The organism is Enterobacter sp. PL_is511 (assembly GCF_055816065.1).
Window position 1 is genome coordinate 1 of sequence record NZ_JBVPGP010000014.1, and the last position, 57,671, is coordinate 57,671.

At 56.4% G+C, this 57,671-nt stretch carries 46 protein-coding genes and 1 rRNA gene (1 of these 47 running past the window's edge); 29 read left to right on the forward strand and 18 right to left on the reverse strand.

Annotated features, from left to right (window positions below; all coding sequences use genetic code 11):
• The first annotated feature begins 19 nt into the window (after positions 1 to 19).
• The 4 genes from rrf (at position 20) to AC0TN7_RS02010 (ending at position 3,256) form a co-directional block, all read left to right on the forward strand.
• Positions 20 to 135, forward strand: a 5S ribosomal RNA gene (gene rrf, locus AC0TN7_RS01995).
• 124 nt (positions 136 to 259) lie between these two features.
• Complete coding sequence (gene murB / locus AC0TN7_RS02000; protein ID WP_032648206.1) at positions 260 to 1,288, forward strand: UDP-N-acetylmuramate dehydrogenase; 1,029 nt, start codon at positions 260 to 262, stop codon at positions 1,286 to 1,288.
• A complete protein-coding gene (birA, locus tag AC0TN7_RS02005; RefSeq protein WP_048992968.1) occupies positions 1,285 to 2,247 on the forward strand; it encodes a bifunctional biotin--[acetyl-CoA-carboxylase] ligase/biotin operon repressor BirA in 963 nt (320 codons plus the stop codon). Before murB ends, birA begins: the two co-directional genes overlap by 4 nt.
• A 16-nt stretch (positions 2,248 to 2,263) precedes the next feature.
• A complete protein-coding gene (locus AC0TN7_RS02010) occupies positions 2,264 to 3,256 on the forward strand; it encodes a family 8 glycosyl hydrolase (protein ID WP_473701795.1) in 993 nt (330 codons plus the stop codon).
• Positions 3,257 to 3,304: 48 nt separating this feature from the next.
• Here the strand turns inward: AC0TN7_RS02010 and bcsG are convergent, their stop codons facing one another.
• From bcsG to bcsE, 3 genes are read right to left on the reverse strand one after another with little or no spacing between them, the layout of a single operon-like run.
• A complete protein-coding gene (bcsG, locus tag AC0TN7_RS02015) occupies positions 3,305 to 4,984 on the reverse strand; it encodes a cellulose biosynthesis protein BcsG (RefSeq protein ID WP_024908821.1) in 1,680 nt (559 codons plus the stop codon).
• Positions 4,977 to 5,174 carry a cellulose biosynthesis protein BcsF gene (gene bcsF, locus AC0TN7_RS02020; RefSeq protein WP_024908822.1) on the reverse strand — a complete coding sequence of 66 codons (198 nt, stop codon included), beginning with the start codon at positions 5,172 to 5,174 and terminating at the stop codon, positions 4,977 to 4,979. The genes bcsG and bcsF overlap by 8 nt, the downstream gene beginning before the upstream one ends.
• A complete protein-coding gene (bcsE, locus tag AC0TN7_RS02025) occupies positions 5,168 to 6,730 on the reverse strand; it encodes a cellulose biosynthesis c-di-GMP-binding protein BcsE (RefSeq protein WP_024908823.1) in 1,563 nt (520 codons plus the stop codon). The genes bcsF and bcsE overlap by 7 nt, the downstream gene beginning before the upstream one ends.
• A 175-nt stretch (positions 6,731 to 6,905) precedes the next feature.
• Here bcsE and bcsR point away from each other — a divergent pair, with 175 nt between their 5' ends.
• From bcsR to AC0TN7_RS02070, 9 genes are all read left to right on the forward strand, one after another.
• Positions 6,906 to 7,094, forward strand: coding sequence for a cellulose biosynthesis protein BcsR (gene bcsR, locus AC0TN7_RS02030; protein ID WP_024908824.1), 189 nt, complete (start codon positions 6,906 to 6,908; stop codon positions 7,092 to 7,094).
• An 11-nt stretch (positions 7,095 to 7,105) separates the two neighbouring features.
• Positions 7,106 to 7,858, forward strand: coding sequence for a cellulose biosynthesis protein BcsQ (bcsQ, locus tag AC0TN7_RS02035; RefSeq protein WP_024908825.1), 753 nt, complete (start codon positions 7,106 to 7,108; stop codon positions 7,856 to 7,858).
• Positions 7,855 to 10,470: a UDP-forming cellulose synthase catalytic subunit gene (bcsA, locus tag AC0TN7_RS02040; RefSeq protein ID WP_032648216.1), complete on the forward strand. Its 2,616-nt coding sequence runs from the start codon at positions 7,855 to 7,857 to the stop codon at positions 10,468 to 10,470. Before bcsQ ends, bcsA begins: the two co-directional genes overlap by 4 nt.
• Before the next feature lie 10 nt (positions 10,471 to 10,480).
• Entirely contained in the window at positions 10,481 to 12,901 is a 2,421-nt protein-coding gene (gene bcsB / locus AC0TN7_RS02045) for a cellulose biosynthesis cyclic di-GMP-binding regulatory protein BcsB (RefSeq protein ID WP_148769158.1), read from the forward strand.
• Between the two features lie 6 nt (positions 12,902 to 12,907).
• On the forward strand, positions 12,908 to 14,014 hold the full coding sequence (gene bcsZ, locus AC0TN7_RS02050) for a cellulose synthase complex periplasmic endoglucanase BcsZ (protein ID WP_417928021.1): 1,107 nt from the start codon (positions 12,908 to 12,910) through the stop codon (positions 14,012 to 14,014).
• Positions 13,996 to 17,478, forward strand: coding sequence for a cellulose synthase complex outer membrane protein BcsC (bcsC, locus tag AC0TN7_RS02055; RefSeq protein ID WP_248273308.1), 3,483 nt, complete (start codon positions 13,996 to 13,998; stop codon positions 17,476 to 17,478). The genes bcsZ and bcsC overlap by 19 nt, the downstream gene beginning before the upstream one ends.
• A gap of 119 nt (positions 17,479 to 17,597) precedes the next feature.
• Positions 17,598 to 19,604: a biofilm formation regulator HmsP gene (hmsP, locus tag AC0TN7_RS02060; protein WP_473701796.1), complete on the forward strand. Its 2,007-nt coding sequence runs from the start codon at positions 17,598 to 17,600 to the stop codon at positions 19,602 to 19,604.
• Positions 19,605 to 19,763: 159 nt separating this feature from the next.
• Positions 19,764 to 21,050: a dicarboxylate/amino acid:cation symporter gene (locus tag AC0TN7_RS02065; RefSeq protein WP_032662127.1), complete on the forward strand. Its 1,287-nt coding sequence runs from the start codon at positions 19,764 to 19,766 to the stop codon at positions 21,048 to 21,050.
• A gap of 227 nt (positions 21,051 to 21,277) precedes the next feature.
• Entirely contained in the window at positions 21,278 to 22,771 is a 1,494-nt protein-coding gene (locus AC0TN7_RS02070) for a M16 family metallopeptidase (protein ID WP_417928024.1), read from the forward strand.
• Between the two features lie 61 nt (positions 22,772 to 22,832).
• On the opposite strand, the gene kdgK is transcribed toward AC0TN7_RS02070, so the two are convergent.
• Positions 22,833 to 23,762 (reverse strand): 2-dehydro-3-deoxygluconokinase, encoded by a 930-nt coding sequence (gene kdgK / locus AC0TN7_RS02075; RefSeq protein ID WP_473701797.1) that lies wholly within the window; start codon positions 23,760 to 23,762, stop codon positions 22,833 to 22,835.
• A gap of 229 nt (positions 23,763 to 23,991) precedes the next feature.
• Here kdgK and pdeH point away from each other — a divergent pair, with 229 nt between their 5' ends.
• On the forward strand, positions 23,992 to 24,765 hold the full coding sequence (gene pdeH, locus AC0TN7_RS02080) for a cyclic-guanylate-specific phosphodiesterase (protein WP_024908833.1): 774 nt from the start codon (positions 23,992 to 23,994) through the stop codon (positions 24,763 to 24,765).
• Between the two features lie 65 nt (positions 24,766 to 24,830).
• Positions 24,831 to 26,873 carry an AsmA family protein gene (locus tag AC0TN7_RS02085; protein ID WP_473701798.1) on the forward strand — a complete coding sequence of 681 codons (2,043 nt, stop codon included), beginning with the start codon at positions 24,831 to 24,833 and terminating at the stop codon, positions 26,871 to 26,873.
• 63 nt (positions 26,874 to 26,936) lie between these two features.
• On the opposite strand, the gene AC0TN7_RS02090 is transcribed toward AC0TN7_RS02085, so the two are convergent.
• The 3 genes from AC0TN7_RS02090 to AC0TN7_RS02100 all read right to left on the reverse strand — a co-directional run bounded on the left by AC0TN7_RS02090 (position 26,937) and on the right by AC0TN7_RS02100 (position 30,495).
• Complete coding sequence (locus tag AC0TN7_RS02090; protein ID WP_024908835.1) at positions 26,937 to 28,259, reverse strand: MFS transporter; 1,323 nt, start codon at positions 28,257 to 28,259, stop codon at positions 26,937 to 26,939.
• A gap of 260 nt (positions 28,260 to 28,519) precedes the next feature.
• Positions 28,520 to 29,545 (reverse strand): inner membrane protein YhjD, encoded by a 1,026-nt coding sequence (gene yhjD, locus AC0TN7_RS02095; RefSeq protein WP_267217639.1) that lies wholly within the window; start codon positions 29,543 to 29,545, stop codon positions 28,520 to 28,522.
• A 50-nt stretch (positions 29,546 to 29,595) separates the two neighbouring features.
• Positions 29,596 to 30,495 carry a LysR family transcriptional regulator gene (locus tag AC0TN7_RS02100; protein ID WP_048991720.1) on the reverse strand — a complete coding sequence of 300 codons (900 nt, stop codon included), beginning with the start codon at positions 30,493 to 30,495 and terminating at the stop codon, positions 29,596 to 29,598.
• A gap of 119 nt (positions 30,496 to 30,614) precedes the next feature.
• On the opposite strand from AC0TN7_RS02100, the gene AC0TN7_RS02105 reads away from it, so the two are divergent.
• Together AC0TN7_RS02105 and AC0TN7_RS02110 are read left to right on the forward strand one after the other, a co-directional pair.
• Positions 30,615 to 31,373 (forward strand): SDR family NAD(P)-dependent oxidoreductase, encoded by a 759-nt coding sequence (locus AC0TN7_RS02105; RefSeq protein WP_473701799.1) that lies wholly within the window; start codon positions 30,615 to 30,617, stop codon positions 31,371 to 31,373.
• A gap of 156 nt (positions 31,374 to 31,529) precedes the next feature.
• Entirely contained in the window at positions 31,530 to 32,129 is a 600-nt protein-coding gene (locus AC0TN7_RS02110) for a helix-turn-helix transcriptional regulator (protein ID WP_024908839.1), read from the forward strand.
• On the opposite strand, the gene AC0TN7_RS02115 is transcribed toward AC0TN7_RS02110, so the two are convergent.
• On the reverse strand, positions 32,108 to 32,446 hold the full coding sequence (locus tag AC0TN7_RS02115) for a lysozyme (RefSeq protein ID WP_024908840.1): 339 nt from the start codon (positions 32,444 to 32,446) through the stop codon (positions 32,108 to 32,110). The two genes, AC0TN7_RS02110 and AC0TN7_RS02115, sit on opposite strands and share 22 nt — an antisense overlap.
• Positions 32,447 to 32,517: 71 nt before the next feature.
• On the reverse strand, positions 32,518 to 33,057 hold the full coding sequence (locus tag AC0TN7_RS02120; RefSeq protein WP_267217640.1) for a GNAT family N-acetyltransferase: 540 nt from the start codon (positions 33,055 to 33,057) through the stop codon (positions 32,518 to 32,520).
• Positions 33,058 to 33,206: 149 nt separating this feature from the next.
• On the opposite strand from AC0TN7_RS02120, the gene AC0TN7_RS02125 reads away from it, so the two are divergent.
• Positions 33,207 to 34,796, forward strand: a complete 1,590-nt coding sequence (locus AC0TN7_RS02125) for an STY4199 family HEPN domain-containing protein (protein WP_417928026.1) — start codon at positions 33,207 to 33,209, stop codon at positions 34,794 to 34,796.
• Between the two features lie 66 nt (positions 34,797 to 34,862).
• Here AC0TN7_RS02125 and AC0TN7_RS02130 read toward each other — a convergent pair whose 3' ends face one another.
• From AC0TN7_RS02130 to AC0TN7_RS02145, 4 genes are all read right to left on the reverse strand, one after another.
• Positions 34,863 to 36,512 (reverse strand): alpha,alpha-trehalase, encoded by a 1,650-nt coding sequence (locus tag AC0TN7_RS02130; RefSeq protein WP_024908843.1) that lies wholly within the window; start codon positions 36,510 to 36,512, stop codon positions 34,863 to 34,865.
• Positions 36,513 to 36,711: 199 nt separating this feature from the next.
• Positions 36,712 to 37,893 (reverse strand): glycoside hydrolase family 5 protein, encoded by a 1,182-nt coding sequence (locus tag AC0TN7_RS02135; protein WP_024908844.1) that lies wholly within the window; start codon positions 37,891 to 37,893, stop codon positions 36,712 to 36,714.
• A 135-nt stretch (positions 37,894 to 38,028) separates the two neighbouring features.
• On the reverse strand, positions 38,029 to 39,381 hold the full coding sequence (gorA, locus tag AC0TN7_RS02140) for a glutathione-disulfide reductase (RefSeq protein ID WP_024908845.1): 1,353 nt from the start codon (positions 39,379 to 39,381) through the stop codon (positions 38,029 to 38,031).
• 71 nt (positions 39,382 to 39,452) lie between these two features.
• On the reverse strand, positions 39,453 to 40,295 hold the full coding sequence (locus tag AC0TN7_RS02145) for a 23S rRNA (adenine(2030)-N(6))-methyltransferase RlmJ (protein ID WP_023333753.1): 843 nt from the start codon (positions 40,293 to 40,295) through the stop codon (positions 39,453 to 39,455).
• Between the two features lie 207 nt (positions 40,296 to 40,502).
• Between AC0TN7_RS02145 and prlC the strand changes: the two genes are divergently transcribed.
• Both prlC and rsmJ read left to right on the forward strand, forming a co-directional pair.
• Entirely contained in the window at positions 40,503 to 42,545 is a 2,043-nt protein-coding gene (gene prlC / locus AC0TN7_RS02150; protein WP_024908846.1) for an oligopeptidase A, read from the forward strand.
• A gap of 7 nt (positions 42,546 to 42,552) precedes the next feature.
• The gene (gene rsmJ, locus AC0TN7_RS02155; RefSeq protein WP_024908847.1) at positions 42,553 to 43,305 is read left to right on the forward strand and encodes a 16S rRNA (guanine(1516)-N(2))-methyltransferase RsmJ; all 753 of its coding nucleotides are present in this window, start codon (positions 42,553 to 42,555) and stop codon (positions 43,303 to 43,305) included.
• Between the two features lie 97 nt (positions 43,306 to 43,402).
• Here rsmJ and uspA read toward each other — a convergent pair whose 3' ends face one another.
• Positions 43,403 to 43,840, reverse strand: coding sequence for a universal stress protein UspA (uspA, locus tag AC0TN7_RS02160; protein ID WP_003861223.1), 438 nt, complete (start codon positions 43,838 to 43,840; stop codon positions 43,403 to 43,405).
• A 283-nt stretch (positions 43,841 to 44,123) separates the two neighbouring features.
• Between uspA and uspB the strand changes: the two genes are divergently transcribed.
• Positions 44,124 to 44,459, forward strand: a complete 336-nt coding sequence (uspB, locus tag AC0TN7_RS02165) for a universal stress protein UspB (protein WP_003861224.1) — start codon at positions 44,124 to 44,126, stop codon at positions 44,457 to 44,459.
• Between the two features lie 53 nt (positions 44,460 to 44,512).
• Here uspB and pitA read toward each other — a convergent pair whose 3' ends face one another.
• The gene (pitA, locus tag AC0TN7_RS02170; RefSeq protein ID WP_032648248.1) at positions 44,513 to 46,012 is read right to left on the reverse strand and encodes an inorganic phosphate transporter PitA; all 1,500 of its coding nucleotides are present in this window, start codon (positions 46,010 to 46,012) and stop codon (positions 44,513 to 44,515) included.
• A gap of 228 nt (positions 46,013 to 46,240) precedes the next feature.
• On the opposite strand from pitA, the gene AC0TN7_RS02175 reads away from it, so the two are divergent.
• From AC0TN7_RS02175 to AC0TN7_RS02185, 3 genes are all read left to right on the forward strand, one after another.
• Entirely contained in the window at positions 46,241 to 47,434 is a 1,194-nt protein-coding gene (locus AC0TN7_RS02175) for a BaiN/RdsA family NAD(P)/FAD-dependent oxidoreductase (protein WP_473701800.1), read from the forward strand.
• A 108-nt stretch (positions 47,435 to 47,542) separates the two neighbouring features.
• Complete coding sequence (locus AC0TN7_RS02180; RefSeq protein ID WP_024908850.1) at positions 47,543 to 47,941, forward strand: potassium channel family protein; 399 nt, start codon at positions 47,543 to 47,545, stop codon at positions 47,939 to 47,941.
• Between the two features lie 166 nt (positions 47,942 to 48,107).
• Positions 48,108 to 49,133, forward strand: coding sequence for a TerC/Alx family metal homeostasis membrane protein (locus tag AC0TN7_RS02185; protein WP_473701801.1), 1,026 nt, complete (start codon positions 48,108 to 48,110; stop codon positions 49,131 to 49,133).
• Positions 49,134 to 49,193: 60 nt separating this feature from the next.
• On the opposite strand, the gene AC0TN7_RS02190 is transcribed toward AC0TN7_RS02185, so the two are convergent.
• The 3 genes from AC0TN7_RS02190 to AC0TN7_RS02200 form a co-directional block, all read right to left on the reverse strand.
• Positions 49,194 to 49,856 (reverse strand): HAD family hydrolase, encoded by a 663-nt coding sequence (locus AC0TN7_RS02190; RefSeq protein WP_248166212.1) that lies wholly within the window; start codon positions 49,854 to 49,856, stop codon positions 49,194 to 49,196.
• Positions 49,857 to 50,379: 523 nt separating this feature from the next.
• Positions 50,380 to 51,174, reverse strand: a complete 795-nt coding sequence (locus AC0TN7_RS02195; RefSeq protein WP_148769390.1) for an SDR family NAD(P)-dependent oxidoreductase — start codon at positions 51,172 to 51,174, stop codon at positions 50,380 to 50,382.
• Positions 51,175 to 51,206: 32 nt separating this feature from the next.
• The gene (locus tag AC0TN7_RS02200; protein ID WP_148769389.1) at positions 51,207 to 52,088 is read right to left on the reverse strand and encodes a LysR family transcriptional regulator; all 882 of its coding nucleotides are present in this window, start codon (positions 52,086 to 52,088) and stop codon (positions 51,207 to 51,209) included.
• A 99-nt stretch (positions 52,089 to 52,187) separates the two neighbouring features.
• Here AC0TN7_RS02200 and AC0TN7_RS02205 point away from each other — a divergent pair, with 99 nt between their 5' ends.
• The 5 genes from AC0TN7_RS02205 to arnD form a co-directional block, all read left to right on the forward strand.
• The gene (locus AC0TN7_RS02205; protein WP_024908855.1) at positions 52,188 to 52,694 is read left to right on the forward strand and encodes a phenolic acid decarboxylase; all 507 of its coding nucleotides are present in this window, start codon (positions 52,188 to 52,190) and stop codon (positions 52,692 to 52,694) included.
• 452 nt (positions 52,695 to 53,146) lie between these two features.
• A complete protein-coding gene (gene arnB, locus AC0TN7_RS02210) occupies positions 53,147 to 54,286 on the forward strand; it encodes a UDP-4-amino-4-deoxy-L-arabinose aminotransferase (protein ID WP_090420545.1) in 1,140 nt (379 codons plus the stop codon).
• Between the two features lies 1 nt (position 54,287).
• On the forward strand, positions 54,288 to 55,271 hold the full coding sequence (arnC, locus tag AC0TN7_RS02215) for an undecaprenyl-phosphate 4-deoxy-4-formamido-L-arabinose transferase (protein ID WP_023333737.1): 984 nt from the start codon (positions 54,288 to 54,290) through the stop codon (positions 55,269 to 55,271).
• Entirely contained in the window at positions 55,268 to 57,250 is a 1,983-nt protein-coding gene (gene arnA / locus AC0TN7_RS02220; RefSeq protein ID WP_157189832.1) for a bifunctional UDP-4-amino-4-deoxy-L-arabinose formyltransferase/UDP-glucuronic acid oxidase ArnA, read from the forward strand. Before arnC ends, arnA begins: the two co-directional genes overlap by 4 nt.
• Positions 57,247 to 57,671 carry the beginning of a 4-deoxy-4-formamido-L-arabinose-phosphoundecaprenol deformylase gene (gene arnD, locus AC0TN7_RS02225; protein ID WP_024908858.1) on the forward strand. Its footprint extends 478 nt past the window's final position, so the window shows 425 of its 903 coding nt (coding positions 1-425); the start codon lies at positions 57,247 to 57,249; its stop codon lies off the right edge, out of view. Before arnA ends, arnD begins: the two co-directional genes overlap by 4 nt.

A 57,671-nucleotide genomic window follows, 5' to 3' on the forward strand; every position in this document is an offset into this window, starting at 1 on the left:
TACAGATTAACAGAATTTGCCTGGCGGCTTTAGCGCGGTGGTCCCACCTGACCCCATGCCGAACTCAGAAGTGAAACGCCGTAGCGCCGATGGTAGTGTGGGGTCTCCCCATGTGAGAGTAGGGAACTGCCAGGCATCAAACAAGTAAAGAGGCCATCCGAAAGGATGGCCTTTTTGCGTTTATACGCTGCACAAACTGATCCCCCATCACCCTGCTTATACGGTAAACTACCTGCGTTTTTGCATCAGGATAGCGTTTATGAACCACTCCCTTAAGCCCTGGAATACCTTTGGCATTCAACGCAATGCCAATCAAATTGTACGTGCCGATACTGCACAGCAGCTGCTGGATGCATGGCAAAACGCGACAGAAAATAACGAACCCGTACTGATTCTGGGCGAAGGAAGTAATGTCCTGTTTCTCGATGATTTTGCGGGAACGGTGATCGTTAACCGCATCATGGGAATTGATGTGGAAGAGCGTGCCGACAGCTGGCACGTGCACGTGGGTGCCGGAGAAAACTGGCATCATCTGGTGCAATTTACCCTCGAAAAAGGGATGCCGGGTCTGGAAAACCTTGCGCTTATTCCAGGCTGCGCCGGATCGTCACCTATTCAAAACATCGGCGCCTACGGCATCGAACTGAAACATGTTTGTGAATATGTCGACTGCATCGAACTGGCGACCGGAACGGCTAAGCGTTTAACGGCAGAACAGTGCCGTTTCGGCTATCGTGACAGTATCTTCAAACATGAATATCAGGATCGCTACGTGATTGTCGCCGTGGGCCTGCGCCTGTCGAAGAACTGGCAGCCGGTGTTGACCTACGGGGATTTAACGCGTCTCGATCCGGCGACCGTTACCGCCCGCGACGTTTTTGACTCGGTTTGCCATATGCGGATGACCAAGCTTCCCGATCCAAAAGTAAACGGAAATGCAGGAAGCTTCTTCAAAAACCCGGTTATCAGCAGCGAAAATGCAAAAGTCTTTCTTGAAGGATGGCCAGCGGCGCCACATTACCCTCAGGCGGACGGCAGCGTGAAGCTGGCCGCGGGGTGGCTCATCGATCAATGCCAGCTAAAAGGCACTTCAGTAGGCGGTGCCGCCGTTCACCAACAGCAGGCCCTGGTGCTGATTAACCAGCGCGATGCGACCAGCGACGATGTGGTACAGCTGGCTCACTACGTTCGCCAGCGTGTGGGCGAAAAGTTTAACGTCTGGCTGGAGCCAGAAGTCCGCTTCATTGGTCGCACAGGTGAAGTCAACGCTGTGGAGACTATCGCATGAAGGACAATACGGTCCCGTTAACCCTGATTGGTATCCTGGCGGACGGTGAATTTCATTCCGGCGAGCAGCTGGGTGAACAGCTGGGCATGAGCCGCGCCGCCATTAACAAGCACATCCAGACGCTCCGTGACTGGGGTGTGGATGTATTTACGGTTCCCGGAAAAGGCTACAGCCTGCCGGAGCCGATTCAGTTGCTGAATGAAGACGCGATCCGCAGCCAGATTGGACACGGCAATGTTGCGGTGCTGCCGGTGATTGATTCGACGAACCAGTATCTGCTTGATCGTCTGCCTGAGCTGAAATCCGGTGATGCCTGCGTTGCTGAATATCAACAGGCCGGTCGCGGCCGTCGTGGCCGCAAATGGTTTTCACCCTTTGGTGCTAACCTCTATCTGTCCATGTACTGGCGACTCGATCAGGGCCCGGCCGCTGCCATTGGCCTGAGTCTGGTCATCGGCATCGTCATGGCGGAAGTGCTGCACGATCTGGGGGCTGATAAAGTACGCGTAAAATGGCCAAATGACCTCTACCTCAACGATCGTAAACTTGCCGGGATTCTGGTCGAACTGACGGGAAAAACGGGCGATGCGGCGCAAATCGTCATTGGCGCAGGCCTCAATATGGTGATGCGCAATGTCCAAAATGATGTGGTGAACCAGGCCTGGACTAACCTCCAGGAGGCGGGGATCGTCATCGATCGTAACACCCTTGCCGTACGTATGATTAAAGAGCTGCGCAGCTCGCTCACGCTTTTTGAGCAGGAAGGGCTGGCACCGTTCCTGTCTCGTTGGGAAAAGTTGGATAACTTCATCAACCGCCCGGTGAAATTGCTGATCGGTGATAAAGAGATCTACGGGACTTCCCGCGGTATTGACGCTCAGGGCGCGCTGCTTCTGGAACAGGATGGCGTGATCAAACCCTGGATGGGCGGTGAGATTTCCCTGCGAAGTGCCGAATAACCGGATGGAGTGAACGATGCGAAAACCCGTCTGCGCGACGCTGGCCGTCATGATGAGTCTGCTGTTCTCACCCCTCTCTCAGGCGGGTCAGGCCTGGGAGAGTTACAAGGCGCGCTTTTTCAAACCGGAAGGCCGCATTGTCGATACCGGCAATGGCGGCGTGTCGCATACGGAAGGTCAGGGCTTTGCCATGCTGATGGCAGTGGCCAACGACGATAAAGCCACGTTCGATAAGCTCTGGCAATGGACAAACCGTGAGTTGAAGAACAAAGAGAACGGACTGTTTTACTGGCGCTATAACCCCGCAGAGTCCAACCCGATCGCCGACAAAAACAACGCTGCCGATGGCGATGTGCTGATTGCCTGGGCGCTGCTTAAAGCCGATGCCCGCTGGCATGACAAACGCTACAGCGCTGCATCGGATGCTATTACAAAAGCGCTGGTCGCCCATAGCGTCATCCGCTATGCGGGTTACCGCGTGATGCTGCCCGGCGTCCAGGGATTTAAGCTTGACGGTGAAGTGGTCCTTAATCCTTCCTATTTTGTGTTTCCGGCCTGGCAGGCCTTCGCCGGACGCAGTCATTTGCCGGTCTGGCGCGATTTGATTAAGGACGGGGAACGCCTGCTGGGGAAAATGGGCTCGGGTAAAGCGAACCTGCCCACTGACTGGGTTTCACTGACATCAGGTGGCAAGCTGGCTCCCGCTAAAGGCTGGCCGCCGCGAATGAGCTATGACGCGATTCGTACTCCGCTGTACGTTGCCTGGTCTGATAAACAAAGCCCTCTACTGACGCCGTGGAAGGCCTGGTTCGGTCAGTTCCCCCGGGAACAAACGCCCGCCTGGGTTAACGTCACGACTAACGAATATGCGCCCTACATGATGGAAGGTGGTCTGCTGGCGGTTAGGGATTTAACGATGGGACAGTCTTCCGGAGAACCCGAAATCACGTCTAAGGACGACTACTATTCGGCAAGTCTGAAAATGCTGGTGTGGATTTCAGAGCAATAATAACGCACCGACTATCCCCTCTCCCCAATGGGGAGAGGGGTAAATCAGCTACTGTGGATACGGTACCCAATCCCCGCCGTTCAGGCGAACGTACGGTTTGTTCTGATACTGAATCACCACCGCGTTGGCGTTCTCCGAGACTTCTGCCGTTTGCGGCAGTTTGCTGGTGAGCTGGTCCCAGTTCACGCTATCTTCCACAAAGAGTTTCCCGTCAACGGCGCGGGCAACCAGTTCTGAGATTGCCAGATAGCTGGTTGGCTGCGTAATCTCTATTGGTGCGCCCTGATGCGGTGCCTTCATACCAAAGAATTTAATGCCTGCAGGTACGTTGGTGATGGACGGGCTTGGGATATCACGCAGACCTGACACCTGCATTCTGTCACCTTTCAGCGCACCACCGTGCTCAGGCACCACAACCACCATCACTTTACGGCCTGATTTTTCCAGCTCCGTGAAGAACGCGTCCAGCTCGTCGAAGAACTTCTGCGCACGCACTTTATAATCTGCCGTTTTGCTCACGCCCGGGAAATGGTTACCGTCGTGGAGCGGCAGGGTATTAAAGAACGTCGCGCTGCGTGGATTACTGTCTTTTTCGATGGTCTGCAGCCAGCGTTGCAGGACGGCGGTATCGTCATAGACGGGCGAGCCGTCGAAGCCCAGCAGAGAGACAGGAAGACCGGTTTGGTCCATCAGCGGTGACTGCATACCACCCTGTTCGCGCACCTCTTTCAGGAAGTTACCGAACTGACCGTTATGTCCCAGCATCAGATGCTGCGTAAAGCCCAGCTTGGCGAGGTTATCGAACAGATAACACTGGTTGCCGGCGGGTTGATACAGATTCTTATGCGATGTCTGACCGCAGCTTGCACGCAGGAGGCGGATGGCCGCCGGGCCGCTGTACGAGGTGGCAGAGTTGAAATCTTTAAACTGAATGTCGAAATGAGACCACAGCGGATGAGACATCAAACCGGCTGCATCCACGTCTGCCCAGGAGAGAGAGCAGATGTTGATCACCAGCAGTTCAAACGGCTGAGCATCCGCCGGCAGCGCATCCGGGAATTTCGTCTGTCGCTTGTCTTCCGCGGTATAGAAACTGGAGAGCCAGGCGTTCAGGTTGGTTGAGGTCGGCGGTGCTGTCTGGGTTGGGATATCACCCACCACTGGCGTATCGCCTGCCGTGGTGACGGTGGCCGCCGCGCTTCCCCCGGTGGTGGTCACCGTGGTGGTCGGTTGACCGGCAGGCCACAGCGAAAAGTTTGGCCCAGCCAGGGTCAGCACGTTAAGCCAGATCATAATCGCGACGACAAACACCGTGACGCGGATCCACTGTGACAGGAACAGCCAGGCAACCAGCAGCACAAATACCGCGCCTATCATCTGCCAGTTAATAAACCGCTCGGTCAGATCGAGGACATAGCTGGCGCTAAAGCCCGCCACCTGGGACCCCTGGCTCATAATGCTGTCCGGCCCCGGTAGCCAGGTATCATGCCAGAACAGCGCAAAGCCGACGGGGATGGCAACCCAGTGACGTAAGCGATGCAGCCTGATATTTGGCAGCGGCATCAGCAGGAAGGCCATAAACACGAGGTTGAGTAGAGGATGGAAATTCAGATAGCCTGCCCAAAGCAGACCAAACTTCACCAGAAAGTAGAAGTTCCAGCCGGAAAGGCCGCGCCAGTATTGCCAGAGCGGCGAGGGTGACGAAGCGGTATAGGTAGAATTAGTCATGTTTTCGGTCTGCCTTGACGTGTGATGCCCGTGTCAGTGTTCCGGCTGGTTTTACATAGCGAGGTTTTATAAATAGCACTCTGGCCGTATCACGGATACGGCGTATGGAATGACGCGCATAGTAGCCAAGCGGGAAAAAGATCAGCGCACAGAATATAACCAGTTGAATAATATCGCTGATATTCATGATGATGCGTTCTCCGCGTTGTCTGTTAATAAGCGAAGGGGTTCCGGCACCCGACGCCAGACGTGTCCATCATGTCTGGCATTGAGGATCGGTTTGGCATCGCTCTTGATAGCGAGCGGTTTAACCCATTGTTCAGGCTGAAGCGCACGCATCTGCACCAGCTCCGCGCTGATCGTATTATCTTCGAACCAAATCATACGGTTCGAGAAAATATCCCCGGTAGGCAGAGGGAAGATGTGGTTAAGCGCCGTATCGAGATCGTTTACCCGGCAGAAGGACAAAAACAGCACCAGGCGATTGTCGCCAATGGTCATGATGTCCCCTGTACGGTTCGGGCGGCATAAGGTAAGCGCCTGTTCAACACGGATACCCGGAACAGGGCGCAGGGCAACCATAACCCCTTTTCCGTCTGCAGGAAGAAGCGTATTGCTCATCATGTTGCCGACGGCGTCGCAGAAGGTATCCCATTTTTGGTATCCGCGCAGCTTCATCGGCTGCGTCATGGAGAGCAGCGTAGAAATGTCTTCCGGTACATGGCGGCTAAACTGCTGACCCTGAACGCTTTCGATAAGCGTCAGGCAGCGTGACAGCGGCGCGTTCCAGGGGATAACCATATTGGCGCCGCAACCCAGAAGCAGACGCTCATCGGTGGCGCGCAGGCTGGTATTGTTTTCGCGTACGATGATTTTTAACGCACTGCCGCGCTGGCGGCGTAAGGTGTGGATTTGCCTTGCCAGCGTCTCAATCTGGTTATTCTGCATCAGCGAGAAAATAATCGTTGCCGCCTGGGTTGTGCGCGCTTCATGGAAGAGGGCTTCGTTAGATTCAAACAGTGACCAGTTTTCCGACAGGGCAGGTGCTCCCTCTAAAACCGCGATATGGCTCAGAATGCGTTTTTCATCACTGCGCGGTTGCACCACGGTTTCTTCCTGCTGTGCCAGGTGCCACTTACCCTCGATGTGTTTCAGCGTAAGTTGTTGCCTGGCGCTCACGCCTTTTTCATTACACCAGAATGCAATATCGTAGAGATAGCTTCCCGCCTGGTCACGAACGCTTGCCAGACCGAACAGGGAGCGATATTCACCCATTAAAAGTGAGAATAGCTTGTCATTATTACTGCCGGGATTGACTATCAATAGCGTGCAATTTTGAAATTTTGCCCATTTATTGATTTTTTCCAGCCACGGCAGCAGTTTTTCAGAAGGGATATTTTGCAGGACGTTATTTGCGCATTTAAGGATCACTAAATAGTGATCCGGATCAATAGTGCACTGAACGTCGCGGGACAAAAAGTATAGACTATCGGCATCCGATGTCATGGAAAATAATCGCACCGTCTGAGGCCCGCAATCGTTTTCCAGCGTGATAATTTTCTTCGGATCTTCGCCCATGCTAATGACGGCCACGCGGGAATCCTTATCCTGGGCAGCAATTGTCTGGTTTACCAGACTGATAGCATCTTCATTTCGGTCCGTATTAATCCACCAGACTCCTCCGACTGGCATGTGGCTCAATTCGTCCCATAATGACTGGATGCCAATAGAAAATATGGAGTCCACGGTGTCCCTCTTTTCGTCTAATTTATCTGTATCTCAGTTTACTAGCGAAAGCGTAGAAATAAACCTAACATTGAAATTAAAGAACATCAGATTTAGCATGTAAATGAAATTTGTCAGGGCAGGAAGCCCCGCAACTTCTTTAGCGTGCGATTTTCCTCAAAGGGATGGAAAAAGAATGGATAATAACGAACCCGGAACCCCAGTCGATTCGACCCTGGGTTACACATTCCAAAACGATTTTCTGGCGCTGACGCAGGCCTTTTCTTTACCTGAAATAGATTACACCGATATTTCCCAGCGGGAACAGTTGGCCGCGGCTATTAAACGCTGGCCGTTATTAGCTGAATTCGCCCATCAACATTAAGGGAGCCATTGATGGCCATACTCGGATTACAGGGTGTCCGTGGCGGTGTGGGTACCACATCTGTTACCGCGGCGCTGGCGTGGTCATTACAGCTTTTAGGTGAATCGGTGCTGGTTATTGACGCCTGCGCCGATAATTTGCTGCGTATGTCGTTTAACGTCGATTTTACTCGCGAAGAGGGCTGGGCCCGGGCGCTGCTCGACGATAAAGACTGGCAGGATGCAGGGATGCGCTATACCTCCCAGCTCGATCTGCTGCCGTTTGGTCAACTGACCACCACGGAGCGCGAGAATGAAGCCGCGTATCAGCGTCTGTTTTCGCAGTTCACGCTGGCGCTGCAGACCCTGAAAGAAAAGGGGCACTACAAGTGGATCCTGCTGGATCTGCCGCACGGCGCCGGCACGCTGACCCGACAGCTTATTGCCCAGTGCGATCATGTCCTCTCGATCGTCAACGTCGATGCGAACTGCCATATCCGCCTGCATCAGCAGGGGCTACCTCAAAATGGCCATATCCTGATTAACGATTTGCGCATTGGCAGCCAGATCCAGGACGATCTGTATCAGGTCTGGCTGCAGAGCCAGCGCCGCCTGCTTCCCATTGTCATCCATCGTGATGAGGGCATGGCGGAATGCCTTGCGTCGAAGCAACCGCTCGGCGAATACCGTAGCGATTCACTGGCGGCAGAAGAGATCCTGACGCTGGCTAACTGGTGTCTGCTGAACTTCGCCAACAGGGCGGAGCATGCAGGGAGTGATGTATGAGTCGTCTCGCCAGCTGGTTACTCATCCCACCGGTCAGTTCGCGTTTGAGCGAACATTACCGGCATTTTCGCCGTCACGGCGCGTCGGCATTCAGCGCCGCGCTCGGCTGTTTCTGGATGATTCTGGCCTGGATGTTTATTCCACTCGAACACCCGCGCTGGCAGCGCATACGTGCCCGGCACAGCGAATTGTATCCGCACATTAATCCTGACCGTCCGCGTCCACTGGATCCGGCGCGTTATCTCATTCAGGCCATCTGGCTGGTGGCGACCTCATCCCGCGCGGAGACAAAAACGCCGCACTGGCGCAGTTTCTCCCGCGTGCAGCAGCTACGTGAACGCTACCACCAGTGGCTGGATAAACTGCCCAACAGCGTCAGCGATAAGACCAGCCATCTGGATAACCATAAAGAGCTCGGGCATCTCCACCCGGGCTTGCGGCGTTTTATCCTCGGTGTGATCGTTGTGTTCTCGCTCATTCTGGCGCTGGTCTGTATTACGCAACCTTTCAACCCTCTGGCGCAGTTCACCTTCCTGATCCTGCTGTGGGGCGTGGCGCTGCTGGTCCGCCGTATTCCGGGCCGTTTCTCGGCGCTGATGCTGATTGTGTTGTCGTTGACCGTCTCCTGTCGCTACATCTGGTGGCGTTATACCTCGACGCTGAACTGGGACGACCCGGTGAGTCTGGTGTGCGGCCTGGTGCTGCTGTTTGCTGAAACCTATGCCTGGATTGTGCTGGTGCTGGGCTATTTCCAGGTGATTTGGCCGCTCAACCGCCAGCCGGTTCCGCTGCCAAAGGACACCACCCAGTGGCCAACCGTCGATCTCTTCGTGCCGACCTACAACGAAGACCTGAGCGTGGTGAAGAACACCATCTATGCCGCGCTGGGCATCGACTGGCCGAAAGATAAGCTCAAGGTCTGGATCCTGGATGACGGCAACCGTCCGGCGTTCCGCCAGTTCGCAGAGGAGGTCGGCGTCGAGTACATCGCCCGTCCGACGCACGAACATGCTAAAGCCGGGAACATCAACAACGCGTTGAAGTATGCCACCGGGGAGTTTGTCTCGATCTTTGACTGCGACCACGTGCCGACGCGCTCGTTCCTGCAGATGACCATGGGCTGGTTCCTGAAGGAGAAAGAGCTGGCGATGATGCAGACGCCGCACCACTTCTTCTCGCCGGACCCGTTTGAACGTAACCTTGGCCGTTTCCGTAAAACCCCGAACGAAGGCACGCTGTTCTATGGCCTGGTGCAGGACGGAAACGACATGTGGGATGCCACCTTCTTCTGCGGCTCCTGTGCGGTTATCCGCCGTAAACCGCTGGATGAAATTGGTGGTATCGCCGTCGAAACGGTCACCGAAGATGCGCACACCTCGCTGCGCCTGCACCGTCGTGGCTACACCTCAGCCTATATGCGTATTCCGCAGGCTGCCGGTCTGGCAACGGAGTCACTGTCGGCGCACATTGGCCAGCGTATTCGCTGGGCGCGCGGGATGGTGCAGATTTTCCGTCTCGATAACCCACTGATAGGGAAAGGGCTCAAGCTGGCGCAGCGTCTCTGCTACGTCAACGCCATGTTCCACTTCTTATCCGGTATTCCGCGGCTGATCTTCCTGACCGCGCCGCTGGCGTTCCTGCTCCTTCACGCTTATATCATCTACGCCCCGGCACTGATGATTGCGCTGTTTGTTCTGCCGCACATGATCCACGCGAGCCTGACGAACTCGAAGATACAGGGTAAATACCGCCACTCCTTCTGGAGTGAAATCTACGAAACGGTGCTGGCCTGGTACATCGCACCGCCGACGATGGTGGCGCTGATTAACCCGCATAAAGGGAAATTCAACGTCACCGCAAAGGGCGGCCTGGTGGAAGAAGAGTACGTCGACTGGGTGATCTCCCGTCCGTATATCTTCCTGGTACTGCTGAATATCGTTGGCGTCATCGCCGGTATCTGGCGTTATTTCTACGGCCCGGAAAACGAAATCCTGACCGTCTTCGTGAGTATGGCCTGGGTCTTCTACAACCTGATTATCCTCGGCGGCGCGGTGGCGGTGTCGGTGGAAAGCAAACAGGTTCGTCGTGCGCATCGCGTTGAAATCTGCATGCCTGCGGCGATCGCCCGTGAAGATGGCCATCTCTTCTCCTGTACCGTGCACGACTTCTCTGACGGCGGTCTGGGGATCAAAATCAACGGCCAGGCGAAGGTGCTGGAAGGGCAGAAAGTTAACCTGCTGCTTAAGCGCGGTCAGCAGGAGTATGTCTTCCCGACGCAGGTTGTTCGCGTGGCGGGCAATGAAGTCGGTCTGCAGCTCATGCCGTTGACCAAAAAGCAGCATATCGATTTTGTGCAGTGTACGTTTGCCCGCGCGGATACGTGGGCTCTCTGGCAGGACAGCTTCCCGGAAGATAAACCTCTGGAAAGCCTGCTGGATATTCTGAAGCTGGGGTTCCGTGGCTATCGTCACCTTGCAGAATTTGCCCCGTCGTCGGTGAAATTAATTTTCCGGTCACTTACTTCGCTGGTTTCCTGGGTCGTGTCGTTCATTCCTCGTCGTCCTGAGCGGGATGAGGCGAAGCAGGCGGACCCGGTTATGGCTCAACAATGATGATAACGCGATGAAAACAAAACTTTCCTGGTTATGTGCAGTGGCAATGGGGATGAATGTCCTCCCCGCAACAATGGCTAACGCCGCTCCTGGTAATGCAGCGGCAACGCCTGCGCCAACGGTACCTGTCGTCGCGCAAGCAACCGATCCGGTTGTCACTGCGGCACCGGGTCAAACAGAAAACATCATGCCGAACCAGCCAACGGAGGGGAACACCCTGCCGGCAGACGGTCAGGTCATCGGGCAGGTGATGCCGGGCGTCCGGGGGGCGAATGCGCCCGTCGTCGCAGACAATGCGCCGTCACGGGACGTGAAGCTGACCTTCGCGCAAATTGCGCCGCCTCCGGGCAGCATGGTGCTGCGCGGCATCAACCCTAACGGCGGCATTGAATTTGGCATGCGCAGCGATGAGGTCGTCTCTAATGCGGTGCTGAACCTTGAGTACACCCCGTCGCCGTCGCTGCTGCCGACCCAGTCTCAGCTGAAGGTCTACCTGAATGATGAGCTGATGGACGTCCTGCCGGTCACGAAAGAGCAGCTGGGCAAGAAAACCCAGGCTCAGGTGCCGATCAACCCGCTGTTCATCACCGACTTTAACCGTATCCGTCTGGAATTTGTCGGTCACTACCGCGATGTCTGCGAAAACCCGGCCAGCAACACGCTGTGGATGGACGTCGGGCGTAACTCCTCGCTGCAGCTGACCTACCAGTCGCTGGCGTTGAAAAACGATCTTTCGGCCTTCCCGGTTCCGTTCTTCGATCCGCGTGATAACCGTCCGCTCACGTTGCCGATGGTGTTTGCCTCTTCCCCGGACGTGACCGAGCAGCTGGCGGCCACCATCGTGGCGTCCTGGTTTGGTTCACGCGCGGGCTGGCGCGGCCAGAGCTTCCCGGCGATGTATGACAAGCTGCCGGACAGAAATGCCATTGTGTTTGCGACCAACGCGAAACGCCCGGCCTTCCTGCGCGATCATCCGGACGTCAAAGCGCCGACCGTTGAGATGATAAGCCATCCGGAAAACCCGTACGTGAAGCTGCTGGTGGTCTTTGGTCGTGATGATAAAGATCTGGTGCAGGCAGCAAAAGCCATTGCCCAGGGCAACGTCCTGTTCCGCGGCAACAGCGTGGTGGTTGATGACGTCAAACCGCTGCTGGCGCGTAAACCGTATGATGCGCCAAACTGGGTGCGTACCGACCGTGCGGTAACCTTTGGCGAGCTGAAAACCTATGAAGAACAGCTGCAGGCGACGGGGCTTGAGCCAGCGCCGATTAGCCTGTCGCTGAATCTGCCGCCGGATCTGTACCTGTTACGTACCAACGGCATTGATATCAATCTGAACTACCGCTATACCGCGCCAGCCACCAAAGACAGCTCGCGCATGGATATCAGCCTGAATAACCAGTTCCTGCAATCCTTCAGCCTGCAAAGCACGCAGGATACGAACCGCCTGATGCTTCGCCTGCCGGTGCTGCAGGGGCTGCTGGACGGTAAAACGGATGTTTCCATTCCGGCACTGAAGCTGGGTGCGATAAACCAGCTGCGCTTTGACTTCCAGTACATGAACCCGATGCCTGGCGGCTCGGCGGAAAACTGCATCACCTTCCAGCCGGTTCAGAACCACGTGGTGATTGGCGATGAGTCGACCATCGACTTCTCGAAGTACTATCACTTCCTGGCGATGCCGGACCTGCGCGCGTTTGCTAACGCGGGCTTCCCGTTCAGCCGCATGGCCGATCTCTCTGAGTCCATTGTGGTGATGCCAAAAGCGCCAAACGAAGGGCAGGTCACGACTCTGCTGGACACCATGGCGACCGTTGGGGGACAAACAGGATTACCGGCGATTAACGTCACGTTGACGGACGATGGCAGCCAGATTCAGAACAAAGACGCTGACATCATGGTGATCGGTACCATTCCGGATAAGCTAAAGGATGACAAACGTATCGATCTGCTGGTGAAAGCGGCCCAGTCCTGGGTTAACACGCCGCTGCGCCAGACCGAGTTCCCGAGCATTATGCCGGATGTGAACGACCGTCAGGCCAGCGCGCAGACGACGGTAACGTCTCAGGGGGCGATGGCCGCAGTGGTGGGCTTCCAGTCCCCATACAACGAACAGCGCAGCGTGGTGGCTCTCCTTGCGGACAGCCCGCGCGGGTATGAACTCCTCAATACGGCCATGAACGACAGCGGTAAACGTGCCGCGATGTTTGGTTCCGTGTCGGTGATCCGTGAGTCCGGCGTCAATAGCCTGCGCGTGGGCGATGTGTACTACGTGGGCCATCTGCCGTGGTTTGAACGCCTGTGGTATGCGCTGGCTAACCATCCGGTGCTGCTCGCCATCCTGGCTGCGGTCAGCGTGGTCTTGCTGGCATGGGTGCTGTGGCGTCTGCTGCGTATCATCAGCCGTCGTCGTCTGAACCCGGATGAGTAAGATGTAATGAAAGCCATTCGCTGGTGTGCATTAGCAGCGGTGATGCTGGCGGCGCTTCCTCTTCGCGCCGCCTGTACCTGGCCTGCCTGGGAGCAGTTTAAAAAGGACTACATCAGTGAGGGCGGGCGTGTCATTGATCCCAGTGACACGCGCAAAATTACGACCTCGGAAGGGCAAAGCTACGCCCTGTTCTTTGCCCTGGCGGCGAACGATCGCAACGCGTTTGACCAGCTGCTGACGTGGACGCGCGATAATCTTGCCAGCGGCGATCTCAACGACCATCTGCCTGCCTGGCTATGGGGTCAGAAGGATAAAGAAACGTGGGCGGTGATTGATACCAACTCCGCCTCTGACGCCGATGTCTGGATCGCCTGGTCACTGCTCGAAGCGGGTCGGCTGTGGAAACATCCGGACTATACCCGCACGGGTAAAGCGTTGCTGAAACGCATTGTCAGCGAGGAAGTGGTGAAAGTGCCGGGACTCGGCGCAATGCTGCTTCCCGGTAAAGTCGGTTTTGCCGATGAACAGGTCTGGCGCTTTAACCCCAGTTATCTTCCTCCGCAGTTAGCGAGTTATTTCACGCGCTTTGGTTCCCCGTGGACCCAGCTTCGTGAAACCAATCTGCGCCTGCTGCAGGAGAGTGCGCCGAAAGGCTTTTCGCCGGACTGGGTGCAGTATCAGAAACACAAAGGCTGGCGGTTACAGCAGGATAAGGCGCTGGTGGGCGGCTACGACGCCATCCGCGTGTATCTCTGGGTGGGCATGATGAGTGACAACGATCCTCAGAAAGCCCGGCTGCTGACGCGCTTCCAGCCGATGGCGGCAAAGACTATGAAACGGGGTGTGCCGCCGGAGAAAGTGGATGTGGCGACGGGGAAACGCACCGGGAATGGCCCGGTCGGGTTCTCTGCCGCCATGCTGCCGTTTTTACAACAGCGTGATGCCCAGGCGGTTCAGCGCCAGCGCGTTGCGGACCATTTTCCCGATAACAATGCCTATTACAGCTACGTGCTGACTCTCTTTGGGCAAGGATGGGATCAGCATCGTTTTCGCTTCACCGCAAAAGGTGAATTAATACCGGATTGGGGCCAGGAATGCGCAAGTTCACAGTAAATCTACTCACTTTATCGCTTGGCCTGGCACTGATGCCGCTGGCTGAAGCCGCCAACTCTCCGCAGCAGAAACAGCTGCTGGAACAGGTTCGGCTGGGCGAATCGACACAGCGTGAGGATTTGGTTCGTCAGTCGCTTTATCGTCTGGAGCTGATTGACCCGAACAACCCTGACGTCATTGCCGCACGCTTTCGCTACCTGCTGCGCCAGGGCGATAACGCCGGTGCGCAAAAAGAGCTGGATCGTCTGAAAGGTATCGCGCCGGGCTCGAGTGCGTACCAGTCATCACGCAACACGATGCTGCTTTCTACCCCGGATGGCCGCCAGCAGCTCCAGCAGGCGCGACTGCTCGCCACCACGGGACACACGCAGGAGGCGATTGCCGCCTATGACAAGCTGTTTGACGGCAACCCGCCGGGCGGCGACGTGGCCACGGAATACTGGAACGTCGTGGCGAAAGACCCTGCTCGCCGAAATGCAGCCATTAACCAGCTCAAGAAAATAAACAGCAGCAGCCCCGGAAATACGCAGCTGCAGGCGACTCTGTCCCAGCTTTTGTTCCAGAGCGGACGCCGTGATGAAGGCTTTGCGATATTGCAGGAGATGGCCAAATCCACCAATGGCCGTAACCAGGCGTCTGATATGTGGTATGACCAAATCAAAGGTCAGCCTGCCAGCAGCGCCAGCGTCAGCGCGCTGCAAAAATACCTGAGCGTATTCAGCGACGGGGATAGCGTCGCGGCGGCGCGTGCCCAGCTTGAAGCGCAGCAAAAACAGCTCGCCGATCCGGCGTTCCGCGCGAAAGCGGAAGGGCTGGCGGCGGTGGATGCCGGGCAGGGGAGTAAGGCGGTGGCGGAGCTGCAAAAAGCCGTCAGCGCCAACCATGCCGACAGTGAGGCGGTGGGGGCCCTTGGACAGGCGTATTCTCAGAAGGGCGACCGCGCCCGCGCGGTGGCACAGTTTGAAAAGGCGATTGCCCTCGATCCCCAGAGCGATAACCGGGGTAAATGGGACAGTCTTCTGAAGGTTAACCGCTACTGGTTGCTGATCCAGCAGGGCGATGCGGCGCTGAAGGCGAATAACCCGGCGCAGGCGGAGCGTTACTATCAGCAGGCACGCGGTATCGACAATACCGACAGCTATGCCGTGCTGGGGCTGGGCGACGCCGCCGCGGCACGTAAAGATAACGACGCGGCGGAACGTTATTATCGCCAGGCGCTGCGGATGGACAGCGGCAACAGCAATGCGGTTCGCGGCCTGGCCAATATTTACCGCGCGCAGTCGCCGGAGAAGGCCTCGCAGTTTATCCAGTCTCTCTCCGCCAGCCAGCGCCGAAGCATAGACGATATTGAACGTAGCCTGACCAACGAACAGCTCTCCGCCCAGGCCGAACAGCTTGAGAACCAGGGGAAATACGCGCAGGCAGCAGACATTCAGCGTCGTCGTCTGGCGCTCTCTCCCGGCGACGTGTGGATAACTTATCGTCTCTCGCGCGATCTCTACAGCGCGGGTCAGCGCAGCCAGGCGGATACCCTGATGCGTCAGCTTGCCAGCCAGAAACCGTCCGATCCGGATCAGGTGTACGCCAACGGGCTCTATCTTTCCGGAAACGATCAGGACCGCGCCGCGCTGGCGCATCTGGATACGCTGCCGCGCAGCCAGTGGAACGGCAATATTCAGGAACTTGCCGACCGCCTGCAAAGCAACCAGGTGCTGGAAACCGCCAACCGTCTGCGCGACAGCGGCAAAGAGCAGGACGCAGAGAATCTTCTTCGCCAGCAGCCGACCTCCACCCGTATCGACCTCACGCTGGCGGACTGGGCACAGCAGCGTGGCGATCTGGACTCGGCGAAAACGACGTACAATGCCGTCCTGCAGCGTGAACCGCAGAACGAAGACGCGATCCTCGGCCTGACCGAGATTTACAGCGCGCAGGGTAACAAAGATGCCGCGCGCGCAGAGCTGGCGAAACTGCCCGCCGCGCAAAACGGCCAGCCGCTGTCGCTCAACATGCAGCGCCGGATCGCGATGGCGCAGGCGGGCCTGGGCGATTCCGCTGCCGCAGAACAGACCTTCAATAAAATCATTCCGCAGGCTAAATCGCAGCCCGGCTCCATGGAAAACGCGCTGGTGCTGCGTGATGCCGCGCGTTTCCAGGCGCAGAACGGGCAGCCTCAGCAGGCGCTGGAAACCTATAAAGATGCGATGGTATCGACAGGTATCACCACGACGCGTCCGGCTGACAACGACAGTTTCACCCGTCTGACGCGTAACGATGAAAAGGATGACTGGCTGAAGCGCGGCGTGCGCAGCGATGCCGGTGACCTGTATCGTCAGCAGGATGTTAACGTCACGCTGCAGCACGACTACTGGGGCTCCAGCGGCACGGGCGGTTATTCCGACCTGAAAGCGCATACCACTATGCTACAGGTGGATGCCCCGCTCTCAGATGGGCGCATGTTCTTCAGAAGCGATCTGGTCAACATGGACGCCGGTTCATTTGATAGCAAGAACGGGACTTACGACCCTAAATGGGGAACCTGCTACGAAACGCCGTGTAGCGGCAACACCCATCAGTCCGACAATGGCGCGAGCGTCGCCGTCGGCTGGCAGAATAAGACCTGGGCGATGGATATTGGCACCACGCCAATGGGCTTTGACGTTGTCGACGTGGTGGGCGGCATCAGCTACAGCAGCGATCTGGGGCCCATCGGCTATACCGTTAACGCCCATCGCCGCCCAATCTCCAGCTCTCTGCTGGCCTTCGGCGGGCAAAAAGATACCAATACCGGCACCACCTGGGGCGGCGTACGCGCCACCGGTGGCGGCGTAAGTATGAGCTATGACAAAGGGGAAGCGAACGGCGTCTGGTCAAGCCTGAACGCGGAAACGCTGACGGGTAAAAATGTGGAGGATAACTGGCGCGTCCGCTGGATGACGGGTTACTACTACAAGCTCATTAATAAAAACAATGAGCGTCTGACGGTCGGCGTCTCCAATATGCTCTGGCACTACGACAAAGACCTGAGTGGTTATACCCTGGGTCAGGGCGGCTACTACAGTCCGCAGGAGTATGTCTCCTTCGCGCTGCCGGTGACCTGGCGTAAACGCACGGAGAACTGGTCCTGGGAGCTGGGTGGCTCGGTGTCCTGGTCCCACTCCAAAACCAAAGACGAGCTGCGCTACCCGATTCAGAATCTGATCCCGACCGATGAGCCAGACCGCTATACCGACCGGGGCGCGATGGAAACCGGCAGCAGTTCTTCCGGTACGGGTTATACCGCACGGGCCATTATCGAACGCCGCGTAACGTCCAACTGGTTTGTGGGCATGGGCGTGGATATTCAGGAAGCGAAAGACTATACCCCAAGCCACGCGCTGATCTATGTGCGCTACTCTGCTGCAGGCTGGCAGGGCGATATGGACTTACCGCCGCAGCCGCTCATCCCGTACGCGGACTGGTAATCGGATTTTCCTTAATCCATTTGTAAGTCTCTCTTAATAGCGCGGCAATCGGGTATACTCAGGCGCGCCAGGTTTACACCCTGGCGCGCCCTGCGCTTCGAGTTTTGTGGAGAGTCATTTTGCGTGTCAGCCGTTCCTTAACAATCAAACAGATGGCGATGGTTTCTGCCGTCACCATGCTGTTTGTCCTGCTTTTCTGCGTAATTCTGCTGTTTCATTCCGTACAGCAGAATCGCTATAACACGGCCTCGCAGTTAGAAAGTATTGCCCGCTCGGTGCGCGGCCCGCTCTCCGCCTCGATCCTGAAAGGGGATATTCCCGAAGCGGAAACCATTTTAAAACGCATTCAGCCTGCCGGCGTTGTTAGCCGCGCCGACGTCGTCTTGCCTAACCAGTTTCAGGCGCTGCGGATGAGCTTTATCCCGGAGCGTCCCGTCCCGATGATGGTGATGCGCCTGTTTGAACTGCCGGTGCAAATTTCGCTGCCCGTTTATTCACTCGAACGCCCTGCCAATCCGCAGCCGCTGGCCTACCTGGTATTACAGGCGGACTCCTACCGCATGTATAAATTCGTCATGAGCTGGGTAGTTACGTTAGTGACCACTTGCTTACTTATGACGCTTATTCTCAGCGTGGCGCTCACCTGGTGCATTAACCGGCTGATTGTTCATCCGCTGCGCCGCATCGCCCGCGAACTGAATACGCTTGCGCCGCAGGATCAGATGGGGCATCAGCTTGAGCTACCGCGTCTGCATCATGACGATGAGATAGGCATGCTGGTGCGCAGCTACAACCTCAACCAGCAGCGGATCCAGCGTCAGCAGGATGAGTTAAACAGCAGCGCCACGCGCTTCCCGGTGTCGGAGCTTCCCAATAAAGCCTTCCTGATGGCAATGCTGGAGCAAACCGTTGAGCGCCAGCAAACCACGGCGCTGATGGTTATCGCCTGTGAAACGCTGCAGGACACGGCTGGCGTGCTCAAGGAGAGCCAGCGCGAAATGCTGCTGCTCACCCTGGTGGAAAAGATCAAATCTGTCCTTGCCCCGCGCATGGTGCTGACCCAGGTCAGCGGTTACGATCTGGTGGTGATTGCCAATGGCGTAAAAGAGCCCTGGCATGCGATTACATTAGGTCAGCAAGTACTCACTGTCATTAATGAGCGGTTGCCGATTCAGGGTATCCAGCTTCGCCCGAGCGCCAGTATCGGTATCGCCATGTACTACGGTGATTTAACGGCGGAACAGCTTTATCGTCGCGCCTTCTCGGCGGCGTTTACTGCCCGGCGCAAAGGGAAAAATCAGATCCAGTTCTTCGACCCGGAGCAGATGGAAAAGGCGCAGCAGCGCCTGACGGAAGAGAGCGACATCCTGACCGCCCTGGATAACCGCCAGTTTGCCCTCTGGCTGCAGCCGCAGGTGGATCTGCGGACGGGAGAGGTAAAAAGCGCCGAGGCTCTGCTGCGTCTGCAGCAGCCGGATGGTTCATGGGAGCTGCCGGAAGGGCTGATTGAGCGCATTGAGTCCTGCGGCCTGATGGTTACCGTCGGCTACTGGGTGCTGGAGGAGTCCTGCCGTCAGCTTGCGGCCTGGCAGGAGCGCGGCGTGACGCTGCCGCTGTCGGTTAACCTGTCTGCCCTGCAGCTTATGCACCCGACCATGGTTTCAGAGATGCTGGAGCTGATCCATCGTTACCGCATCAAGCCAGATACGTTGACCCTGGAAGTGACGGAGAGCCGACGTATTGACGATCCTAATGATGCGGTCGCGATCCTGAAGCCGCTGCGTAATGCCGGTATTCGCATTGCACTGGACGATTTTGGCATGGGGTACGCCGGGCTGCGCCAGCTTCAGCACATGAAAACCCTTCCGGTAGATGTGCTCAAAATTGACAAAGCGTTTGTCGACGGTCTGCCGGACGACAGCAGCATGGTGCAGGCGATTATCCAGATGGCGCGCAGTCTCAACCTGCACCTTATTGCCGAGGGGATTGAAACCGACGCGCAACGCGCCTGGCTGGCAGAGGCGGGCGTGGAGAGCGGGCAAGGCTTCCTTTTTGCCCCTGCTGTTCCTTCGGATGTCTTTGAACAACGATACCTTTCTGGTGCTGACGACCCCGCAAAAGTGTAACTTTGTTGCTGGCTTGTGCGAGCCAGCTCAAAGTTCTTAACATTTGTGTTTCAAATTTGAACTGAGTTTATTTCTGTCCTGTTATGTGGGTGTTATTTTAAAGCCGCAGGTTAACCATAACCTTACAAAACCTGTGGTTTCTCTTCCCAAGGACACCTTATGAAAACCTCACTCTTCAAAAGTCTTTATTTCCAGGTCCTGACAGCCATCGCCATCGGTATTCTGCTGGGTCACTATTACCCTGAGCTGGGCGCGCAAATGAAACCGCTTGGCGACGCGTTCGTTAAGCTCATCAAAATGGTCATCGCGCCGGTGATCTTCTGTACGGTAGTCACGGGCATCGCTGGCATGGAAAGCATGAAGGCGGTCGGTCGTACCGGTGCAGTGGCGCTTCTTTATTTCGAAGTGGTCAGTACCCTGGCGCTGATTATCGGTCTGATCATCGTCAACGTGGTGCAGCCAGGCGCGGGGATGAACGTAGACCCCTCAACGCTGGATGCCAAAGCGGTCGCGGTGTATGCCGAGCAGGCGAAGGATCAGGGCGTGGTCGCCTTCCTGCTGGACGTCATCCCTGGCAGCGTCATTGGCGCGTTCGCCAGCGGAAACATCCTCCAGGTTCTGCTGTTCGCCGTGATGTTTGGTTTTGCCCTGCACCGTCTGGGCAGCAAGGGCCAGCTTATCTTTAATGTGATCGAAAGCTTCTCGCAGGTCATTTTCGGCATCATCAATATGATCATGCGCCTGGCACCCATCGGTGCCTTCGGTGCGATGGCCTTCACCATCGGTAAATATGGCGTCGGCACGCTGGTGCAACTGGGTCAGCTGATTATCTGCTTCTATATTACCTGTATCCTTTTCGTGGTTGTGGTGCTGGGCTCCATCGCCCGCGCGACAGGTTTCAACATCTTCAAATTTATCCGTTACATCCGCGAAGAACTGCTGATTGTTCTGGGGACCTCCTCTTCAGAATCGGCGCTGCCGCGTATGCTCGACAAGATGGAGAAACTCGGGTGCCGTAAATCGGTGGTCGGGCTGGTGATCCCGACGGGCTACTCCTTCAACCTGGACGGTACCTCGATATACCTGACGATGGCGGCCGTATTTATCGCTCAGGCGACCAACAGCCATATGGATATTTTCCATCAGATTACCCTGCTGGTGGTGCTCCTGCTCTCCTCTAAAGGTGCGGCAGGCGTAACGGGCAGCGGCTTTATCGTGCTGGCAGCCACCATTTCTGCTGTGGGTCACCTGCCGGTGGCGGGTCTGGCGTTGATTCTGGGTATTGACCGCTTCATGTCTGAGGCGCGTGCGTTAACCAACCTGGTGGGTAACGGCGTGGCAACGGTGGTGGTGGCGAAATGGGTGAAAGAGCTGGATCACAAAAAGCTCGACGATACTCTGAATAATCGTTCAACTGACAGCAAAAATCCTGGCTTATCCTCTTAAACTTGTCACAAATGCCCGTATTCCCTTGTGGGGATGCGGGCTCCTGCGCATAATAACTGTTCATACCTGTCATAATTCGACAAGATTTTTTTTGGGTATATTTCACTTCGGACCGTGACGTTTTGCCGAACGCGCGGTCTAATCGACGTGTTTTCATCGTCATCTTTAAGAGTGAAGCGCGTCGCGAGGCACTCTTTTTTAACCAGGAATGTTGATCAGGGGTTCACATGCAGGGCACAAAAATTCGACTCTTAACCGGCGGTTTGCTGATGATGGCAGCAGCCAGTTATGTGCAGGCAGATGCGCTCCAGCCAGACCCGGCCTGGCAACAAGGGACATTAGCGAACGGTTTTCAATGGCAGGTCTTAGCCACGCCGCAACGTCCCAGCGATCGTATTGAAATCCGTCTGTCTGTTAATACCGGTTCCCTCACGGAAAGCACCCAGCAAACCGGTTTCAGCCACTTTATTCCCCGGCTGGCGCTCACGCAGAGCGGCAGCCTGCAAGCGGTTCAGGTGCGTTCACTCTGGCAGCAGGCCATCGATCCGAAACGCCCACTCCCCCCGGCTGTTGTCTCGTATGACTACACCATGTTTAACCTGAGCCTGCCAAACAACCGTAACGACTTGCTTAAAGAAGCGCTCACGTATCTCTCCGATGCCTCTGGCAATCTGGCGATTACGCCGGACACGGTCAACTATGCGTTGAGTAACAGCGACATGGTGGCAACCTGGCCTGGGGATACCAAAGAGGGCTGGTGGCGTTACCGCCTGAAGGGCTCAACGTTACTGGGACATGATCCGGCCGAACCGCTGAAACAGCCGGTGGACGCCGAACAGGTGAAATCGTTCTATCAGAAGTGGTACACCCCGGACGCGATGACGCTGATCGTGGTGGGTAACGTGGACAGCCGCGCGGTGGTGGAGCAGATCAACAAAGCGTTTGGCGATCTGAAAGGCAAGCGTGAAACGCCAGCACCTGTCCCGACGCTCTCTCCGCTGCGTGCAGAGCCTGTCAGCATTATGACGGACACCGTGCGTCAGGATCGCCTCTCCGTCATGTGGGATAACGCCTGGCAGCCCATCCGTGAATCTGCGGCGATGTTACGCTACTGGCGTGCCGATCTGGCACGTGAAGCGCTGTTCTGGCACGTCCAGCAGACGCTGAGTAAGAACAACGTGAAGAATATTGGTCTTGGCTTTGACTGCCGCGTGCTGTTCCAGCGTGCGCAATGTGCCATCAACGTTGAATCACCGGGCGATAAGCTAAATGCCAATCTGGGTGTGGTCGCGAAAGAGCTGGCAAAAGTGCGTAAAGAGGGGCTTTCCGAAGAGGAATTCAACGCTCTCGTGGCGCAGAAAAAACTCGAGCTGCAGAAGCTGTTTGCGACCTACGCTCGCGCCGATACCGACATTCTGATCAGCCAGCGTATTCGTTCCCTGCAGAATCAGGTGGTGGACATTGCGCCGGAACAGTATCAGAAGCTTCGTCAGGACTTCCTGAACGGTCTGACCGTCGATATGCTCAATCAGGACCTCCGTCAGCAGCTGTCGCAGGAGATGGCGTTGATCCTTCTGCAACCGAAGGGCGAGCCGGAATATGACATGAAGGAACTTCAGGCGACCTGGGATGCCATTATGGCTACCGCGCCGCAGCCAGCGCAGGCCGCCACGGCGGATGATTTACATCCGGACGCGACGGATATTCCGCAAGGGCAGTAATGCAAACATTCCCTCTCCCTGTGGGAGAGGGTTAGGGTGAGGGCATCAGCCCGCACCCTACTTAAACGGGCATCGCCTCGCGCGGAATAATCGCCCCGCGATACTGAATCACCGTGCTGGCCGTCAGGTGCCCGCGCTGTGCCGCCGCTTCCGGCGTTCCACCCGTCAGGCGTACCGCCAGATAGCCCGCGCTGAATGAATCACCTGCCGCCGTGGTATCAATCACTTTCTCTTTGGCAAGCTTCACTGCCGGAACGTCAACCAGCGCTTCACCCGCCACCGCGACCAGGCACGAATCCGCACCGCGCTTAATCACCACTTCGCTCACACCTGCCGCCTGCGTGCGCGCAATTACGTCCTCTACCGGTTTTTCACCCCACAGGGCGTCTTCATCGTCGAGCGTCAGGAAGGCGATATCGGTGCACTGCAGCATCTGCTGATAGACCTGCTGCGTCTCTTCGCGGCTGGCCCACAGGCGCGGGCGGTAGTTGTTATCGAAAATAACCTTACCGCCGTTGGCACGGCATTCGCGCAGCAGCGAGAGCAGCTTGTCTCGGCTGGCGGGGCTTAAAATCGCCAGGCTAATGCCGCTCAGATAGAGATAGTCAAATGCCGCCAGCTCTTCGCAGATGGCCGCGGCCGCGTCGCTCTCCAGCCAGAATTTGGCTGCGGCTTCGTTGCGCCAGTAATAAAACGTGCGTTCGCCTGTACTGTCGGTTTCGATGTAATAAAGCCCCGGGAGGCGGTTTTCCATACGCTGAATCAGCGACGTTTCAACATGTTCACTCTGCCAGGCCTCCAGCATTTGCTGGCTGAAGCTGTCCGTACCCAGGGCGGTAACGTAGTTCACGGTGAGCGCCTCAGGCGCGACCTGACGGGCAATATAAACGGACGTGTTTAACGTATCGCCACCAAATCCGCGGCTGACTTCCGCGCCTTTTTGTGACAGCTCAATCATGCATTCGCCAATCACGGCAATTTTTTTGGACATAGTCGTGAACCTGAACAGAAGAATTATCAGCAGTGTGCGCTGAGTGAATTAACCGGTCAACTATATTAAAACAACGTTCCATTATTTTTTTTGAGCCAGCGCGTGTTCCCGCCCATTTCTGTCATCTTAATTTCATTTTCCGGGTGAATTGAACATAAAGTTCTCAATTGTCGCGCCGATAATCCTGTGACGAGTCCAGAAAGGCTATCCCAACAACAGGACATCTGAAATGAAGTCAGAGCAGGTTATCCAGCGGCTGAGCACTACGCCTGAGGCAAGTATTGAGAACTTGCAGGAGCATCGCTACTGGCTGCAATGTGAGCGTGCGTACACCTATCAGCCGATCTACCGAACAGATGGTCGACTGATGGCCATCGAAATTTTGACCGTCGTTACGCACCCCTCAAACCCTACTCAGCGCATCGCGCCGGATCGCTATTTTGCCGAAGTTGCCGTTCGCCAGCGTCTGGACGTGCTGGAAGAGCAGCTTCGCATGCTGGCAACGAAGCACGCCTTTTTCGAACAGCACGATATCCTCGCCTCGGTGAACGTCGATGGCCCAACCCTGCTGGCGCTGCGCCAGAACGCGAAATTGCAGGAGCTGATCGCCACCCTGCCGTGGATGCGCTTTGAGCTGGTGGAGCATGTCCGTTTGCCGCAGGACTCCTCGTTTGCTTCGATATGCGAATACGGCCCGCTGTGGCTGGATGACTTTGGCACCGGCATGGCGAACTTCTCCGCCCTGAGTGAAGTGCGCTACGACTACATTAAAGTGGCCCGCGATCTGTTCATTATGCTGCGTCAGACCCCGGAAGGGCGGAATCTGTTTACGCTGTTATTACAGCTGATGAACCGCTATTGCCAGGGCGTGATTGTTGAAGGTGTGGAAACACTGGAAGAGTGGCGTGATGTGCAAAACTCTCCCGCAGCGGCGGCGCAAGGCTACTATCTCTCTCGCCCGGTACCCATGGATCGCCTCGATAACGTCATAACGACCCTCTGATAAACCCGCTTCCCTTTGTCTGGACTATAGTTTTACAGGACAGGTCATCAGGAAAGGGGATAAAAATGACAAGAACAACCAGGGTAATCTCCTGGACAGCAGGGATTTTCTTGTTGTTGATCGTGGTTGTCGCCATCATTATTGCGACGTTTGACTGGAACCGTCTCAAGCCGACCATCAACCAGAAAGTCTCAACCGAGCTGAACCGCCCCTTCGCCATACGGGGTGATTTAGGGGTGGTATGGGAACGCCAGAAAGAGGAGCCCGGCTGGCGAAGCTGGATCCCCTGGCCACATATCCATGCTGACGACATCATTCTCGGCAACCCGCCGGATATCCCGGACGTCACAATGATCCACCTGCCGCGGGTTGAAGCCACGCTGGCTCCGCTGGCACTCTTCACCAAAACGGTCTATCTGCCGTGGATCAAACTTCAGCAGCCCGATGCGCGCCTGATCCGCCTCTCCGAAAAAAACAACAACTGGACGTTTAGCCTGGCCAGCGACAGCGAAAAAGATCCGAATGCCCAGCCTTCTTCCTGGTCATTCCGTCTCGACAATATTCTCTTCGATCGCGGGCGGATCGCCATCGACGATAAGGTCAGCAAGGCGGATGTGGAGATCCTGGTCGATCCGCTGGGCAAGCCGCTGCCGTTCAGCGAGGTCACGGGGACGAAAGTGAAAGGTGACGCGGCAAGCGTGGGCGACTATGTCTTCGGCCTGACGGCAAAAGGACGCTATAACGACCAGCCGCTCAGCGGTAAAGGGAAAATAGGCGGCATGCTGGCGCTACGGAGCGAAGGCACGCCGTTCCCGGTGCAGGCGAACTTCCGTTCCGGTAACACCCGCGTAGCGTTCGTGGGCACGGTCAACGACCCGATGAACATGGGCGGCGTTGATCTTCAGCTTAAATTTGCCGGTGATTCGCTGGGCGAGCTGTATGAACTGACCGGCGTTCTGCTGCCGGATACCCCACCGTTCGAAACGGACGGGCATCTGGTCGCCAAAATCGATACCGAAAAAGCGTCTGTTTTTGACTACCGGGATTTTAACGGTCGGATCGGCGACAGCGACATCCACGGCACGCTGACCTACACCACCGGAAAACCGCGCCCGAAACTGGAAGGGGATGTTGAGTCCCGTCAGCTGCGTCTGGCCGACTTGGGCCCGCTGATCGGCGTTGATTCCGGTAAAGGTACGAAGTCAAAAGAGGTGAAGAAAGATCCTCAGCCTGCCGGCAAAGTGCTGCCTTATGAACGTTTTGAGACGGATAAATGGAACGTGATGGATGCGGATGTGCGCTTCAAAGGCGGAAAAATTGAACATGGCAGTACGCTGCCAATAAGCAATCTTACGACCCATATCCTCCTTAAAAGCGCCGACCTGCGTCTGCAGCCGCTGAAGTTTGGCATGGCGGGCGGGACGATCTCCTCGAACATTCACCTGGAAGGCGATAAGAAGCCGATGCAGGGACGGGCGGAGATTCAGGCGCGTCGATTGAAGCTGAAAGAGCTGATGCCGAACGTCGAGTTGATGCAGAAAACCCTCGGTGAAATGAACGGTGATGCCGATATTCGCGGCGTGGGGAACTCGGTGGCGGCGCTGCTGGGCAGCGGCAATGGTAACCTGAAGCTGCTGATGAACGACGGGCTGGTGAGCCGCAACCTGATGGAGATCCTGGGGCTGAACGTCGGTAACTACGTCATCGGGCAAATCTTTGGTGATGACGAGGTGCGGGTGAACTGCGCGGCGGCCAATCTGGATCTGGTTAACGGCGTGGCGCGTCCGCAGATTTTTGCCTTTGACACGGAAAACGCGGTGATTAACGTGACCGGTACCGCGAGCATGGCCTCGGAGCAGCTTGATCTGACTATTGACCCGGAAAGTAAGGGGATTCGTATCATCACCCTGCGCTCGCCGCTTTACGTGCGCGGGACCTTCAAAAATCCGCAGGCGGGCGTGAAGCCCGGACCGCTGATTGCGCGTGGCGCAGTGGCTGCGGCACTTGCGACGCTGGTCACTCCAGCCGCAGCGCTGCTGGCCTTGATTTCGCCGTCAGAAGGCGAGGCGAATCAGTGTCGGACCATTTTGTCGCAGATGAAGAAGTAACGCCTTTCTCCCTCTCCCTGTGGGAGAGGGCCGGGGTGAGGGCATCAGGCCGCACGCAGTGAATTACAGAGCCTGGTGCTTCGTCTCGTGCGTCAGCAGCAGCGCAATCAGCGTCAGCCCCGCCATTGCCGCCAGATAAACCCCCACATAGAACAGACCATAGTTTGCCTGCAGCCAGGTGGCGATATACGGCGCAACGGACGCGCCCAGAATAGACGAGACGTTGTAGGAGAACGACGCGCCGGTATAGCGCACTTCCGTTGGGAACAGCTCAGGCAGCAGCGCACCCATCGGGCCGAAGGTCAGCCCCATCAGGCTCAGACCAATCAGCAGATAGGCCATCACCAGCGCCGGGCTACCTGAACCCAGCAGCGGCGGGAAGACAAACAGGGCAAACAGAATGATCAGCGTGGTGATGGTAATCATGCTCGCGCGGCGACCGAACTTATCCGCCAGCAGGCCCGCAATCGGAACCATCACGCCAAACCCGATCACCGCCATCATCAGCATCCACAGCACTTCGTTACGCGGCAGACCCAGCCCAACCGGCGCGGCGGCGGTACTGAAGGTCATGGAGTAAACGGTCATGATGTAGAACAGCGTATAGGTTGCCAGCATGATGAACGTGCCCAGCACGGTCACGCGGACGTGTTTGGTCAGCAGCGTACCCAGCGGCACTTTCACCTGCTTGTTCGCCGCGGCCACTTTTGCGAAAACTGGGGTCTCATGCAGAGAAACGCGCACGTACAGGCCAATCAGCACCAGCACGGCTGAGAAGATAAACGGAATACGCCAGCCCCAGCTCATGAACTGTTCATCCGTCAGCAGCCAGGAGAGCAGCAGGAACGTCCCGTTGGCAAAGAAGAAGCCAATCGGTGCGCCCAACTGCGGGAATGAGCCATACAGCGCGCGCTTGCGTGCCGGGGCGTTCTCGGTGGCCAGCAGCGCCGCGCCGCCCCATTCGCCGCCAAGGCCCAGACCCTGACCAAAACGCGCCAGCGCCAGCAGGACCGGCGCCAGAATGCCGATGGTCTCATACGTAGGCAGCAGGCCGATGGCCACGGTGGAGATGCCCATCGTCAGCAGCGAGGCCACCAGGGTGACTTTGCGGCCAATGCGATCGCCAAAGTGTCCAAACAGCGCAGAGCCAATCGGACGCGCAACAAACGCGATAGCAAAGGTCGCCAGAGACTGCAGCGTGGCCGCCGTCGGATCGCCCTGCGGGAAGAAAATATGCGGGAAGACGATGACCGCGGCGGTGGCATAAATATAAAAGTCGAAGAACTCAATGGCGGTGCCAATCAGCGATGCGACGACAACTTTATTGCGCGAGTTTACCGGAACGTTTTCCGTTCCTGAGTCGAGTGTGGTGGCGGTTGCTTGCATAATATTTTCTTATTTTTGTCGAACGAAAGGCCATATTACGCACAGCAAAAGCGACATTTCAATCTGTAACAAAGCCGCGTGCTGGTGATAAAAGCAACAAAAAGCGGATAATTTTCAGGCCAGCCAAAACAGGTCTATGAAATGCTTCACAGATTTTAAATATCAGTCAATAAAACTGGTTTTCGGTTAAATAAAAGTTACAGGCTGGATTTATATGCTGAAATGATGAATCGGGCTGAAATTTCAGCCCGAGAGTGGGGTTACCGGTGCGTTTTGCCCGGCATTCGCGGGTCGTCTTTATACTCGGCAGTGGCAATCCACGCCGCGCAGAACAGGGTCAAACGCGCGAAGAAGTAGAAGAACGCCATCAGCCCCAGCACCGAGCCAAACGCCGCGCCGGAAGGGGATTTAACCAGTGACGGTAAGGTGTAGGTCATCACGATTTTGATCGCTTCAAAGCCGATCGCCGCGATCAACGTGCCGCGGAGCAGCGCCTTCTTGCGCGGACGATGGCGGGGCAGACGCCAGAAGATCCAGAAGAACAGCAGGTAATTGGCGAAGATGGAAATGGCCAGACCAATGCTGCGCCAGGCGGGCTTCAGCCATTCGATGTAATCAAGGTAAAGCGCGGAGATGATCATCTGCTGCGCCGAGCCTGCCACGGAGGTAATAGAAAGCGTCACGATGAGCGCGACAAGCAGGCCAATCAGAGAAACAAAATCGCGAAGGTACTTAACCCAAATTTTCTCCTGGTCCTGCGGCTTACGCTCCCAGACATCGCGCGACTGGGCGCGAATGGCCTCCCGCAGGTTGCCCATCCAGTTAACGCCGGAGTAAAGGGCAATCAGCAAACCGACGATCCCGACGGTAGTACGCTGCTGAACGGCGGTATTGATGGTGCTTTTGAGCGTGCTGGCAAGGGTCGGGTCACTGACGTTATTCAGGATCTTATTGAAGATATCCTGCAGCAGCGTCGGGTGCGACGCGAGCACAAAACCGGCCGCCGCAAACGACACCATCAGGATTGGGATCATCGACAGGAACGAAAAATAGGTGATGGCAGCACCAAACTGATTCCCCATGCGGTCATTAAAGCGCTCGGTCGCGCGTATCAGATGCGCAATCATGGGAAACTGCTGAATTCTGGCGACAATGCCGGTGACGGTCCCCAGCGCTTTGCTGGCGGTACCAGGGGACCTGGCCTCTTCAGGCCCGGTTTCCATCTTTTTGACGGGCTCATACTCTAAATGTTGGGTGGGTCGTTGCGGGTTGTTTTCCGGCGTCACGCGTCTTTTCCTTTTCGTTTGGCTGGATGTTACTGAATTATAGCTTGCGACTAGTCCACGTAAGCTTTTGTGAGTTCGGTTAGCCACTCCATGAACAGATGGACCCGGCGGGAGAGGTTGCGGCGGTGGGGATAAATCAGGGAGACAGGCATCGGTTCGGCCCGGTATTGCGGCAGGATCTCAACCAGTTTCTTCGCGCGGAGTAAATCGCGCACCCCAACCCGCGGAACCTGAATAATGCCCAGTCCGGCGAGACAGGCAGCCTGGTAAGTTTCCGTGCTGTTGACTGTTAAAACCCCGCCCGTTTTTACCCACTGCGTCGCACTGCCGTTATAAAACTCAAAGCCCTGCGGGCGAGTTCCCAGCATCGCGGCGTAGTGGATCACGGCGTGTGAGCCTAAATCGTCCAGCGTTTCCGGGTAGCCAAAACGCGCCAGATAATCCGGACTGGCGCAGTTAATCACCGACAGCTTGCCCAGCGGACGGGCGATAAGCCCTGAATCTTTCAGCGTGCCGACGCGTACCACGCAATCAAACCCTTCACGGATCACATCCACCAGGCGATCGCTGCTGCTGAGTTCCAGTTCAATGCCCGGATAGTGCTGCAGGAAAGCAGGCAGTTTGGGGATGACTAAATTTCGAGCAACGCCGACGGGCATATCCACGCGGAGCCGTCCGCTGATGCTGGAGGGATCGTGCTGAAACATACCGTCGAGTTCATCAAGGTTTGCCAGCAGATCTTTTGCCCGCTCGTAATAGACCATGCCGTCCTGCGTCAGGCTGACGCGGCGCGTGGTGCGGTGCAATAGCTGGGTGCCAAGCCGGTTTTCCAGGGCCTGAATTTGTCGTGAAACGCTGCCTTTCGGCAGGGTTAATGTTTCGGCCGCGCGGGAAAAACTCTCCAGTTCCGCGACGCGGACGAATAACTGCATTGCGTGAATTTTATCCATAGCGGAAGCTCATTGTTGTTACAGCTGAAACAGTGAAGCGTTTTAACCCATCTTTATTGATTTTCTATCACCTAATAAGCTCTTTCTCAATCTCCTTAACAGCCAAAACGAGGTTTATGATGAGTGAACGTATCGCATTAGTGACGGGTGGTAGCCGTGGTCTGGGTAAAAACGCTGCGTTAAAGCTGGCGGCAGACGGCACGGGAATCGTCCTGACATACAACCGTAGCCAGCAGGAAGCGCTGGATGTTGTGCATGAAATTCAGGAAAAAGGCGTAAACGCAGCGGCATTACAGCTCAACGTCGGGGATATCACGGGTTTTGATCATTTTGCCCAACAGCTTCAGGAAACCCTTAGACGTGTCTGGCATTGTGAAACTTTTGACTATTTATTGAACAATGCCGGAACGGGTTTATATGCGCCCTATACCGACACGACGGAAGCCCAGTTTGATGAGGCGCTGAACGTTCATTTCAAAGGACCTTTCTTCCTGACCCAGCGCCTGCTGCCGTTGCTGAACGACGGGGGACGGATCCTCAACGTCTCCAGCGGGCTGGCCCGCTTTACCCAGCCGGGCTCAGGAACCTACGCGGCCATGAAGGGGGCGATGGAAGTGCTGACGCGTTATCAGGCGAAAGAGCTGGGCGCGCGCGGGATCGCCGTCAATATCATCGCGCCGGGCGCGATTGAAACTGACTTTGGCGGCGGACGCGTGCGCGACAACGCGGAGCTGAATCAGCTGCTGGCCTCGCAAACGGCTCTGGGACGGGTGGGGCTGCCGGACGATATTGGCGATGCCATTGCGGCACTGCTCAGTGACAAACTGGGCTGGATGAATGCGCAACGTATTGAAGTCTCAGGCGGCATGTTCCTGTGATGTACGCGCTTAAGGAAATCCTTAAGGTCAGTGTGTCTAAATACGGACAGATATAAAGAACTCGGGGGGATTTGTAACGTCTCCATTCGTTGAGTTTTTTCTTAAATAACCCCTCTGTAGAATCCCCCTTCGCTATTCTCAGAGGGATAAAAAACGATGCGAGTAATCATGTTTGACAGGCAGTCACTCTTTATTCACGGAGCGATACACAGTCTTCAGACGCTCATTCCGGAAATAGATATGACAGGGACCTGTCAGGCAGACGATTTATGGACCCAGATTTCCGCTTCACCGTCAGCTATCGTCATGATTGACGGCAATTTAATGCAGGACGAGGGGAGCGCTTTGCTGGAAGAGATGCTGCAACGCTTTCCGGCGATACGCGTGATTCTGGTTTTGGCGAAAAAAGAGGCCAGATGGGTTGAGCAATTGCGGCAGCGAAACATCATGGCCATTATGCCCCGAAATGCCAGTCCCGAGCGGTTTTCCGCCGTGCTGGATTCGGTGTCCAGAGGGATGGTCTGTTTTCCCGGGGAGTGGGTCAGGCAGCCGTCGTCTCAGGCGTTATCATCCCTGAGCGAGCGTCAGCGCGACGTGTTGGAATTGCTGGCGGCGGGGGAGTCAAATAAAGAGATTGGCCGCAATCTCAACATCAGTGCGGCCACGGTAAAAGCGCATCTCGAGGCGCTTTTCCGGCGGCTGGACGTGAAAAACAGAACGCAGGCTGCCATGTACTATACCCGTGCGAAGGCCTGAAAAATCGCGTTTGGGAGCGAGGGCATCTCTCCGAAGCTGAATATCATCATAACCAGCGCATCATGCTGCTGTTGGGTTAATGGATATGTCACACTTTCCCGCAGCAGCGCCTCACGCAGCTGAATATCGTCATGCAGCAAATCTTCTGCCTCGGCAGGCGTGATGGGACCGTGAAAAAGTGCCCGATCGCGGATAACGTGGCCATAGCCGATAACCCATAATCCGTTTTCGTCACGATATTTCTCCAGAGAAAGACCCTGGTGTTTTTTTATTAACGCAATGGCGGCAGAAGATATTTTCAGCGCATGACCTTTCATATTCATTTCCTCTTAAGAGCGACACTGTAGAGGAAACGACGTCTGAGAAATATCCGCCAAATGGCTGTTGATCAGGCATTATTATTCAGGTATTCCTGCTGCAATAAACCAAATAACCAGTCATTTTGCCAGCGCCCCGCAAGATAATAGCTCTCGCGTAATTCGCCTTCCAGGCGAAAGCGGGCTTTTTCCAGCAGGCGCCTTGAAGCGACATTTCCCACGGTGACGGTGGCGGTGAGTCGACGTATACCGCCCTGATGAAAAGCATAATCACAAAGCGCTTTCAGGGATTCAAAGCCGTAGCCTTTCCCCTGCGCCTCGGGTGCGAAAAGGAAGCCCACTTCGGCACAGTCCTCTTCCCGATGAATATACCCGGTAACGCCCAGCGGGGCCTGGGAGGCGGCGTCACGCACGACGAGACAGAGCCAGTGCGCGCTGCCCGGTGACCAGGGCGTCAGGCGTGAATCAAACGCCTCGCGGATCGCCGCAACGGGGCGGTTTTCCGCCACAAAGCGCATGACGTCGGTATTCTGCTGTAATGCCAGAAAAAAGGGCCAGTCTTGTTCCAGCAGAGGTGAACAGGTAAGGCGAGGGGTAATTAAAATCGGCATTCAGATTCTCCTGAAACATTTTAAATGATTTTAGGGTTGTCACTTTATTTCAACAGAAAGTCAGGTATGGTTAATCGCGTATAAATAAAAAGAAAAAAAGGGCGTCTCGTGCCCATTCCGGATGTCTTCGTTGTCGCTTAAGGAAAACAATGAGTCTCAGCACATCACATCATATTCGCGAACAGTTCGAACACTGTCTGGCGGTCATTCGCCATGCGTCGGTGGAAATTTTGCTACTTCTGAATGTACATGCTTCTGAGGGCAAAGATCCACGCTGGTTTCTGGAACAGCTCGACAGTGCTCGATTAGCGCTGGGCGGCTGGGGAGCCGTTGCGAAAAAACTCAACCTGAATGACGCCGAGATGTCGGAATTTACGCTCCAGCTGCGCCTGCTGCAGCAGCGCGTTCCGCAGTATGAAAGCGGACAGGATGTGAGTGAAAACCAGCTTATTGCGGCGATTCGGTTTGTCACCGCGCTGGAACACCTTCGCCTGCAGCAGCCGCTGCTGACCTACAGCACGGACCTGGCACCGGGAAGCGAACTTCAGCAACAGCAGGCGCACAAGCAGGTGCGGGCGATTGAGCTGATGATTAAAGGGCTCATCCAGCAGGCCTGGCCCGATCAGGTACGGCTGAACAATCATCTGAAGACCTTGTTTAACGCCGATCGCGTTCGGCGCTGGCTGAAGCTTGGCGAGATCAACGATGTCCTGAGCGGCATGATGTTCAGCGAGCTGGCGCAAATGCTGGTGGATAAAAAAGAGTTCAGCCGCTATTACGCTTCGCTGTTCAGCGATCCGTCCATGCTGACGCTGCTGGTTGAACCGCGTAAAACGCTGCAAACCTTCCTCGACGACATCCGGCAAATTCGCAACAGCATCACCGTTCAGAAAACGTTGAGCTCGGCGCAAATTCAGCTGCTGGATAACTACTACGCGCAGATCGCGCGGCCCGTTCAACGCGCGTTTGAAGAGGGGAGAACGCGCGTCAATCCGGCGGGATTCATGGCGGTAGATGCCAGCGAACTGCATACCTTCTGGGAAAAGGCGCAGAAAATGGATCGCGTCACCGGTGGGGATCTGTTTGAAGTCCGCGACACCATTGAAAAGCCGACCCAGCGCGCGCCGCGCACCCCCGAACAACGTGAGCAGCTCATTTCCGGTGCGCTATGGGGGGCGGTTGGCGTCATGGTGATTGCCATCGTGGCGGGGGGCTTCTGGCTGGTGACCAGCAGTAAACCGCAGCCTGCGACCGCCAGCGCGGCTGACGCGGCACCACCACAGGAAATGCGCGAGACGCCTTCCTCGCGTGAAACGCTCACGCGCATGGGGGTGACCTGGGACGAGAATAATTTCCGCTCGGCCATTAACCGCAACGACACCCGCGTGACCCAGCTCTTTTTGCAGGGTGGTATGGACTGGAAGCTGTCCTGGACCGAAGAGGCGATGTCGGCAGGCTATGACGACGTGCTGGAGCTGATGTTACGCTACCGGCAAAACATGGTGGAGGAGAAGCCGTGTCGCCGCTTCATCAACACGCTCAGCCACGCGATGTCGAACGGCGAGTCTCTGACCTCGGTACGTAAAGAGTATCTTAAAGCGTTCTGCACCGTGCCTGCCGTGGTGAAACGCCAGCAGCACGATCTCGACATGGCCACACGCCGTGCGCAGTCACAGCCAGATGCCACCACGAAAAAATGGCAGTCCATTCAGAGCGCCATTTATGAGGTGATCCGCTAAGTTGTTCTCCCTCTCCCTGTGGGAGAGGGCCGGGGTGAGGGCACCAGACCGCACCCCGCACCCTGCTCAAGGCTCCCCATACAACCCAATCAGCCGCCGCACCACGCCGTTCGTCCAGCCGAAACCATCCTGCAGCGGATACTCCCCACCGCCCCCTTCGCGCGGCGTGCTGCTGGCGATGTGGTACTTCTCAATCAGCTTATGGTGCGTCTGATAAAAATGGTTCACCGTATGCAGCCAGCTCCAGGCGATCTCATCCCCCAGCGAATCGTTGCCGTACTGCTTGAAGCCCTGAATCGCCATCCACTGCAGCGGCGCCCAGCCGTTGGGTTTATCCCACTGCTCGCCGGTTTCATACTCGGTCGCCAGAATCCCGCCCGGCGTGAGCAGTCGCGCCTTGACCGCATCCGACAGGCGCTCGGCCTGCTCATGGGTTGCCATGCCGACATACAGCGGCACGATGCTGGCGGCAGAAAACAGCGCTAGCTCTTCGCGTCGCCAGTCGTAGTCGCGGTAACAGCCGCTCTCCTCGTCCCACAGATAGCGGTTCACCGCCTCGCGACGATCGCTGGCTTTCTGGCGGAACAGGTCGGCCGTCTCTTTGTCCCCTTTCGACGCCGAAATGTTGGCAATGGCGCTTTCCAGCTTGAACAGGAAGGCGTTCAGGTCGATGGGGATAAACTGCGTCGTGCGGATGCTGGCGAGCCGCGACGGATCGCGCAGCCAGCGGGACGAATAGTCCCAGCCGGACGCTGCCCCCGCCCGCAGGTCGCGATAGACCTCGTTTGGCGGTCGCCCTGAGTGGCGCGCGGTTTCCACGTCCTCAATCCACGATTCGTCGCGCGGGGTATCACGGTCATCCCAGTAGCGGTTGAGCAATGAACCGTCCGGCATGCGCACGGCGCTGCGGTAGGCCTGGTTAAGCAGCAGCGACTCCGCGCCGTCCATCCAGAAAGCGTACTCCATTTTGAGGTGATCCAGATAGCGTTTCGCACCGCGCACGCCGTCCTCCTCAAACAGCTCTACCATCAGCGCAAAGACCGGCGGCTGGGAGCGGCTGAGATAATAGGTACGGTTGCCGTTGGGGATATGCCCGTAGCGTTCAATCAGCCAGGCGAAGTTGTCCGCCATGCACTTCAGCAGGTCGTTACGACCGCTCTCCGCCAGCCCCAGCATGGAGAAATAGGAATCCCAGTAGTAGGTCTCGCTGAATCGTCCGCCGGGAACGATATAGGCCTGCGGCAGCGCCAGCAGGGAAGACCAGGGAATATGATCCTGCGGCTCGCGCGTCAGCACCGGCCACAGGTTATCAATGTGCTCCTTGAGGGAGAGGCCCGGGTCGGAGACATACTCGGTGCCGAACGTTTCCGGCATCCAGAAGTGGTTCTCCACAAACTGGCGCAGGTCGAAGTCCCGGTGGCGTCTGACCTTGCGGTAGCGGATCAGGATATCCAGCGGATCCATCTTCGGCGCGCAGTCGGGGAAGGTTTTACTGTCGGCAAACAGCCGCGTCGACTGCACATGCTCGAACAGTTCAAGATAGCGGTCTGCGGGCGTCAACGCATCGGAGGCGGGTAGCCCCTCGATCATTTCGGGTTCCGGCTCCGCCTCAATCATTTCATCCAGTTTCAACTCGCAGGGATCGGTCTCGTAGCGCAGCTCTTCTGCAATCTCGAATTCGATGTTCTCGGTAGCCTGTAGTTTCTGGTTGAACATGGTGATAGGGACCTCCGGTTGTGTGTTCAAAAGACAGGTTTATCCGGGCGTCTTATAAGCGTAGACATTCGCTTCGGTAGAGGGGGAGGAATATGTGCGGTAGATCACTATTTTCGGAGCATTCGTTTTGCAACGATTTATGTATGTTAACAGTAGCCTCTCCAGGAGAGGCTACTGAACAAGAGGGGAGCCTGCCGGATCAAAGGCCTTGTTTTAGCCGCTTAGCAATCGGTTCAAATTCCTCGGTAGAATGGCGCTTGAGCGTATCAGGTGCGTTATCCTCAATGGCTTTCCAGTAGGCCCACGGCACCGGTTTTTTCCCCAGCTCATAGTCCATGGCGTCCCAGGCATCTTCACGAAACGCATAAAATGCCCAGTGTGCATGATGTTTGTCGAGGACGGTCAGGACATCATTAAGCCACTGCCGGCAGCCCTGCAGCGTGCGAACGCAGCCAAACTCTCCCGCGACAACCCGGTTGGCCGGAATACCATTCTGCTTCGCCCAGTCAAAGGGCGCGTTCATCCATTTCTCTATGGCCGTAGCGTCCCATTTCATCTTTTTACCGCCGAACGTGATCATGCCTGGATAGTCGAACGGCACCTTGCGGCGTGCATTTGGCGCGCTGGTGAAATCATAGGGCTCGTACATGTGGAAGCTGTAGAGCACCCGCTTATCCTCAAGCGCGGACGGCCAGCCAGAAAAACCACGCGCGGAGGCGTACCAGCCTCCATCGACCATAATCGGTGTGGTGGCATCGACCTCGCGGATAGCGGCAATAATCTGATTGTAGAGAGCGGGGAGGTTACGCGCCGTACTTTGCTGCTGCTGATACCAGGTTTTTAACGCTTCTGGCGACGCCTGCTCGCTAATGTTGCCTCTTTTTTCAGGCGCGGGTTCATTGACCAGATTCCAGGCCGCAATGCCCGGTTCGTCCTTCAGGGCCTGGGCCAAATCACGCCAGAACTGAGCGGCTTCCTGCCAGTATTTTTTGTCCTGCCAGATGCGGTCATCAAACTGGTTATTGTTATTTTGCGCCCAGCGCATGCCGGGCAAAGAGAGTGGGGCAATGACGACCTGTAGCCCGGCCGCGTGTGCTTTCCTGATGGAGGCTTTGAGCGTCGCGAGGTCTGTGGCCTCGAGCCCACGATAGCCGTCGGCGTTGCCGAGAAGAAAATCTCTCCCGGCAGGTTTCCATTTGTCGTAAGAGAGGCGAACCCACGTCGCGCCATAGCCTCGCAGCGCGTCATAGTATTCCTGCGTGGGCGGCAGGCGGTTAAAGCTGTTTCCACCGTGCTGAGGGGTATCCCAGAAGGTGATTTTGTCAGAGGAGGCGGCGGCAAAGCAAAAAAGAAGCAGGGTCAACCCGATAAGCGCTTTCATCTCAATTCCTTTTTAGCGTGATGATGGTTTTATATTCGCTGGGATGATGATGCTTTGTCTTTAAATTATCGAGCCATATAAAAAAACTGGCCCGCAAAGGCCAGTTTTTATGACGTGCTTTCCTGCGAAAAGCCCTTAACGCATGGTCACAAATTCTTCCGCCGCCGTTGGGTGGATTGCCACGGTATTATCAAAGTCTTTCTTCGTTGCGCCCATCTTCAGCGCCACGGCGAAGCCCTGCAGGATCTCATCCATGCCGAAGCCGATGCCGTGGATACCGACAATCTTCTCGTCCGGACCGACGCAGACCAGCTTCATGCGGCACGGCTGACGGTGAGAGGTGACGGCGGTATACATCGCGGTAAACGCCGATTTATACACTTTCACCTGGTCGTCGCCATACTGCTCGCGCGCCTGCGGCTCGGTTAAGCCGACGGTGCCGATTGGCGGGTGACTAAAGACCACGGTCGGGATGTTGCTGTAGTCCAGATGCTCGTCCGGCTTGTTGTTAAACAGGCGCTCGGAAAGACGACGACCCGCCGCAACGGCCACCGGGGTCAGCTCAACTGCACCGGTATTATCGCCGACCGCATAAATGCCCGGTACGCTGGTGTTCTGGAATTTATCGACGACGATATAGCCTTTTTCGTCGGTTTTCACGCCGGTCACGCCCAGGTTGAAGTTATCGTTAGCCGGTTCACGGCCAATCGCCCAGATCAGGCAATCGACGGTCTGGCTGCGGCCATCTTCCAGCTCCAGGGTCAGGCTGCCGTCTGCATTTTTCACGACCGCTTTTGGCACGGCGTTGGTATGCAGGGTTGGACCTTCGGTGTTCATCACTTCAACCAGCGTATCAACGATCAGCGGATCGAAGCTGCGCAGCGGCGCGTGTTTGCGCACGAACAGGTGCGCCTCAGCGCCCAGGCCGTTAATCACCCCGGCCAGTTCCACCGCGATGTAACCCGCACCAACAACGGCAACGCGCTTAGGCAGGGCAGGCAGCTCGAAGAAACCGTCGGAGTCGATGCCGTATTCCACGCCCGGAATGTTCGGGTGGCTAGGACGGCCGCCGGTGGCGATCAGGATGTGATCGGCGGTGATCGTCTCGCCGTTCACTTCGATCGTTTTCGCGTCCACAAAGCGGGCGAAGCCGTGGATAACGTCGACGTTATTTTTGCCCAGCACGTTGTCGTACGAGGTGTGAATACGGTCGATGTAGGCGGTACGGCTGGCAATCAGCTTGTCCCAGTCAAAGTTATTAATGGTGGTGTCAAAGCCGTAGTCCGGGCCATACATATGGATAGCTTCACGGATCTGCGCCGCATGCCACATCACTTTCTTCGGTACACAACCCACGTTCACGCAGGTGCCGCCCAGCGCTTTGGCTTCAATCAGCGCGCACTTCTGGCCGTACATGGCCGCGCGGTTGATGGAGGCGATGCCGCCGCTGCCGCCGCCGATTGCGATGTAGTCATAATGCTTAGTCATAGCTTTTGTCCTTAATCGTGAATTGCCGCGATTGTATACCTGAAATCAATAGTTTCCACCGATGGCTGCGATTACTCCGGCACGATCCAACTGACGGTGGCGTGGCCTGTACCCGCTGGCACCAGCGTTTTGTGCAGCCACGGCAGCACGTTGTTCATCTGCGCTTCGAGCTTCCACGGCGGGTTGATTACAATCATGCCGGAGGCGGTCATACCGCGCTGATCGCTGTCCGGACGTACCGCCAGCTCAATCTGCAGGATTTTGCGGATGCCGGTCGCTTCCAGATCCTTGATCATGCGTTTGATTTGCGCGCGCAGCACCACCGGGTACCACAGGGCGTATGTCCCGGTAGCGAAGCGTTTGTAGCCTTCATGGATGCCTGTCACCACCGCCTGATAGTCGGTTTTGATTTCGTACGGCGGGTCGATAAGCACCAGGCCGCGACGGGAAACCGGCGGCAGCTTGGCTTTCAACTGCTGGTAGCCGTCGGATTTTTCCACGCGGGCGCGGCTGTCTTTCTGGAATTCAGAACGCAGCAGCGGGAAGTCGCTCGGATGCAGCTCGGTCAGCTGGAGGCTATCCTGCTCGCGCAGCAGCTGGCGGGCAATCAGCGGCGAGCCCGGGTAGTAGCGCAGCTGGCCGTTGCGGTTGAAGTGATTCACCACGCCGATGTACGGCTCCAGCTCTGCAGGCAGATCGTCCTGCTGCCAGATGCGGGCGATCCCTTCCAGATATTCACCGGTACGCTCGGCATGCTCGCCGCTCAGCTGATAACGGCCCGCGCCCGCGTGGGTGTCCAGATAGAGAAACGGCTTCTCTTTCTCTTTGAGCGATTCGATGATCAGGCTCTGAACGGTGTGTTTAAGGACGTCGGCGTGGTTGCCAGCGTGGAAGCTGTGGCGATAACTGAGCATGGGTAATGATATTCCGCTGAATTGACGATTTGCCACAGTTTACAGCAGAACGGCGCAGATTACCCGTAGGCCCGGTAAGCTCAGCGCCACCGGGCTCTTTTCCGCCACGTCTGGCATTGAAATCCTCTACACTTAACCCCATTCTAGATCGCATATGCACAGCGCCGGATGCGCGCTTCATTCACCTATTTCAACAGGACAGCGTTTATGACCAATCCATTACTGACGCCTTTTTCGTTGCCGCCGTTTTCTAAAATCCTCCCTGAGCATGTGGTTCCAGCCGTTACGCAATCGCTGGACAACTGCCGCGCGGCGGTAGAAAGCGTGGTAGCGCAGGGCGCGCCGTACACCTGGGAAAATCTGTGTCAGCCGCTGGCCGAAGTGGACGACGTGCTGGGGCGTATCTTCTCCCCGGTGAGCCACCTGAACTCGGTAAAAAACAGCCCGGAGCTGCGCGAAGCCTACGAACAGACCCTGCCGCTGCTCTCTGAGTACAGCACCTGGGTCGGCCAGCACGAAGGGCTCTACAAAGCCTACCGCGACCTGCGCGACGGCGACCATTATGCCGAACTGAACACGGCGCAGAAAAAATCGGTCGATAACGCCCTGCGTGATTTTGAGCTGTCCGGGATTGGCCTGCCAAAAGAGAAGCAGACCCGCTACGGTGAAATTGCCGCGCGCCTGTCCGAGCTGGGCAACCAGTACAGCAACAACGTGCTCGACGCCACCATGGGCTGGACGAAGCTGATTACCGACGAAGCTATGCTTTCCGGCATGCCGGAAAGCGCCCTGGCGGCGGCAAAAGCCCAGGCCGAGGCGAAAGAGCAGGACGGCTTCCTGCTAACGCTGGATATTCCGAGCTATCTGCCGGTGATGACCTACTGCGACAACCAGGTGCTTCGTGAAGAGATGTACCGCGCCTACAGCACCCGCGCTTCCGATCAGGGGCCGAATGCCGGTAAGTGGGACAACAGCCCGGTGATGGCGGAAATCCTCGCCCTGCGCCACGAGCTGGCCCAGCTGCTGGGCTTTGAAAACTATGCCGATAAATCCCTCGCCACCAAAATGGCGGAAAATCCGCAGCAGGTGCTCGACTTCCTGACCGATCTGGCGAAACGCGCCCGTCCGCAGGGTGAAAAAGAGCTGGCCCAGCTGCGCGCCTTCGCGAAAGCGGAGTTCGGCGTGGACGAGCTGCAGCCGTGGGACATCGCTTACTACAGCGAAAAACAGAAGCAGCACCTCTACAGCATCAGCGACGAGCAGCTGCGCCCGTACTTCCCGGAAAACAAAGCCGTTAACGGCCTGTTTGAAGTGGTGAAGCGCATCTATGGCATCACCGCCAAAGAGCGTACCGATATCGACGTCTGGCATCCGGACGTGCGCTTCTTCGAGCTGTATGACGAGAAAAACGAACTGCGCGGCAGCTTCTACCTCGATCTCTACGCGCGTGAGAACAAGCGCGGCGGGGCGTGGATGGACGACTGCGTGGGCCAGATGCGTAAAGCCGACGGTACTCTGCAGAAGCCGGTCGCCTACCTGACCTGTAACTTCAACCGCCCGGTAAACGGCAAGCCAGCGCTGTTCACCCACGACGAAGTGATCACCCTGTTCCACGAGTTCGGTCACGGTCTGCACCATATGCTGACCCGCATCGAAACCGCAGGCGTGGCCGGTATCAGCGGTGTGCCGTGGGATGCGGTCGAGCTGCCAAGCCAGTTTATGGAAAACTGGTGCTGGGAGCCGGACGCGCTGGCGTTTATCTCCGGTCACTATGAGACCGGCGAACCGCTGCCGAAAGAGCTGCTGGATAAAATGCTGGCGGCGAAGAACTACCAGGCGGCGATGTTCATCCTGCGTCAGCTGGAGTTCGGCCTGTTCGATTTCCGCCTGCACGCCGAGTTCAGCCCGGAGCAGGGCGCGAAAATCCTGGAAACCCTGGCCGAGATTAAAAAGCAGGTCGCCGTGATCCCAGGGCCAACCTGGGGCCGCTTCCCGCACGCGTTCAGCCATATCTTTGCAGGCGGCTACGCGGCGGGTTACTACAGCTACCTGTGGGCCGACGTGCTGGCGGCGGATGCCTTCTCTCGTTTCGAAGAAGAGGGGATCTTCAACCGCGAAACCGGCCAGTCTTTCCTCGACAACATCCTGACCCGCGGCGGTTCCGAAGAACCAATGGTGCTGTTCAAACGCTTCCGCGGCCGCGAGCCGCAGCTGGATGCGATGCTTGAGCATTACGGGATCAAAGGCTGATTGTTACGTGAAGATCTGCTTAGTGGATGAAACAGGCGCCGGAGACGGCGCCTTATCTGTTCTGGCCGCCCGCTGGGGGCTGGAGCACGATGATGAAAACCCGATGGCGCTGGTGATGACCACAGCACATCTTGAATTACGCAAGCGCGACGAACCGAAGCTCGGCGGGATTTTTGTCGATTTTGTCGGCGGGGCGATGGCGCACCGGCGCAAGTTCGGCGGCGGTCGCGGCGAAGCGGTGGCTAAAGCGGTTGGGATTAAAGGAAGCTACCTCCCGGACGTGGTCGATGCCACGGCGGGGCTGGGGCGTGATGCCTTTGTGCTGGCGTCTGTCGGCTGTCGGGTGCGGATGCTGGAACGTAACCCGGTGGTGGCGGCCCTGCTCGACGACGGTCTGAGCCGTGGCTACGCGGACCCGGAAATCGGCCCGTGGTTGCAGGAGCGTTTGCAGCTGATTCATGCCTCGAGCCTGACGGCGCTGACCGATATCACCCCGCGCCCGCAGGTGGTCTATCTCGACCCGATGTTCCCGCACAAGCAGAAAAGCGCGCTGGTGAAGAAAGAGATGCGGGTGTTTCAGTCGCTGGTGGGACCTGATTTGGACGCGGATGGCCTGCTGGAGCCGGCTCGTCAGCTGGCGACGAAGCGGGTGGTGGTGAAACGCCCTGACTATGCGCCGCCCCTGGCGGACGTTGCCACGACCAACGCGGTGACCACCAAAGGGCACCGGTTTGATATCTACTCAGGTACGCCGGAATAAAAAAAGCCGGGTGGCGGCTTCGCCTTACCCGGCCTACGTCCTCGATCTATCCCCTCTCCCTGTGGGAGAGGGTTAGGGTGAGGGGAATTTAACGCACTTACTCGTCTTCTTCGTCACGCAGTGGAACAATCAGCATATCCACGTGAACGGTGTTAATCAGCTGGCGCGCGGAAGACATCAGCTTGCTCCAGAAGTCCTGATGGTGACCGCACACCACCAGGTCCATGTCATATTTCTTGATCGCATCAACCAATACCTGGCCCAGGTCGCCGCTGCCGCTCAGGGTTTCGGTAATCGGGTAACCTGCGTTAGTGGATAGTTCGCTCAGGGCGTGGTGCGTCTCTTCGGAGATACGCTTCTGCATATCGCCCAGATTGACGTCGATGAGACCGGTGTAGAGGTCGGAGTAATTCACATCAACGTGAATCAGCGAAACTTTCGCGTTGTAGGGACGTGCCATGGATACCGCTTTATCAACCAGCACTTTGCTCTCCGGGGAGAGGTCTACCGCGATGAGAATGTGTTTGTAAGCCATAGTGTTACTCCTTCCTTAAGTTATCGATGACTAAATGGGAAAGCCGTCGTCTGATGCTTTCATTACGGCCCAGTTAAACATATTTTTCAAGCTTTGGTGTTGATAACGATTAACCTTGTGGCAAAAAAATTAACGGATCTCCTACACTATTAAATGAGCCGTTCGGATATTAAAACGCGAACCGGATCGACTTTTGGTCATTCTTTCACTGAACTGTCTGTCAGGGCATTGGGGTGCGGTAGCTCAGAAGCCTTGCTTCGTGGGCGGACGCCGGGGAGGATGTATGATTAGCACCGTCGCATTGTTTTGGGCGTTATGCGTAGTTTGCATAGTGAATATGGCGCGCTACTTCTCATCGTTACGTGCGCTGTTAGTGGTACTTCGTGGTTGCGATCCGTTGCTTTATCAGTATGTGGACGGTGGAGGGTTCTTCACCTCGCATGGACAGCCCAGCAAACAGATGCGTCTGGTGGGATATATCTACTATCAGCGCTACCGCGATCATCACGATGAAGAGTTTATCCGTCGCTGCGAGCGCCTGCGTCGTCAGTTCATTTTAACCAGCGCCCTGTGTGGCCTGGTCGTGGTCAGCATGATTGCATTGATGATTTGGCACTGAGCATAAAAAAAGCGGGTCAGTTTCCTGACCCGCTTTTTGTCGCCTTCAACCGATTAAATCAGCTTCAGCGAAATCCAGTACAGCCCGCCAGACAGCAGGATGGATGCCGGAAGGGTGAACACCCAGGCCATCAGAATGTTGGTCACGGTTTTGCGCTGCAGGCCGCCACCGTCAACAATCATGGTACCTGCCACGGACGAGGAGAGTACGTGGGTGGTGGATACCGGCATACCGGTGTAGCTCGCCAGACCGATAGACACTGCCGCCGTCATCTGCGCGGACATACCCTGCGCATAGGTCATGCCTTTCTTACCGATCTTCTCGCCGATGGTGGTCGCCACACGGCGCCAGCCAATCATAGTACCGATACCGAGTGCCAGTGCGACCGCCATGATGATCCAGATTGGCGCGTACTCAATGGTGTTGAGCATATCGCCTTTCAGTTTCTTCAGGAGACGCTGGTCGTCAGCATTCACGTCAGGCAGCTTCGCCACTTTATCCGTTACATCAGAGATGCACAGCATAATGCGACGCAGCTGACCACGCTGCTCAACGGTCAGTTTGTCATAACTTTCGATATTGCCCAGCATGCCTTTGGCACGTTCCAGCGCGTTAATCGCGTTTGCAGGATGGCAGTGGAATTCGCCTGGCGCAGTCGCGGCACCGGCTTCCGGTGACGGGATTAACTGGTCAACGCCGGTCGCCTTCTTCAACAGGTCAGGATGCTGCTGGAAGTAGATTTCGACGTTGTTGACCGCATCGCGAGTACGGGTGATTTCGTAGCCGGAGGCGTTCATGTTAACCACGAAGCCTGCCGGAGCAACGCCAATCAGCACCAGCATCACCAGACCAATGCCTTTCTGACCATCGTTCGCGCCGTGTGAGAAAGCCACGCCGATAGCGGAAATGATCAGGGCGATACGCGTCCAGAATGGCGGCTTTTTCTTGCCGTCTTTCTTTTCACGCTCTGCTGGCGTCAGGTGAATACGGGAGCGTTTTTTAGTATTGCTCCAGTAACGACGCAGGATGAAGATCAGCCCGCCTGCCACCACCAGACCCACGATTGGGGAAACGATGAGAGAAGCGAAGATCCCCAGTACTTTCGGGATATTTAACGCATCAACAACCGATGTACCGGTCATGAGGGCGTTGGTTAACCCGATACCGATAATCGCGCCGATGAGGGTGTGAGAACTGGATGCAGGCAGGCCGAAATACCAGGTACCGAGGTTCCAGATAATTGCAGCAAGCAGCATTGAGAACACCATGGCGAGGCCATGGCCAGAACTTACGTTAAGCAGCAGATCTGTTGGCAGCATATGCACAATGGCATACGCAACGCTCAGTCCGCCCAGGAGGACACCAAAAAAGTTAAATACCGCCGCCATAACAACCGCAAGCTGCGATCGCATTGCGCGAGTGTAGATAACCGTCGCTACTGCGTTTGCAGTGTCGTGGAAGCCGTTGATCGCTTCGTAAAACAGTACAAAAACCAGAGCAAGCAATAATAAAAGCCCGGTATGTAAATCCAGGCCGGCAAACAAATGTAGCATAGGACGTTACGCCATTTTGAGGACATGAACGCGGCGCATTATCCAGGACAAATGCGCAACGGGCAAAGTGAAATATAGACTTTTTTTGACATACCACCTGATTTGAGAAAAGTGCCTGAAAGGATATTCTTTAAATTTCAAGGGAATGGCTTTGTAATATCTTTTTACGCTGGTGTGACCACAGAGGAAACTTTACAATCCGCGGCAGTTAACAAAGAGGGTTTTGACGTGGAAAGGTTTGATGCCGTGGTAATTGGCGCCGGTGCGGCGGGTATGTTTTGTGCGGCGATGGCCGGACAGGCGGGTCGTCGCGTGCTGCTGCTGGATAACGGTAAAAAGCCAGGCCGTAAGATCCTGATGTCCGGCGGCGGGCGCTGCAACTTTACTAACCTGTATGTTGAACCCGCGGCCTATTTGAGCCAAAACCGTCATTTTTGTAAATCTGCGCTGGCGCGTTATACCCAGTGGGATTTTATCGACCTGGTCGGTAAGCACGGTATCGCATGGCATGAGAAGACGCTGGGCCAGCTGTTCTGCGACGACTCCGCGCAGCAGATTGTCGATATGCTGGTGGCCGAGTGCGAGAAGGGCGGCGTCGTCATGCGCCTGCGCACGGAAGTGCTGGAAGTCGCCCGTGACGACCAGGGCTATACGCTACAGCTCAACGGTGAAACCGTCAGCGCCGATAATCTGGTGATCGCCAGCGGCGGCCTGTCCATGCCGGGGCTGGGCGCTTCCCCGTTTGGCTATAAGATTGCCGAACAGTTTGGCCTGAAAGTCTTGCCCACGCGCGCCGGGCTGGTGCCGTTCACGCTGCATAAACCGCTTCTCGAACAGCTTCAGACGCTGTCTGGCGTCTCTGTTCCCTCCGTCATTACCGCCGAAGACGGGACGGTGTTCCGTGAAAATCTGCTCTTTACCCATCGCGGCCTCTCCGGCCCGGCGGTACTGCAAATCTCCAGCTACTGGCAGCCGGGGGAGTTTGTCACGGTTAACCTGCTCCCGGACTGCGATCTCGACGCGTTCCTTAACGAGCAGCGTACCGCGCACCCGAATCAAAGCCTGAAAAACACGCTGGCAATGCAGCTGCCGAAGCGTCTGGTGGAGTGTTTGCAGGTGCTGGGGCAGATCCCGGATGTGTCGCTCAAGCAGCTTAACAGCCGCGAGCAGGAGATGCTGGTAGAGACCCTGACAAACTGGCGCGTGCAGCCAAACGGCACGGAAGGCTACCGTACGGCGGAAGTGACGCTGGGCGGGGTCGACACGAATGAGCTCTCTTCCCGCACCATGGAAGCGCGCAACGTGCCGGGGCTCTATTTTATTGGCGAAGTGATGGATGTGACCGGCTGGCTCGGCGGGTACAACTTCCAGTGGGCATGGGCAAGTGCCTGGGCGTGTGCTCAGGCGCTGGTAGAGAAATAATCACGCAACGCAATTATTGCACCAACTTTTCCTCCCCCTTCAACTAAGCTTCGACCAGATGCCCCGCCGCGTTAGTGGGGTCATATTCCTTTTGGTCGAGCACGCATCATGCAGCTACTCAGTATTATTATTTTGCTTACCCTAACCGTGGTGATTCATTCGCTGTGGATGTTTGGCGTTTTAAAATTCATTACGTTAGAAGTCGATTCTGCGGTACGCATTGTTTTACGCAATGTCGGTATCGTGATCTCTATGATTTTCGCCCATCTCCTGGAAGCCGGGCTGTTTGCTGCGTTTTATTTTGTCATCGACGCGTTTAATGACTGGAACACCAGCTTCTACTTTTCGCTGGTGAGCTATGCGACGGTAGGGTACGGCGACGTCACGTTACCCCAGCACTGGCGGCTCATCGGCGGGGTGGAAGGGCTGGTGGGCGCGTTGATGGTAGGCTGGTCTGTAGCGGTTCTGGTGGCGGTGCTGCAGCGTTTGCGCGGCATGAGCGCTTAAACGGCAGATGCACGATCCCCGTCTGGTAAGGTAAAGTACCCCTCCTTGCGCGGCCAGATGGCTGCGATTTTGAGGGCGAAGAGGCTGATTAACGGCCCGCCCTTTTCTGTTCCTGGTTTACGCCAGTTTGCATGGTGTTGTGTTTTGTCTGCCAAAAGGGTTTTGTATGTCTGCTGCTCATCTCGGTTTCCCGACGGAAACCGTTGTTGTCTTTGTGGTGATGGCCGTTGGGGCGATGTTTATCGACCTCTTTATGCACCGTCACGATAAACCTGTCTCGCTGAAAAGCGCGGCGATGTGGTCCATCTTCTGGGTCATGATGGCGATGGCCTTCGCCGGATTCCTGTACGTTCACCACGGTGCCGAGATGGCGAGCCTGTTCCTCACCGGCTATGCGCTGGAAGAGGTGCTCTCCGTCGATAACCTGTTTGTGATGATGGCGATCTTCGCCTGGTTCGGCGTGCCGGATAAGTACCGTCACCGCGTGCTTTACTGGGGCGTGCTGGGGGCGATTGTCTTCCGCGGCATCTTTGTAGCTATCGGCACCAGCCTGTTAAGCCTGGGGCCGTACGTTGAGGTGATTTTCGCGCTGGTCGTTGGCTGGACGGCGGTGATGATGCTCAGACGTAATGAAGAGAGCGACGAAGTGGAAGATTACTCGGGTCATCTCGCCTATCGCCTGGTGAAGCGCTTCTATCCGGTCTGGCCGAAAATCAGCAGCAATGCCTTTATTCTGACGCAGAAAGAGGTGGATGCGGAGCTGGAGAAGCCGGAAAACCAGGACGTGATGGTCGGCCGCGTGAAGAAGGCGAAGCGCTATGCGACACCGCTGTTGCTTTGCGTGGCCGTCGTTGAGCTCTCTGACGTGATGTTCGCGTTTGACTCCGTGCCGGCCATTATTGCCGTGAGCCGCGAACCGCTGATTATCTACAGCGCCATGATGTTCGCCATTCTTGGCCTGCGTACGCTCTACTTCGTGCTGGAAGCGCTGAAGCAGTACCTGGTACACCTCGAGAAAGCCGTGGTGCTGCTGCTATTCTTCGTGGCGTTCAAGCTGGGGTTAAATGCCACCGACCACTTCTGGCAACATGGTTACAGCATTGGCGCGACGGCCAGCCTGTTTGTGGTACTAGGCGTGCTGGCGCTGGGGATTATTGCGAGCGTGATGTTCCCGGGAAAACGTGAGGCCTGATGTACCGCTTTTCTCCCTCTCCCTGTGGGAGAGGGCCGGGGTGAGGGCACCAGACCGCACCTAACCCTTAATCGGTGAATTCCGGCGCTTGCGCGGCGGGTGGAAGTGCCGCCAGTGCGGATCCTGCGCCGCCGCCAGCAGCTCGTGGTCGCCGCGGGTGTCTCCCCAGGCGCGCAGGTGATAGGCGTTCAGATCGCCATACACTTTTTCCAGCCTGGCCACCTTCTGGGCGCAGCGGCAGTTGTGGCCCGTGATGCGCCCTGTCAGCTTGCCATCTTTCACTTCCAGCCGCGTGCCAATCAGCTTAATGCCCAGTTTGTCAGCCCACGGCTGAAGCACCAGCGCCGGAGAGGCGGAACAGATGGTCACCTCCGCACCGGAATTCACCTCAGCCGCCACCGCCAGAACCCCTTCGGGACGCATCAGCTTGTTCCAGTATTTTTCGCAAAAGGCTTCCGCCTGCTGGCGCAACCAGTGTTCATCCACGCCCGTCAGGAACGTTTTGATCAGCACTTCCTTTAGCTCATCGCGCGTCAGCTTACGACGCACGCAGTGGAGCGTGGGCAGCGCCATACGCACCAGACGACCCGCGAAGTAACGTTTCCCGAAGGCAAAGCGCAGGAAAGGAATAAAGCTGTCGTGGTGCGTTAATGTCCCATCAAAGTCAAAGACAGAGAGCACGCTGGATTTCGCCACCGTCTCGTCGGCAATCATATTGGTCATAAATACGTCTTAGCTGAAATACACATTCTGCGGATCAGTTTACCTGCTTTAGCTGGACAGTCCTTATACCACCACCATTTTTTCTCCATCTTGCGATCTCAAAGTGAGTCCATTTTTGGTCTCGATAAGGATTGGTGAAAAAAAGAACTGCCTATATTATCGCCACATCGCAAGATATTTTGGGGAACCATTGGGCCCCACAGGTAAGGAAAAACTCACTCACTACGTCTTTCTTGATATGACTCTTAGATCGCTTATTTCAATCCTCACGTTAAGTTTTGCTTCGTTTTCTGCAATGAGTTTTCAACTTCCAGCGTCGATGTTATCGATGAACTATGAACTGGCAGTATCGCCAGCGAAATCTGCCCTGAAGCATCAGGCAACGGATCCGCTGCGCTAGCGTATTCTCGATCCATACCAGAAAGGGGAAATCACCCGGTAACCGCGGGGCGGAATCACGCATTGCGGCGCGCAGATTGCTCCATTCCGCCCGACGTGTTGCGGCAAGTGATGCCTGACAACATTAAATAATGTCATCCACGACGCCGCCGTCGACGCGTAACGCCGCGCCGGAGGTGGCGGAGGCCTGTGGCGAACAGACATAAATCACCATATTGGCCACCTCTTCAACCGTGGCCGCGCGCTGGATCACCGAGCTGGGGCGGTTGGCCATCACAAACTCTTTCGCCAGCTGCTCCAGCGATTTGCCGGTTTTTTCGATTTCATCTTTCATCATCTCTGCAAAACCGTCCGACATCGTCGGGCCTGGCAGTACGCTGTTGACCGTCACGCCGCTCCCTGCCACGAACTTCGCCAGCCCGCGCGCCAGCGAGAGCTGTGCCGTTTTGGTCACGCCGTAGTGGATCATATCCGCCGGGATATTGCAGGCCGACTCGGAGGAGATAAACACCACGCGTCCCCAGCCTTTCTGCACCATGCCCGGCAGCAGGGCGCGGGACAGACGCACGCCGGACATCACGTTGGTCTGCCAGTAACGCTCCCAGGTTTCATCGTCGGTGGCATAGAAATCCTCAGGGCCGTAAATCCCGGCGTTGTTAACCAGAATGTCGACGTTATTCGCCACCTTCAGCAGCGACTCGACCCCTTCCGCCGTGCTGAGATCGGCAATCGCGGCGCGCACCTGTACGCCCGGCACCACCTGCTGCAGCTGCTGAATGCCTTTGTTCACCGATTCCGTGCTGCGGCCATTGACGATCACTTCCGCCCCGCTTTCTGCCAGACCTCTGGCAATGGCGAACCCGATCCCGCCGGTTGAGGCGGTCACCAGCGCCACTTTCCCCGTAAAGTCGATTTTCATCATCAGCTCCCTATCGTTTTAACGTTCGGACCTTAAAGCGTAGCAGGTGAGGATGACGGCTCCTGGCTAAAAAGGCGCAGCAGCGTCTCCACCTGCTCGTCAAGCGGGGCGAGGGAGCGCTTAACAATCAGGTGAAGCGGCGTTGCTCTGCGCGCACCGTGGCTCAGCGGCAGGCGTTTCAGGACGCCTTGATCCAGCTGGGTCTGGATGCGTTCCTCTGGCAGCCAGCCGTAGCCGACCTGAGAGAGGACGGCCTCTATGGCGGCATCGATGGTGGAGAAGGTCCACGACTCACTGGCAGCACGTGCGGCGGGCTGGCTGTCCGCAATCTGGATAAGCGGCCACGGGCGCAGCATCTCATCATTTAGCGGCGCGTCGAGGTGAAAGAGGGGATGCTGGTGATGGGCCACGGCAACAAAGTCGATATTCATCAGCCATTCGCCGAGCCCGGTAATGTCCTGGCGGCGGGTTAAGATCATCACATCGGCTTCGTCGTTAATGGCGTCGGCGCGGGTATTTTCCAGCACTTCGGTGAGTCGTACCTGGGTCTGCGGATACTGCTGCTGGAACTGGCGCAAAATGGCGAACAGGCGGCGGCGCGGGAAAATGGAGTCCACCACCAGATCCAACCGCGTGCGCATCCCGTTGCGAAGGGTCGCTGCGCGCGTCTCAACATACGAAAAGGCTTTCAGCAGCGGTTTAACCTGGCTGAGAAGAAGCTCACCGGCCGGGGTTAACACCGCCCGTCTCCCCTCCGGGACCAGCAGCGCCACGCCGAGCCGCTCCTGCAGCAGCGACAGGTTATAGCTCACCGAAGACTGGCTGCGGTGGGTTTCTTCTGCGGCTTTGGCAAAGCTGCCCGCTTCCACTACTCGTTCCAGTAAGGACCATTGTTCCAGCGTCGTCTTATGCATGATTTATCTAAAATTTGGATGAATTTGATTAAAACATAGCGTTATTCATCCATTTTTTGAAGGGGTACGATCGTCTCATCAAAACAAAGGAGACATCTTATGAACACCTTCGACAAACACGACTTAAGCGGCTTCGTTGGTAAACACCTTGTTTATACCTACGACAACGGCTGGAACTACGAGATTTACGTCAAAAATGAGACGACTCTGGATTACCGTATTCACAGCGGCCTTGTGGCAAACCGTTGGGTGAAAGATCAGCAGGCTTACATCGTGCGGGTAGGGGAAAGCATCTATAAAATCTCCTGGACCGAGCCAACCGGCACCGACGTCAGCCTGATTGTGAACCTGGGCGACAAACTGTTCCACGGCACCATCTTCTTCCCGCGCTGGGTCATGAACAACCCGGAAAAAACCGTCTGCTTCCAGAACGACCATATCCCGCTGATGAATAGCTATCGCGATGCGGGTCCGGCGTATCCAACGGAAGTGATTGATGAATTTGCCACGATCACCTTTGTGCGCGACTGCGGCGCAAATAATGAAAGCGTTATCGCCTGCGCCGCCAGCGAATTGCCGAATGATTTCCCTGCTAATCTTAACTAAGCGCGACAGTTGAATGCGCGACAATTGATATTAATAGAAAGTTCCCGGAGGATGTCGGAATTCCCACCCAAACCTCCGGGATTTTTATTTTGGTTGAGTATTCATTTACTTTTCTTATAATTTTAATGTAAACGAAATGAAATAGTAGAGTAATCGCTGTGAGTCCACCCGCAAAAAAACAAAAAAATAGTTAGAATCACTATCCTGCTGTTGTAAAACGATTTTCTATCCTATTTTATGTGCTGTTTCCCTTCCGCTCTTCGCCTGTCTTAATTTTTTCCTAAGAAAACGACGCTACTTTTGCTTCAGTTGATGGTTTGTTGACATAACTGTTATAGCGACTTAATTTTATTTGGTCTTTATTTAATAACCATCTTGCATGATCCCATTGAGCTGCCCATTACGACAGCGCAGTAAAAGATGACGCCTTTAATACAGCAAGGAAATTAATAATGAGTGATTTTCTGCCTTTTTCGCGACCGTCGATGGGCGCTGAGGAAATTGCGGCGCTTCAGGACGTTTTGATGTCGGGCTGGATCACCACGGGGCCTAAGAATCAGGAACTTGAAGAGGCATTCTGTCAACTTACCGGGAATCAGCATGCGATTGCCGTCTGTTCAGCCACCGCGGGTATGCACGTCACGCTGATGGCGCTGGATATTGGCCCGGGCGATGAAGTCATTACCCCTTCCCAGACCTGGGTCTCCACGCTGAATATGATCGTGTTGCTGGGTGCCACACCGGTCATGATTGATGTGGACAAAGATACATTAATGGTGACGCCAGAAGCCGTTGAAGCCGCCATTACCCCGCGTACCAAAGCCATTATTCCCGTTCATTATGCCGGCGCGCCGTGTGACATCGACGCTATCCATGCCATCGGTGAACGTCACGGTATTCCGGTTATTGAAGATGCGGCCCATGCCGCCGGAACGTACTACAAGAACCGTCACGTGGGCTGGAAAGGGACGGCGATTTTTTCCTTCCACGCCATTAAAAATATGACCTGCGCGGAAGGCGGCTTAGTCGTGACGGATAATGCCCAGCTGGCACAGCGGATCCGCAGTCTGAAATTCCACGGCCTTGGCGTAGACGCCTATGACCGCCAGACGCACGGTCGTGCGCCGCAGGCGGAAGTGATCGCGCCGGGCTATAAATACAACCTGGCGGACATTAATGCCGCGCTGGCGCTGGTGCAGTTAGGTAAACTGAAAGAGGCCAACAGGCGCCGCCAGGAAATCGCTGAACGCTACCTGCGGGAGCTGGCCGATACGCCGTTCCAGCCGCTCACCATTCCGTCATGGCCGCACGTGCATGCCTGGCACCTGTTTATTATTCGCGTTGATGAAGCGCGCTGTGGGATCTCACGCGACAACCTGATGGCGGCGCTGAAAGAGAAAGGCATCGGTACCGGCCTCCACTTCCGCGCGGCGCACACCCAAAAATACTACCGCGAGCGTTTTCCTGAAGTATCGCTCCCGAATTCTGAATGGAATAGCGCGCGTATTTGTTCCCTCCCTCTTTTCCCGGATATGACTCATGACGACACAACCCGTGTCATTACCGCACTCCATCAGCTTGCAGGACATTGATATGTTCAGTGCACCGCCTGTACAAAAAGTTTCCGTGGTCATCCCGGTTTATAACGAGCAGGAGAGCCTGCCCGAACTGATCCGCCGTACAACGGCCGCCTGCGACACGATGGGCAAGGCTTATGAAATTCTGCTGGTGGATGACGGCAGTAGCGATAATTCCGCACTGATGCTGACCGAAGCCGCGCAGGCTGAAGGCAGCCACATCGTAGCCGTGCTGCTCAACCGTAACTACGGCCAGCACTCGGCGATTATGGCGGGGTTTAGCCACGTCACGGGCGATCTGATCATCACCCTGGATGCTGACCTGCAAAACCCACCGGAAGAGATCCCGCGCCTGGTTGCCAAAGCCGATGAAGGCTATGACGTGGTCGGCACGGTACGTCAGAACCGCCAGGACAGCCTGTTCCGTAAGCTGGCGTCACGCACCATTAACCGCCTGATCCAGCGCACCACCGGTAAAGCGATGGGTGACTACGGCTGCATGCTGCGCGCCTACCGCCGCCATATTGTCGACGCCATGCTGCATTGCCATGAGCGCAGCACCTTCATTCCTATTCTGGCGAACACCTTTGCCCGCAAGGCAACGGAAATCCCGGTTCTGCACGCCGAGCGCGAGCACGGGGAATCGAAGTACAGCTTTATGCGTCTCATCAACCTGATGTATGACCTCATCACCTGCCTGACCACCACGCCGCTGCGTCTGCTGAGCGTGTTCGGCAGCATCATCGCCGTGGCCGGTTTTGCGCTGTCCGTTCTGCTGGTGGTACTGCGACTGGTCTTTGGCCCGCAGTGGGCGGCGGAAGGGGTCTTCATGCTCTTTGCCGTGCTGTTTATGTTCATCGGCGCCCAGTTTGTCGGGATGGGCCTTCTCGGTGAATACATTGGCCGTATCTATAACGATGTTCGCGCGCGTCCGCGCTACTTTATTCAACGTGTTGTCCGTCAGGAACACAAAGCATCTCAAGAGGAAATTCACCCATGAAAGCTGTTGTATTTGCCTATCACGATATGGGGTGCACGGGCACGCTGGCCCTGCTGGAAGCGGGCTATGACATTGCGGCAATCTTTACTCATCCGGACACCGCCGGAGAGAATAACTTTTTCGGCTCCGTGGCGCGCATCGCCGCCGAGCGTGGGATCCCTGTTTATGCGCCGGACGACGTAAATCACCCGCTGTGGGTGGATCGCATCCGCGCGCTCGCGCCTGACGTGATCTTCTCGTTCTACTATCGCAACCTGCTCTCCGACGAGATCTTAGGCCTGGCCGCAAAAGGCGCCTTTAATCTTCACGGCTCTCTGCTGCCGGCCTACCGTGGCCGCGCCCCGCTGAACTGGGTGCTGGTGAACGGTGAAACGGAAACGGGCGTGACGCTGCACCGCATGGTGCGCCGTGCGGATGCGGGCGCTATCGTGGCACAGCAGAAGGTCGCTATTGATGCGGACGAAACTGCGCTGCAGCTGCATCACAAGCTGAATGCGACGGCGCAGACGCTGCTGCGTGATGCACTTCCCGCCATCCTCAGCGGCACCTTCAGCGAGACCGCGCAGGATGAGAGCAAGGCAAGCAGCTTTGGTCGCCGCACGCCGGAAGATGGTCGTCTGGACTGGAACAAACCGGCCCGCCAGCTGCACAACCTGGTGCGCGCCGTGACCGACCCGTGGCCGGGCGCGTACAGCTTTGCTGGCGTTAGCAAATTTATCGTCTGGAAATCCCGCGTGCGTGACGATATTCCCGCCGCTAAACCGGGCACCGTCGTCTCTGTCTCCCCTCTGATTGTGAGCTGCGGCGACCAGGCGCTGGAGATCGTCACCGGACAAACCGACAACGGCCTGTACGTTCAGGGCACACAGCTGGCTCAGTCTCTGGGCCTGGTGACCGGGGCGCTGATCACCAGCGCACCGGTTGTAGCCATCAAACGCCGTACCCGCGTGCTTATCCTCGGCGTAAACGGCTTTATCGGTAACCACCTGACCGAGCGTCTGCTCAAAGACGATAACTACGAAATCTACGGTCTGGATATCGGCTCTGATGCGATCAGTCGTTTCCTCGACAACCCGCGTTTCCACTTCGTGGAAGGGGATATCAGCATCCATTCCGAGTGGATCGAATATCACATTAAAAAATGCGACGTGGTGCTGCCGCTGGTCGCCATTGCCACGCCAATCGAGTACACCCGTAACCCGCTTCGCGTGTTCGAGCTGGACTTCGAAGAGAACCTGAAGATCATCCGCGACTGCGTGAAATACGACAAGCGCATCATCTTCCCGTCCACCTCTGAAGTGTACGGCATGTGTACCGATAAGAACTTCGACGAAGACACCTCCAACCTGGTGGTCGGGCCGATCAACAAACAGCGCTGGATCTACTCCGTCTCCAAACAGCTGCTGGACCGCGTGATTTGGGCCTACGGTGAGAAAGAAGGTCTGCGCTTTACCCTGTTCCGTCCGTTCAACTGGATGGGGCCACGTCTGGATAACCTGAACGCGGCGCGTATCGGCAGCTCCCGTGCGATCACCCAGCTGATCCTGAACCTGGTGGAAGGCTCGCCAATTAAGCTTATCGAAGGCGGGAAACAGAAACGCTGCTTTACGGATATCAGCGACGGTATCGAAGCGCTGTTCCGCATCATCGAGAACAAAGACAACCGCTGCAACGGTGAGATCATTAACATCGGTAACCCGGACAACGAAGCGAGCATTCGCGAGCTGGCCGAGATGCTGCTGGCCAGCTTCGAGCGTCATCCGCTGCGCGATAAGTTCCCGCCGTTTGCCGGTTTCCGCGAAGTGGAAAGCAGCAGCTACTACGGTAAAGGGTATCAGGACGTTGAGCACCGTAAGCCAAGCATTCGCAATGCGAAGCGCTGCCTGAACTGGACGCCGACGGTGAAGATGGAGCTGACCATTGATGAGACGCTCGATTTCTTCCTGCGCACCGTGGAGCTGTCGGAACAGGACTCATGAAAAAAGTCGGTTTACGCATTGATGTCGACACCTTCAGGGGAACGCGTGACGGCGTACCCAAACTGCTGGAACTGCTGAGCAAGCACGGTGTGCGTTCCAGCATTTTCTTCAGCGTGGGGCCTGACAACATGGGACGCCATTTATGGCGTCTGGTTAAACCGGCATTTCTGTTCAAAATGCTGCGCTCGCGCGCAGCATCCCTCTACGGCTGGGATATTTTGCTGGCCGGCACCGCCTGGCCCGGCAGACGCATCGGCGCGGGTAATGAAGCGATTATCCGCGAGGCGGCTCAGCATCATGAGATTGGCCTGCATGCCTGGGATCACCATGCCTGGCAAGCCTGGGCTGGCGTCTGGGACATCCCGCGTCTGTCCCGTGAGGTCGAGCGTGGGATGCTGGAGCTGGAGGCCATTACCGGTCA

Excerpts from the sequence above, each read along its gene's own strand:
- bcsQ (WP_024908825.1), top strand. The coding sequence starts at position 7,106 with ATGGCCATACTCGGATTACAGGGTGTCCGTGGCGGTGTGGGTACCACA.
- AC0TN7_RS02130 (WP_024908843.1), bottom strand. The coding sequence starts at position 36,512 with ATGTTCAACCAGAAACTACAGGCTACCGAGAACATCGAATTCGAGATT.
- AC0TN7_RS02105 (WP_473701799.1), top strand. The coding sequence starts at position 30,615 with ATGAGTGAACGTATCGCATTAGTGACGGGTGGTAGCCGTGGTCTGGGT.
- bcsR (WP_024908824.1), top strand. The coding sequence starts at position 6,906 with ATGGATAATAACGAACCCGGAACCCCAGTCGATTCGACCCTGGGTTAC.
- AC0TN7_RS02205 (WP_024908855.1), top strand. The coding sequence starts at position 52,188 with ATGAACACCTTCGACAAACACGACTTAAGCGGCTTCGTTGGTAAACAC.
- AC0TN7_RS02090 (WP_024908835.1), bottom strand. The coding sequence starts at position 28,259 with ATGCAAGCAACCGCCACCACACTCGACTCAGGAACGGAAAACGTTCCG.
- AC0TN7_RS02145 (WP_023333753.1), bottom strand. The coding sequence starts at position 40,295 with ATGCTCAGTTATCGCCACAGCTTCCACGCTGGCAACCACGCCGACGTC.
- gorA (WP_024908845.1), bottom strand. The coding sequence starts at position 39,381 with ATGACTAAGCATTATGACTACATCGCAATCGGCGGCGGCAGCGGCGGC.
- AC0TN7_RS02070 (WP_417928024.1), top strand. The coding sequence starts at position 21,278 with ATGCAGGGCACAAAAATTCGACTCTTAACCGGCGGTTTGCTGATGATG.
- bcsC (WP_248273308.1), top strand. The coding sequence starts at position 13,996 with ATGCGCAAGTTCACAGTAAATCTACTCACTTTATCGCTTGGCCTGGCA.
- arnA (WP_157189832.1), top strand. The coding sequence starts at position 55,268 with ATGAAAGCTGTTGTATTTGCCTATCACGATATGGGGTGCACGGGCACG.
- pitA (WP_032648248.1), bottom strand. The coding sequence starts at position 46,012 with ATGCTACATTTGTTTGCCGGCCTGGATTTACATACCGGGCTTTTATTA.
- AC0TN7_RS02110 (WP_024908839.1), top strand. The coding sequence starts at position 31,530 with ATGCGAGTAATCATGTTTGACAGGCAGTCACTCTTTATTCACGGAGCG.
- birA (WP_048992968.1), top strand. The coding sequence starts at position 1,285 with ATGAAGGACAATACGGTCCCGTTAACCCTGATTGGTATCCTGGCGGAC.
- prlC (WP_024908846.1), top strand. The coding sequence starts at position 40,503 with ATGACCAATCCATTACTGACGCCTTTTTCGTTGCCGCCGTTTTCTAAA.
- arnB (WP_090420545.1), top strand. The coding sequence starts at position 53,147 with ATGAGTGATTTTCTGCCTTTTTCGCGACCGTCGATGGGCGCTGAGGAA.
- AC0TN7_RS02115 (WP_024908840.1), bottom strand. The coding sequence starts at position 32,446 with ATGAAAGGTCATGCGCTGAAAATATCTTCTGCCGCCATTGCGTTAATA.
- AC0TN7_RS02135 (WP_024908844.1), bottom strand. The coding sequence starts at position 37,893 with ATGAAAGCGCTTATCGGGTTGACCCTGCTTCTTTTTTGCTTTGCCGCC.
- uspA (WP_003861223.1), bottom strand. The coding sequence starts at position 43,840 with ATGGCTTACAAACACATTCTCATCGCGGTAGACCTCTCCCCGGAGAGC.
- AC0TN7_RS02195 (WP_148769390.1), bottom strand. The coding sequence starts at position 51,174 with ATGAAAATCGACTTTACGGGGAAAGTGGCGCTGGTGACCGCCTCAACC.
- arnC (WP_023333737.1), top strand. The coding sequence starts at position 54,288 with ATGTTCAGTGCACCGCCTGTACAAAAAGTTTCCGTGGTCATCCCGGTT.
- bcsB (WP_148769158.1), top strand. The coding sequence starts at position 10,481 with ATGAAAACAAAACTTTCCTGGTTATGTGCAGTGGCAATGGGGATGAAT.
- bcsG (WP_024908821.1), bottom strand. The coding sequence starts at position 4,984 with ATGACTAATTCTACCTATACCGCTTCGTCACCCTCGCCGCTCTGGCAA.
- AC0TN7_RS02190 (WP_248166212.1), bottom strand. The coding sequence starts at position 49,856 with ATGACCAATATGATTGCCGACGAGACGGTGGCGAAATCCAGCGTGCTC.
- kdgK (WP_473701797.1), bottom strand. The coding sequence starts at position 23,762 with ATGTCCAAAAAAATTGCCGTGATTGGCGAATGCATGATTGAGCTGTCA.
- bcsZ (WP_417928021.1), top strand. The coding sequence starts at position 12,908 with ATGAAAGCCATTCGCTGGTGTGCATTAGCAGCGGTGATGCTGGCGGCG.
- pdeH (WP_024908833.1), top strand. The coding sequence starts at position 23,992 with ATGAAGTCAGAGCAGGTTATCCAGCGGCTGAGCACTACGCCTGAGGCA.
- uspB (WP_003861224.1), top strand. The coding sequence starts at position 44,124 with ATGATTAGCACCGTCGCATTGTTTTGGGCGTTATGCGTAGTTTGCATA.
- AC0TN7_RS02180 (WP_024908850.1), top strand. The coding sequence starts at position 47,543 with ATGCAGCTACTCAGTATTATTATTTTGCTTACCCTAACCGTGGTGATT.
- AC0TN7_RS02085 (WP_473701798.1), top strand. The coding sequence starts at position 24,831 with ATGACAAGAACAACCAGGGTAATCTCCTGGACAGCAGGGATTTTCTTG.
- AC0TN7_RS02100 (WP_048991720.1), bottom strand. The coding sequence starts at position 30,495 with ATGGATAAAATTCACGCAATGCAGTTATTCGTCCGCGTCGCGGAACTG.
- AC0TN7_RS02125 (WP_417928026.1), top strand. The coding sequence starts at position 33,207 with ATGAGTCTCAGCACATCACATCATATTCGCGAACAGTTCGAACACTGT.
- murB (WP_032648206.1), top strand. The coding sequence starts at position 260 with ATGAACCACTCCCTTAAGCCCTGGAATACCTTTGGCATTCAACGCAAT.
- AC0TN7_RS02200 (WP_148769389.1), bottom strand. The coding sequence starts at position 52,088 with ATGCATAAGACGACGCTGGAACAATGGTCCTTACTGGAACGAGTAGTG.
- AC0TN7_RS02185 (WP_473701801.1), top strand. The coding sequence starts at position 48,108 with ATGTCTGCTGCTCATCTCGGTTTCCCGACGGAAACCGTTGTTGTCTTT.
- AC0TN7_RS02065 (WP_032662127.1), top strand. The coding sequence starts at position 19,764 with ATGAAAACCTCACTCTTCAAAAGTCTTTATTTCCAGGTCCTGACAGCC.
- bcsA (WP_032648216.1), top strand. The coding sequence starts at position 7,855 with ATGAGTCGTCTCGCCAGCTGGTTACTCATCCCACCGGTCAGTTCGCGT.
- AC0TN7_RS02010 (WP_473701795.1), top strand. The coding sequence starts at position 2,264 with ATGCGAAAACCCGTCTGCGCGACGCTGGCCGTCATGATGAGTCTGCTG.
- AC0TN7_RS02120 (WP_267217640.1), bottom strand. The coding sequence starts at position 33,057 with ATGCCGATTTTAATTACCCCTCGCCTTACCTGTTCACCTCTGCTGGAA.